At 46.3% G+C, this 57,671-nt stretch carries 56 protein-coding genes (2 of these 56 cut by a window edge); 51 read left to right on the plus strand and 5 right to left on the minus strand.

Going from position 1 to position 57,671, the window contains the following annotated elements; all coding sequences use genetic code 11:
* The 6 genes from MKZ12_RS11010 to coaD all read left to right on the plus strand — a co-directional run.
* Positions 1 to 1,891, plus strand: partial view of a glycoside hydrolase family 2 TIM barrel-domain containing protein gene (locus tag MKZ12_RS11010; protein WP_339260388.1) — the 3' portion only. 1,157 nt of this gene lie to the left of the window's left edge; 1,891 of the gene's 3,048 nt are visible here — the last part of the coding sequence; its start codon lies off the left edge, out of view; its stop codon occupies positions 1,889 to 1,891.
* Between the two features lie 165 nt (positions 1,892 to 2,056).
* Positions 2,057 to 2,362: a hypothetical protein gene (locus MKZ12_RS11015; RefSeq protein WP_339241499.1), complete on the plus strand. Its 306-nt coding sequence runs from the start codon at positions 2,057 to 2,059 to the stop codon at positions 2,360 to 2,362.
* Between the two features lie 40 nt (positions 2,363 to 2,402).
* Complete coding sequence (locus tag MKZ12_RS11020; RefSeq protein WP_339260390.1) at positions 2,403 to 2,684, plus strand: hypothetical protein; 282 nt, start codon at positions 2,403 to 2,405, stop codon at positions 2,682 to 2,684.
* A 63-nt stretch (positions 2,685 to 2,747) separates the two neighbouring features.
* The gene (locus MKZ12_RS11025) at positions 2,748 to 3,182 is read left to right on the plus strand and encodes a hypothetical protein (protein WP_339260393.1); all 435 of its coding nucleotides are present in this window, start codon (positions 2,748 to 2,750) and stop codon (positions 3,180 to 3,182) included.
* A gap of 301 nt (positions 3,183 to 3,483) precedes the next feature.
* Positions 3,484 to 4,092 (plus strand): 16S rRNA (guanine(966)-N(2))-methyltransferase RsmD, encoded by a 609-nt coding sequence (gene rsmD, locus MKZ12_RS11030; RefSeq protein WP_339260395.1) that lies wholly within the window; start codon positions 3,484 to 3,486, stop codon positions 4,090 to 4,092.
* A gap of 1 nt (position 4,093) precedes the next feature.
* Positions 4,094 to 4,600: a pantetheine-phosphate adenylyltransferase gene (gene coaD, locus MKZ12_RS11035; RefSeq protein WP_339261377.1), complete on the plus strand. Its 507-nt coding sequence runs from the start codon at positions 4,094 to 4,096 to the stop codon at positions 4,598 to 4,600.
* Here the strand turns inward: coaD and MKZ12_RS11040 are convergent.
* The gene (locus MKZ12_RS11040) at positions 4,578 to 5,915 is read right to left on the minus strand and encodes a nucleoside recognition domain-containing protein (RefSeq protein WP_339260397.1); all 1,338 of its coding nucleotides are present in this window, start codon (positions 5,913 to 5,915) and stop codon (positions 4,578 to 4,580) included. The two genes, coaD and MKZ12_RS11040, sit on opposite strands and share 23 nt — an antisense overlap.
* Before the next feature lie 313 nt (positions 5,916 to 6,228).
* On the opposite strand from MKZ12_RS11040, the gene MKZ12_RS11045 reads away from it, so the two are divergent.
* A complete protein-coding gene (locus MKZ12_RS11045) occupies positions 6,229 to 7,269 on the plus strand; it encodes a SepM family pheromone-processing serine protease (RefSeq protein WP_339260399.1) in 1,041 nt (346 codons plus the stop codon).
* A gap of 254 nt (positions 7,270 to 7,523) precedes the next feature.
* Here MKZ12_RS11045 and MKZ12_RS11050 read toward each other — a convergent pair whose 3' ends face one another.
* Both MKZ12_RS11050 and hmpA read right to left on the minus strand, forming a co-directional pair.
* Positions 7,524 to 8,756, minus strand: coding sequence for a nucleotidyltransferase (locus MKZ12_RS11050; protein ID WP_339260401.1), 1,233 nt, complete (start codon positions 8,754 to 8,756; stop codon positions 7,524 to 7,526).
* A gap of 172 nt (positions 8,757 to 8,928) precedes the next feature.
* Positions 8,929 to 10,164, minus strand: coding sequence for an NO-inducible flavohemoprotein (gene hmpA, locus MKZ12_RS11055; protein ID WP_339260403.1), 1,236 nt, complete (start codon positions 10,162 to 10,164; stop codon positions 8,929 to 8,931).
* Positions 10,165 to 10,626: 462 nt separating this feature from the next.
* On the opposite strand from hmpA, the gene MKZ12_RS11060 reads away from it, so the two are divergent.
* The 21 genes from MKZ12_RS11060 (at position 10,627) to MKZ12_RS11160 (ending at position 30,798) form a co-directional block, all read left to right on the plus strand.
* Entirely contained in the window at positions 10,627 to 11,133 is a 507-nt protein-coding gene (locus tag MKZ12_RS11060; protein WP_253433686.1) for a DUF177 domain-containing protein, read from the plus strand.
* Between the two features lie 65 nt (positions 11,134 to 11,198).
* Positions 11,199 to 11,372, plus strand: a complete 174-nt coding sequence (gene rpmF / locus MKZ12_RS11065) for a 50S ribosomal protein L32 (RefSeq protein ID WP_017689233.1) — start codon at positions 11,199 to 11,201, stop codon at positions 11,370 to 11,372.
* A 373-nt stretch (positions 11,373 to 11,745) separates the two neighbouring features.
* Complete coding sequence (fapR, locus tag MKZ12_RS11070; protein ID WP_047842457.1) at positions 11,746 to 12,294, plus strand: transcription factor FapR; 549 nt, start codon at positions 11,746 to 11,748, stop codon at positions 12,292 to 12,294.
* Entirely contained in the window at positions 12,291 to 13,286 is a 996-nt protein-coding gene (gene plsX / locus MKZ12_RS11075) for a phosphate acyltransferase PlsX (RefSeq protein WP_339241517.1), read from the plus strand. The genes fapR and plsX overlap by 4 nt, the downstream gene beginning before the upstream one ends.
* Before the next feature lie 8 nt (positions 13,287 to 13,294).
* Positions 13,295 to 14,284 carry a beta-ketoacyl-ACP synthase III gene (locus MKZ12_RS11080; RefSeq protein ID WP_339241519.1) on the plus strand — a complete coding sequence of 330 codons (990 nt, stop codon included), beginning with the start codon at positions 13,295 to 13,297 and terminating at the stop codon, positions 14,282 to 14,284.
* A gap of 24 nt (positions 14,285 to 14,308) precedes the next feature.
* On the plus strand, positions 14,309 to 15,250 hold the full coding sequence (fabD, locus tag MKZ12_RS11085) for an ACP S-malonyltransferase (protein ID WP_339241521.1): 942 nt from the start codon (positions 14,309 to 14,311) through the stop codon (positions 15,248 to 15,250).
* 210 nt (positions 15,251 to 15,460) lie between these two features.
* A complete protein-coding gene (fabG, locus tag MKZ12_RS11090; RefSeq protein ID WP_017689228.1) occupies positions 15,461 to 16,210 on the plus strand; it encodes a 3-oxoacyl-[acyl-carrier-protein] reductase in 750 nt (249 codons plus the stop codon).
* 152 nt (positions 16,211 to 16,362) lie between these two features.
* A complete protein-coding gene (acpP, locus tag MKZ12_RS11095; RefSeq protein ID WP_024630176.1) occupies positions 16,363 to 16,596 on the plus strand; it encodes an acyl carrier protein in 234 nt (77 codons plus the stop codon).
* A 176-nt stretch (positions 16,597 to 16,772) separates the two neighbouring features.
* Complete coding sequence (gene fabF / locus MKZ12_RS11100) at positions 16,773 to 18,011, plus strand: beta-ketoacyl-ACP synthase II (protein ID WP_062833763.1); 1,239 nt, start codon at positions 16,773 to 16,775, stop codon at positions 18,009 to 18,011.
* 13 nt (positions 18,012 to 18,024) lie between these two features.
* Entirely contained in the window at positions 18,025 to 18,729 is a 705-nt protein-coding gene (gene rnc, locus MKZ12_RS11105) for a ribonuclease III (protein WP_091031948.1), read from the plus strand.
* Between the two features lie 371 nt (positions 18,730 to 19,100).
* Positions 19,101 to 22,670, plus strand: coding sequence for a chromosome segregation protein SMC (smc, locus tag MKZ12_RS11110; protein WP_339260406.1), 3,570 nt, complete (start codon positions 19,101 to 19,103; stop codon positions 22,668 to 22,670).
* A 112-nt stretch (positions 22,671 to 22,782) separates the two neighbouring features.
* Positions 22,783 to 23,796: a signal recognition particle-docking protein FtsY gene (gene ftsY, locus MKZ12_RS11115; protein ID WP_339260408.1), complete on the plus strand. Its 1,014-nt coding sequence runs from the start codon at positions 22,783 to 22,785 to the stop codon at positions 23,794 to 23,796.
* Between the two features lie 144 nt (positions 23,797 to 23,940).
* A complete protein-coding gene (locus MKZ12_RS11120; RefSeq protein ID WP_253433701.1) occupies positions 23,941 to 24,588 on the plus strand; it encodes a hemolysin III family protein in 648 nt (215 codons plus the stop codon).
* Positions 24,589 to 24,850: 262 nt separating this feature from the next.
* Complete coding sequence (ylxM, locus tag MKZ12_RS11125) at positions 24,851 to 25,201, plus strand: YlxM family DNA-binding protein (protein WP_339241527.1); 351 nt, start codon at positions 24,851 to 24,853, stop codon at positions 25,199 to 25,201.
* Positions 25,202 to 25,270: 69 nt separating this feature from the next.
* On the plus strand, positions 25,271 to 26,647 hold the full coding sequence (gene ffh / locus MKZ12_RS11130) for a signal recognition particle protein (RefSeq protein WP_253433704.1): 1,377 nt from the start codon (positions 25,271 to 25,273) through the stop codon (positions 26,645 to 26,647).
* Positions 26,648 to 26,700: 53 nt separating this feature from the next.
* Positions 26,701 to 26,973, plus strand: a complete 273-nt coding sequence (gene rpsP, locus MKZ12_RS11135) for a 30S ribosomal protein S16 (protein ID WP_017689219.1) — start codon at positions 26,701 to 26,703, stop codon at positions 26,971 to 26,973.
* A 23-nt stretch (positions 26,974 to 26,996) separates the two neighbouring features.
* Positions 26,997 to 27,227, plus strand: a complete 231-nt coding sequence (locus MKZ12_RS11140) for a KH domain-containing protein (protein WP_024630185.1) — start codon at positions 26,997 to 26,999, stop codon at positions 27,225 to 27,227.
* A 330-nt stretch (positions 27,228 to 27,557) separates the two neighbouring features.
* A complete protein-coding gene (rimM, locus tag MKZ12_RS11145) occupies positions 27,558 to 28,070 on the plus strand; it encodes a ribosome maturation factor RimM (RefSeq protein ID WP_339241531.1) in 513 nt (170 codons plus the stop codon).
* A 1-nt stretch (position 28,071) separates the two neighbouring features.
* Positions 28,072 to 28,839: a tRNA (guanosine(37)-N1)-methyltransferase TrmD gene (trmD, locus tag MKZ12_RS11150; RefSeq protein ID WP_339241534.1), complete on the plus strand. Its 768-nt coding sequence runs from the start codon at positions 28,072 to 28,074 to the stop codon at positions 28,837 to 28,839.
* 188 nt (positions 28,840 to 29,027) lie between these two features.
* A complete protein-coding gene (locus MKZ12_RS11155) occupies positions 29,028 to 29,402 on the plus strand; it encodes a VOC family protein (RefSeq protein ID WP_339260409.1) in 375 nt (124 codons plus the stop codon).
* A gap of 148 nt (positions 29,403 to 29,550) precedes the next feature.
* Positions 29,551 to 30,798: a hypothetical protein gene (locus MKZ12_RS11160; RefSeq protein WP_339260411.1), complete on the plus strand. Its 1,248-nt coding sequence runs from the start codon at positions 29,551 to 29,553 to the stop codon at positions 30,796 to 30,798.
* Positions 30,799 to 30,801: 3 nt separating this feature from the next.
* On the opposite strand, the gene MKZ12_RS11165 is transcribed toward MKZ12_RS11160, so the two are convergent.
* A complete protein-coding gene (locus tag MKZ12_RS11165) occupies positions 30,802 to 31,767 on the minus strand; it encodes a polysaccharide deacetylase family protein (RefSeq protein ID WP_339260413.1) in 966 nt (321 codons plus the stop codon).
* Between the two features lie 394 nt (positions 31,768 to 32,161).
* On the opposite strand from MKZ12_RS11165, the gene rplS reads away from it, so the two are divergent.
* From rplS to MKZ12_RS11215, 10 genes are all read left to right on the plus strand, one after another.
* Positions 32,162 to 32,503, plus strand: coding sequence for a 50S ribosomal protein L19 (rplS, locus tag MKZ12_RS11170; protein ID WP_024630190.1), 342 nt, complete (start codon positions 32,162 to 32,164; stop codon positions 32,501 to 32,503).
* A gap of 358 nt (positions 32,504 to 32,861) precedes the next feature.
* Positions 32,862 to 33,482, plus strand: coding sequence for a signal peptidase I (lepB, locus tag MKZ12_RS11175; protein WP_339241544.1), 621 nt, complete (start codon positions 32,862 to 32,864; stop codon positions 33,480 to 33,482).
* Between the two features lie 30 nt (positions 33,483 to 33,512).
* A complete protein-coding gene (ylqF, locus tag MKZ12_RS11180; protein WP_339241545.1) occupies positions 33,513 to 34,376 on the plus strand; it encodes a ribosome biogenesis GTPase YlqF in 864 nt (287 codons plus the stop codon).
* A 462-nt stretch (positions 34,377 to 34,838) separates the two neighbouring features.
* Positions 34,839 to 35,540 (plus strand): ribonuclease HII, encoded by a 702-nt coding sequence (locus MKZ12_RS11185; RefSeq protein ID WP_339260415.1) that lies wholly within the window; start codon positions 34,839 to 34,841, stop codon positions 35,538 to 35,540.
* Positions 35,541 to 35,570: 30 nt separating this feature from the next.
* Positions 35,571 to 37,640 (plus strand): DNA ligase, encoded by a 2,070-nt coding sequence (locus MKZ12_RS11190; protein WP_339260417.1) that lies wholly within the window; start codon positions 35,571 to 35,573, stop codon positions 37,638 to 37,640.
* Positions 37,637 to 37,948 carry an EscU/YscU/HrcU family type III secretion system export apparatus switch protein gene (locus MKZ12_RS11195; protein ID WP_339260420.1) on the plus strand — a complete coding sequence of 104 codons (312 nt, stop codon included), beginning with the start codon at positions 37,637 to 37,639 and terminating at the stop codon, positions 37,946 to 37,948. The genes MKZ12_RS11190 and MKZ12_RS11195 overlap by 4 nt, the downstream gene beginning before the upstream one ends.
* Entirely contained in the window at positions 37,942 to 38,340 is a 399-nt protein-coding gene (locus MKZ12_RS11200; protein ID WP_339260422.1) for a YraN family protein, read from the plus strand. The genes MKZ12_RS11195 and MKZ12_RS11200 overlap by 7 nt, the downstream gene beginning before the upstream one ends.
* 320 nt (positions 38,341 to 38,660) lie before the next feature.
* Entirely contained in the window at positions 38,661 to 38,822 is a 162-nt protein-coding gene (locus MKZ12_RS11205) for a paeninodin family lasso peptide (protein WP_339241556.1), read from the plus strand.
* A gap of 56 nt (positions 38,823 to 38,878) precedes the next feature.
* The gene (locus tag MKZ12_RS11210) at positions 38,879 to 40,054 is read left to right on the plus strand and encodes a carboxypeptidase-like regulatory domain-containing protein (protein ID WP_339260424.1); all 1,176 of its coding nucleotides are present in this window, start codon (positions 38,879 to 38,881) and stop codon (positions 40,052 to 40,054) included.
* Positions 40,055 to 40,348: 294 nt separating this feature from the next.
* On the plus strand, positions 40,349 to 40,900 hold the full coding sequence (locus tag MKZ12_RS11215; RefSeq protein WP_339241560.1) for a nitroreductase: 552 nt from the start codon (positions 40,349 to 40,351) through the stop codon (positions 40,898 to 40,900).
* A 183-nt stretch (positions 40,901 to 41,083) separates the two neighbouring features.
* Here the strand turns inward: MKZ12_RS11215 and MKZ12_RS11220 are convergent, their stop codons facing one another.
* The gene (locus MKZ12_RS11220) at positions 41,084 to 42,694 is read right to left on the minus strand and encodes a YifB family Mg chelatase-like AAA ATPase (protein WP_339260426.1); all 1,611 of its coding nucleotides are present in this window, start codon (positions 42,692 to 42,694) and stop codon (positions 41,084 to 41,086) included.
* A 472-nt stretch (positions 42,695 to 43,166) separates the two neighbouring features.
* Between MKZ12_RS11220 and MKZ12_RS11225 the strand changes: the two genes are divergently transcribed.
* The 13 genes from MKZ12_RS11225 to fliG all read left to right on the plus strand — a co-directional run.
* Entirely contained in the window at positions 43,167 to 43,622 is a 456-nt protein-coding gene (locus MKZ12_RS11225; protein ID WP_339260428.1) for a MarR family transcriptional regulator, read from the plus strand.
* A 243-nt stretch (positions 43,623 to 43,865) separates the two neighbouring features.
* Entirely contained in the window at positions 43,866 to 45,026 is a 1,161-nt protein-coding gene (sucC, locus tag MKZ12_RS11230) for an ADP-forming succinate--CoA ligase subunit beta (protein ID WP_339241565.1), read from the plus strand.
* Between the two features lie 63 nt (positions 45,027 to 45,089).
* Positions 45,090 to 46,019 carry a succinate--CoA ligase subunit alpha gene (sucD, locus tag MKZ12_RS11235; protein WP_036609382.1) on the plus strand — a complete coding sequence of 310 codons (930 nt, stop codon included), beginning with the start codon at positions 45,090 to 45,092 and terminating at the stop codon, positions 46,017 to 46,019.
* A 245-nt stretch (positions 46,020 to 46,264) separates the two neighbouring features.
* On the plus strand, positions 46,265 to 47,395 hold the full coding sequence (gene dprA, locus MKZ12_RS11240; protein ID WP_339260430.1) for a DNA-processing protein DprA: 1,131 nt from the start codon (positions 46,265 to 46,267) through the stop codon (positions 47,393 to 47,395).
* Between the two features lie 116 nt (positions 47,396 to 47,511).
* A complete protein-coding gene (topA, locus tag MKZ12_RS11245) occupies positions 47,512 to 49,611 on the plus strand; it encodes a type I DNA topoisomerase (RefSeq protein ID WP_339241569.1) in 2,100 nt (699 codons plus the stop codon).
* 62 nt (positions 49,612 to 49,673) lie between these two features.
* Positions 49,674 to 51,011 carry an FADH(2)-oxidizing methylenetetrahydrofolate--tRNA-(uracil(54)-C(5))-methyltransferase TrmFO gene (gene trmFO / locus MKZ12_RS11250; RefSeq protein WP_339260433.1) on the plus strand — a complete coding sequence of 446 codons (1,338 nt, stop codon included), beginning with the start codon at positions 49,674 to 49,676 and terminating at the stop codon, positions 51,009 to 51,011.
* A gap of 26 nt (positions 51,012 to 51,037) precedes the next feature.
* Entirely contained in the window at positions 51,038 to 51,580 is a 543-nt protein-coding gene (gene hslV / locus MKZ12_RS11255) for an ATP-dependent protease subunit HslV (protein WP_076208907.1), read from the plus strand.
* Positions 51,581 to 51,696: 116 nt separating this feature from the next.
* Positions 51,697 to 53,097: an ATP-dependent protease ATPase subunit HslU gene (hslU, locus tag MKZ12_RS11260; RefSeq protein WP_339260435.1), complete on the plus strand. Its 1,401-nt coding sequence runs from the start codon at positions 51,697 to 51,699 to the stop codon at positions 53,095 to 53,097.
* 977 nt (positions 53,098 to 54,074) lie between these two features.
* Complete coding sequence (gene flgB, locus MKZ12_RS11265; RefSeq protein WP_339241571.1) at positions 54,075 to 54,482, plus strand: flagellar basal body rod protein FlgB; 408 nt, start codon at positions 54,075 to 54,077, stop codon at positions 54,480 to 54,482.
* Positions 54,483 to 54,488: 6 nt separating this feature from the next.
* Positions 54,489 to 54,938 carry a flagellar basal body rod protein FlgC gene (gene flgC, locus MKZ12_RS11270; RefSeq protein WP_253433759.1) on the plus strand — a complete coding sequence of 150 codons (450 nt, stop codon included), beginning with the start codon at positions 54,489 to 54,491 and terminating at the stop codon, positions 54,936 to 54,938.
* Between the two features lie 58 nt (positions 54,939 to 54,996).
* The gene (fliE, locus tag MKZ12_RS11275) at positions 54,997 to 55,308 is read left to right on the plus strand and encodes a flagellar hook-basal body complex protein FliE (protein WP_253433762.1); all 312 of its coding nucleotides are present in this window, start codon (positions 54,997 to 54,999) and stop codon (positions 55,306 to 55,308) included.
* A gap of 137 nt (positions 55,309 to 55,445) precedes the next feature.
* Positions 55,446 to 57,029 carry a flagellar basal-body MS-ring/collar protein FliF gene (fliF, locus tag MKZ12_RS11280; RefSeq protein WP_339241576.1) on the plus strand — a complete coding sequence of 528 codons (1,584 nt, stop codon included), beginning with the start codon at positions 55,446 to 55,448 and terminating at the stop codon, positions 57,027 to 57,029.
* 11 nt (positions 57,030 to 57,040) lie between these two features.
* Positions 57,041 to 57,671 carry the 5' portion of a flagellar motor switch protein FliG gene (gene fliG, locus MKZ12_RS11285; RefSeq protein WP_047842476.1) on the plus strand. The gene runs 386 nt beyond the window's last position, so the window shows 631 of its 1,017 coding nt (coding positions 1–631); its start codon is at positions 57,041 to 57,043; its stop codon lies off the right edge, out of view.

Genomic DNA, 57,671 nt, shown 5'->3' on the forward strand with positions numbered 1-57,671 from the left:
CCAAAGTCTGTGGTACGAGCTGTGTGATGAATATGGACTCTATGTTATTGACGAGATGAATCTGGAGACACACGGATCTTGGCAGAAGCTTGGCGCCGTTGAGCCTTCTTGGGTTATTCCAGGTGACAAACCGGAATGGCATGATATCGTTATGGATCGCGCTGTATCGATGGTGGAGCGTGACAAAAACCATCCGTCCATTCTGATCTGGTCTTGTGGTAATGAATCACACGGCGGTGAAGTCATCTACAAAGTATCCCAATACTTCAAATCAGCTGATCCAACCCGTCTGGTACATTACGAAGGTGTATTCCATGATCGCCGTTTCGATGAGACAAGTGATATGGAGAGTCGCATGTATGCCAAACCGGCGGACATTGAAGAATTCCTGAATGCGAACCCGATCAAACCTTATATCAGCTGTGAGTACATGCACGCCATGGGTAACTCTATTGGTGGCATGCACAAATATACGGAATTGGAAGACAAATACCCGATGTATCAAGGTGGATTCATCTGGGATTACATCGACCAATCCATTTATAAAAAAGATCGTTATGGCAAAGAATTCCTCGCCTATGGCGGAGATTTCGGTGATCGTCCATCAGACTATTCGTTCTGTGGCAATGGTATTGTTCATGCTGATCGTAAAGTAACTGCGAAAATGCAGGAGGTCAAATTCCTGTATCAGAACATCAAGCTGTTCCCTGATCGTGAAGGTGTCAGAATCGTTAACGGTAACCTGTTCGCAGATACATCTGCATTGGAACTCGTATACAGCCTGGAGCGTGAGGGACATGAAGTGTTGCGTGGAACATTGGAAGTGAACGTGGATGCGCAAAGCGAGACAGTAGTTAAGCTTCCGCTGGGTACAGAATCCCTGGTGGGCGGTGAGTACGCTGTGAACACTGCATTTGTGTTAAAAGAAGCTACACTGTGGGCTGACAAAGGCGAAGAAGTGGCATTTGGACAGTTTATTTTCACACAGGATCAGGTAAATGATGCAGCACAGACGGACTTCAACCTTGTAAGTGATGTACAGGTGGTTGAAGGTGACGTTAACATCGGTGTTCGTGCTGGCAAGACGCACGCGCTGTTCTCCAAACAATTCGGGACACTGGTTTCCCTGAAATTGTCTGGTCGTGAGACGATTGCTGTACCACCTGCACCGCTCTTCTGGCGTGCAATGACGGATAATGACAAAGGTATGGCCATGGGCTTCGAACTGGGTGCCTGGTATGCAGCGAGCCTGATGCCACGTTCTGTGGAGTGGAAAGCGGAACAGAAACCGGATCAATACCGGATCGAGTTCACGTACAAGCTTAACATTTCGGATGATGTACAAGTGAAAGTGGTGTATACCGTTCATGCAGATGGAAGTGTACGTGTGCATAATACGTATAAAGGTACAGCTGGATTGCCGAACCTGCCGATTCATGCATTGTCCTTCAGAACATCACCTGACTTCGAAAACGTGGAATGGCTCGCGATGGGACCCGAAGAAAACTATGCAGACCGCGCATTCGGCGCACGTCTATGCATCCATGGCAGCAAGGTAGCTGATACTGTAGCTCCATATCTGGTACCACAGGAGTCGGGCAACCGTACCGGCGTACGTTGGGCCAAACTGACAGACAACGCGGGACGTGGCTTCAAAATTCAGGCATCTGGTACACCGGTTGAACTGAATGTTTCACCATATACGGCATTTGAGCTGGAGAACGCACAACATGCGTATGAATTGCCACCTGTGCACTATACGGTCGTGACTGTTGCGGGTAAACAAATGGGTGTCGGCGGTGATGATAGCTGGGGTGCTCCGGTTCATCCGGAATACCTGATCCCTTCGGACGGCGAACTGACATTTGAATTCGTCATTCGTGCACTGTAAGCACCAGAATCGTACAGAAAAATAATGTATTAAATAAGAACAGAGGTCTTCGCTCGTCGGAGGCCTCTGTTTTGTTATGTCAATGTGCAGCTTGAGAGGCGTATGAAACCGTTCTCGTTCCGATCTCGTAATGTACAAGACAAGAAACATAAGAGGGGGTTCAAGATGAGTAGAAAAGCAAAGACAGGTATATGGGTGACGGTGTTGGTCTTTCTGGGCATCATTGTTGGATGTTTAATATGGTATTTCAATACGGCTTCGGGTGAACGTGCACTCAAAACGATGAGGTCCAACAACTCGGGCGGTCTGGAGAGAGTCGTTAAAGTGTACAGCAATAATGGTGAATTGATTCAGACCTATGATGGCAAAATCGACGTGGAAGATACGGAATATGGCAACAAAGTATTATTCGATCTCAATGGGAAACGTGTTGTGATCTACAACGCAACGATTGTTGTAGAAGAGAAGTAAGGGAAAATTAAGGTGATGACTTAGAGGTGTGGTGATTTTTATGATGGATATGTACCTGATAATTCTTGTTGCCCTATTGGGCATGATCTTGTTTTATGGTTTAATCGCTTATTTCTTAATTCGCTTCATTTCGAAAAAAGCATTCAAGCTTACGTTAACCAGATATGAAATGATGGAGATTATGACCTGGCTTGCGGTGCTGTTTCTAACCTTTATGATGATTAAGACAAGTTCCATGAATCTTCTCTTGCCGGTTGTAGTACTTATCATTCCATTGATTAATTTGCGGCGATCCAATCGGAAACAAAGAGAGATGAATTAGTATAGCTTGCTAAGTTAGCTAATGCACAAGAAGAATGAATTATGAGCGAAGGGGAGCTTAATCATGATCTTGGGCAAATCAACGGACACGTCAGGATTAACGCGAGTTGCCAATCTTGCGGATGAGTTACAGTCTGTATTTGATAAAGCAGAAAGCAAATATCAAGTCGTTGATATAGAACTCTTCTTTGTTTTCAGGTGCCTTCCTGAAGAATACGACAGAAGATCAACGGTTAGGCATGTGAAGAAGGATAATGTCATCTATTTTGATCTGGTGGTCAGCGAAGATCGTTATAAGACATTAAGTAAGAGCAAGCAACGGTATGTGTTAAGCCATGAGTTCTATGCTTTTTTGAGCGAAAAAATACAGAAGTATAAGATTGAACATCTAAACACAAATGAATTTATCGCAGATATGGGCATGTGGCTAAGGGAGATCGGATGGTTGCAGACCGAAGAGGAAGCTGAAATAAGTGAATTTGAAGAAAAGGTTAACTAACATAACAAATTAAAATAAAAACAACAAAAAGAAGCCCTCTTTCGAGAGCTTCTTTTTCATGGGAGAGGAGAAACCGGACGAAGAGCTTATGGGGAAACGTAAGTCTTCTCCGCGGTTGTCTACGACACTTGTGATGTCGATAATTATAGAATCGCCCGATTGTTTCCTTTTTATACATATGCGTCAGCAATTCGGCAACAATTTTCCAAGGGGAATGAAGACCGCGCATTTTTCAAACGGAACCCGAATGTGGTACGATAGCCTTATCAATAAACTTACATAGAGAAAAGGTGACTCGTCAGTGAGAGTGGTATCTGGGAGTGCGAAAGGCAGGCCGCTGAAGGCTGTTCCTGGCACGGGTACGCGACCGACCACCGACAAGGTGAAGGAAGCGTTATTTAGCATGGTTGGTCCTTATTTTGAGGGCGGCACAGCATTGGATCTGTTTGCAGGCAGTGGGGGTCTCGGTATTGAGGCGCTAAGCCGCGGCATGGACAAGGCTGTTTTTGTTGATTTGGAATCGAAAAGTATTGAAGTCATCCGTATGAATCTGAAGGCGACCAAGCTGGAAGACCAGGCGGCGGTATACCGTAATGACGCAGGTCGTGCATTGAAGGCACTCGCCAAGCGCGGCACAACGTTTGATCTGGTATTTCTCGACCCGCCCTATCGCATGAAGAATGGGCACGAGTTGATGCTGACCATGCACGAACTGGAACTTCTGGAACCGGAAGCAACCATCGTGCTTGAATATGAATCCAAACATGATTACCCTGAGCAATTCGGCCCGTTTGAACAAACGCGCAAGGCTTTGTATGGGGAGACGGCAGTATCCATCTATTATTATGCGCCTGAAACAGTAGAAGATGGAGAATCCATTACACCGAAAGAGGAGGCTCCTCATGACTGAAATGATACATCGACAGGAACGGATTGCCGTATATCCTGGAAGTTTTGATCCTGTAACGATGGGGCATCTGGATATTATCGCCAGAGCGTCGAAGCAATTTGATCGCGTCATTGTGGCTGTGTTGAACAATATGAGCAAAAATCCGCTGTTTACGGTGGAGGAACGCAAAGAACTAATCACGGAAGTAACCCGCCATCTACCCAATGTGGAGGTGGACAGTTTCCGTGATCTGACAGCCAATTACGTCCGGCAAAAGGAAGCTCAGGTCATCGTTCGTGGTATACGCTCGGTAACTGATTTTGAATACGAGTTGCAGTTGGCATCGACCAACAGCAAGTTGAATCCGGATGCGGAAACGATATTTATGATGACCAATCCGAAATATTCCTATTTAAGTTCCAGCATCGTCAAAGAAATCGCTCATTATCATGGAGATGTTACAGATCTTGTATCACCTGAGGTGGAAGCAGCGCTCCATCAGAAAATCAGCGAGAAAACCGGCGGTTAAACCAGAAGGTAATACCTGATAGACTAATCATGACTGCAAGAAGTAACGCAAGACCCATGCATGCAGCAGGGAAGACGCTCCAAATGGTGTTGATCGTGTATGTGTTACCTGGACTATGTATGAATAGCCAACCGAATGGTATCGAGAGGTCCTTCTCTGCATTCGTCTGTAATGTGGTCCAGACCTCTGTGCTGTAACGGCTGAATGGCATCCACAGGAACAGACTGATGAAAAAGGCGATTAATCCATGAGTCAGACGAACTCCAGCAAAGTACAGCATCGATTTGCTGCTTGGACCCGTTGTTTTCAGGACGGCAGAGACTTGCAGGTGGGAGCATAAACCACCCCATCCCAGAACGGCTGCAAGTAGAGACATGAGCAGCGCGGGTGTAAGTGAAGTCTGACTCAAATGATAGGTGCCCAGGTGAAGCTCAAAGAAGGCTGGCCACAGCGCAGCAGAGGACCCGGGAGTCAGATACAGGGAGACCAATCGGATAAACACGGCAAAACCGATCATGTATCCCCCAGTCATCATCAAGGTCTGCACAGCTTGTGATACGGTGTCACCGAGCAGTTTGCCAAATCCTCTTCCATCACGACTATGGGCTTCCCTGGCTGCAATCATCAGTTCAGACCATATACGGCGTCGTTTGTATATAGAGTGGTGGGGTGCAGATGAGCGACTTATGGAATTTGCAGGACTTGCAGGCTGAGAATCAAGAGAGCTGTTATCTGCTTGCGCAGCTGTCAAGCCAGCCCGGTTTGTTTGGTTAGCCGGTGCAGGCAGGAGACGCGTGGCAAGAATGGCAGCGATCCAGCCGCTGATCCAGTGGACTACGAGTAGAAAATATCCGGCCGCTGGCTGGTGAAGAAACGCAGCACCAACGACCAGTATGATCATCATCGGATTGGCAAAATGAGACGCCGCCGCAAGGACAACCGCCTGCTTGGCGGTAATTTGTCTATCCTGAAATAAACGGGACACCGCATCTGCTCCTGCGGGGAATCCGCCGCACATGCCAACGGCAATCGCCAGACCTGCGTTGCCCGGAAGTCTGAACCATCGTTGCATTAACGGTCCGAGCAAGGCGCCGATTGCATGGGTGAAGCCAAACGCAGTAAGCATTTGAGATAACATGAGGAATGGGAGCATGGCAGGGAAGATGATTTTCCACCATATATCCAGACCTTGAATAGAGGCGTCAAACGCTTCTTTGGGTGAGGCAACTACCGCAATGACCAACATTAAAGCGCCGGTACTTAGGATTATCGTTCGTAATGGGCCAGAATCTCTAACCTCGCTCTGTAATGTCATCGTTTCACCTCATATCAGATAACGCTGCTTCGGCATCTGAATCGTTATGGACGGCCGAATGACGCCCAAAGGGCGATTCGGCCTTGACCGGACAGGCTATTGTATACAGCGGCCTATCCGGCCTGTACCATTGTATGCACAGGGACCAGAGTGTTAGACTTGAAAAAAAATGATGAAACAAGATGAGCTGAAATCTGCATTACACAGAGCGAGTATCTACCGGAGAATGGCAGTATTCACAAGGTGGAATTACGATCGCTGATTAGTGTAAAGTTTAGCTTATATAGAGATACAAAGAACGGAGGCTCATGCGATGAATCGGATTCGGAAATCTGGCGGATTCAGAGCTTCGATCTTTGTGATCGTGGTGGCTCTGGTCGTCTATGTTGCCGTGTACATGCCAACGCCGTATATCATATATATGCCTGGCAGTGCGGATGAAGTAAAACCAATGGTAACGGTTAAAGGTGGGGACCAGGAAGAACGCGGTGTGTTCATGATGACGACCGTGTCGGCAACATATGCCAATGTGTTTTTGCTAGGAACCTCTCTGTTCAATCAAAATGCTCAAGTGGATAAAAAGGAGGACCGACTGCGCGGTAAAAGCGAAGCGGAATACTCTGCCGAACAGGTGTGGTTCATGAGTGACTCACAATCCTCTGCAATGGAGGCTGCATACGAACAGGCTGGTGTGGCTTACTCTATTGTACCTGAACATATCTTTGTATTTGGACTGTCCGAAGATCCAAAACCCGATGGAGACATTGCTCCGGGCGATATTATTCTGGGCGTGAACGGAACAGCTACGCCGGATAATACGGTGCTTTCTGCCCAGTTAAAAGATAAAAAGGTTGGAGATACCGTCGAAATGCAACTGGAACGTGGTGGAGAGACCATTAGCCGGGACGTGAAACTGATTCAGGTAAAAGACAATAAAACGGGAGAAACCCGCCCGGGACTCGGCGTAATGATTGGTGCGGTTCAGAAGGTGAAACCTGAAGATCCGGACAAACAGATTTCCTTTACAGATACTCAGGTTGGTGGTCCGTCTGCCGGCTTGATGTTTACGTTGGAGATCTATAACCAGTTAACACCTGGAGATCTGACCAAGGGGCATCGAATTGCGGGTACAGGTACCATTACCAAGGACGGTGTGGTGGGTGCCATTGGTGGTGTAGTGCACAAGATTGTAGCCGCTGACCGGAAAGAAGCGGAGATCTTCTTTGTGCCGAAGGATAACTATAAGGAAGCAGCAGCCAAGGCTGAACAGATCGGCACCAAAATGAAACTTGTGCCTGTGAGCACGGTGGATGATGCGCTGGCGTATCTGAAAACTTTATCCGTGAAATCCTAGGATTATGATCGGGCGTGAATAGATAGAGTCCAGTTGAAACGAATGGATAAAGTCCGGACGAAATCGGACTGAAGAGATCTGAGAAGGTCAACAGATTCAAAGGATTACAATGAGAGAATCCCCTTGTTGCGATGTGCCTGAGCGGCGCCCAGCAAGGGGATTTTATAGTTGTATAGTTTAGTTTTCAGTAGTCGACATGAATGATCTGTTTGATGATGGAATGAAAAGGATTAAAACTTATGGTCAAAAGCGGATTACACTCTCACAGGTGACTCATAGTAGTCACTGAACATCCTGCGTGTGTCCTTATGCTCGCAAGCTAGCCCATACGCTACCTGAGCCTGGATATCCAGTTCCAGTTGATGGTGCGTGAACGTCGAAGGTTTCAGCACAACAGGCAACGACGCAGTCTTCTTCATTTGTTTAAGCAGGCTCTGCCCTTGAGTATTGAATCCGAGGACTCGTAGATATCCGGGTCCGGCAGCCAATTGCTCTGGTGAACACTCGGCTTTGGTGTGATTCAGGAGCAGGTGGGCGAGCATACGCTGGAGTTTGGTGCGTGTGTATCGTTTGGTCTTCAGTGCATTCAGGAGTGCTTCGACTGAAGGCTCCGGTAGCTGAGCAAGTGTACGGATCAGCCGATGCTCCAAGCCTTCCGTGACTTCGGCGATGCGTTCCAGCTCGGAGGCACGACGTGTGGCCGCGAGGTGAAACAGCGGCTGTGCAAAGCGCTCCCAGTGCATGGGAGCGCGGTTTTCCTGCCATTCGCGATGCAGAATGGCAAGAGTGGCCGCCGGCACGTATGGCGCGGCGGCGCTGGGCCCGTCCGCCATCAGCAGGCGGCGGACGGCTGTGGCACTGGCGATCGCCCCCGGGCCGGGCGTCGCCTCATGATACGCGGCTCCGGTACGCGCCGCCGTAAAGGGCTGGATCGCGCTGCCGAGTCGTTGCAGCGCGATCAGGTAGTGCAGCCCAAGCGAATTGTTGGGCTGCTCCAGCAGTGCAGCGGCGTCGCGAACATCGACGCCGCCGGGCGCCAGTGCCGCCGCCGCGCCTGCGTACGCGGCGGGGTAGCTGGCGCCTTCCCGCAGGCGGCGCGCGATGTCCTCGCGCATCCCTGCGGGCTCCACAGCCAGCACGCGCGCAATGCGCTGCAGGCTGTCCAAGTCGCCGGACTCGCTGCCAAAGCAGAGCGAGTCCACAACGCCGGTGCGGTCCAGCAAGGACACCGCACCGAAGGCAAACCACTCCGCCGGCTGCACAGCATAAGCCACCGGCAGTTCAATTACCAGATCGGCGCCTGCGTGCAGCGCCATCTCGGTGCGCGCCCTTTTACCCACGATGGCGGGTTCGCCACGCTGGAGGAAAGGGCCGCTCATGACCGCAACAACGGCGTCTGCGCCGCTTAGCCGCCGAGCTTCCTGCAAATGATAGACATGCCCATTGTGCAAGGGATTATATTCAACAATGACGCCTACGGCTCTCATGATTAGACGTACTCCTTTCGATTGGATAACCGAGTATGTATAACATCCATTCCATCATAGGGGATGTCATGTATTAGATCAAATCATGCACTCATTCAGACAAGAAAAAGCACAAATCCGACATCAATGGATGTCAGACTGTGCCAATCACATCTCCACAATCTCAGAACAGTTAGACACTTTCCGGTGCGGGAGAAAGACTTGCTTTTGGCCCAAAAAATTCATAATGAATGTGGTCTGCTGGAACACCAAGCGCCTGCAGCTCCGTATACACTGAACGCATGAACGAAACGGGTCCGCACAGATAATAGGTGGCATCCAGTTCATCAATCACTTGGCGAAGCCAGACTGCATCCATATAACCTTCCTTATGAAAAAACTCATTTTCACGATCAGAAGCAGCGGGTTGAGTGTAACAATAATAGGCTTTAACGCTTTGATAACGTTCGGCCAGACTGTTCACATGATCACGGAACGCATGAGATTGACCATTCGGACTTGCATGCAAAAATGTAATTTTGCGGTTTTTGTCCAAGTTAACCAGTGTATTTAACATGCTGATCATGGGGGTTAGACCAACGCCACCGCTCAAGAGAACAATATGGCGTTTATCGTCTCTATCCAGCGTAAAGTCACCAGCAGGAGCGGATAGCTCCACCAGACTACCTTCTTCAATGTGATCGTGGAGATACGTGGATATGACTCCATCAGGACGTTCTAATCCACCCAGCTCGCGTTTAACGGAAATGCGGTAGTAGGGTTTACCCGGTATATCTGAAAGGCTATACTGACGAATCTGGGTAAATGACTGTGCCTCCGGTTTGATCTTGATGCTGATGTATTGTCCTGGTTCATAGCTGGCAATTGGTTTACCATCATCTGGGACGAGGTAAAAGGATGTGATGACTCCACTTTCCTGCACTTTCTTGGCAACCTTGAAGGTACGAAATCCTTCCCAGCCACCTGTCTGGTTCTCTGCTTCCGAATACATGTCCTGTTCGATCCCGATAAAGGCATCTGCAATGACATTGTAGGCTTCGCCCCACGCCGTAATGATCTCATCGGTAGCCGCGTCTCCAAGCACATCCTTGATCGCATGTAACAGATAGGTGCCCACAATCGCATATTGCTCGGGAACGATACCCAGACTGCGATGTTTATGGGCAACTTGCCGGACGGCAGGCAGGATGGAGGACAGATTATCGATATGCAGGGCGGCGGTGTATACCATATTGGCGAGGGCGGCTTGCTGTCGTCCCTGTTTCTGATTTGCGTGATTGAAAATATTCAGTAGTTCCGGATGAGCTGCGAACATCGTTTCGTAAAAATGGCGTGTGATCGCTTCACCGTGAACTTCAAGTACGGGTACTGTAGATTTAATGACTCTAATAGTGTGTTCACTTAACATACATTTTGCCTCCCGATATAATATGAGATTATTGAATAATAAATTGTTATGGAGCTGATTGTGCTTCGGTTTATAGCAAGTATAGGTAGGTGCCGAAAGGGTCTGTGTGACATAGATCACACTAAACGTTAACGAAATGTGACCGCGGTTTGCAAGAAACTACAACTAAAATGACGACTTGTAGTTTATCTTGAAGTGAGTCTATAATAGACCAGATGGAGTAAACGGTTCTGAGCCATCGGTTTTAAAATAGGGTGTAAAGTTAAAAGTGTTGACAAACGTCTTGAAAAATCGGTATAATGATTTTTGTTTGTTAAGTCAATTTCATAATACTTTTAACGATGAATCGTCAGAATACATACAGTCAGGATTTATTGCTTTACAAGAGCAGGCTTGACCTGTATAACTGTCGTGATACGTTTGACATGAATTATGAAATTGGTTTCGTTTGGAGTGATGGAAATGTTAATGCCATTTCGCAAAGTGGCTACCAGTGATGGCCCCCTGAAGTTTAACGAACAGTGGGATATCAAGGAACTGGTTTCTAACCGACAAGATATCACAGCCGTTACCCCCCTGACTGCGGATTTATCCGCAGAATTCAGAGAAGGTGACGTTGTGGATGTTCATGGCAAGCTGACCGTAGGAGTGGACATGTTGTGCTCCCGTTGTCTTAAGCCGATCAATGAACATTTTCATATTGATTTTCATGAGCAATTCAAGCAGGGAAAACAGCCAGAGGAATTACATGAAGACGACGATACGCTCTATGTGGATGGGGATAGCGTTGATCTGAAAGGTTATGCCGAGGAAGCTTTTCTGCTGGATCTTCCGTTTATACCGCTATGCAGCGATACATGCAAAGGGTTATGCCCCAAGTGTGGCCATGAGCTGAACGAAGGTGACTGCGGTTGTGATAACCAGGTTATCGATCCGCGGCTTGCAGGGCTCAAGGATTTTTTTAAATGAGCATGATTGAAAATCGAACGTAACAACTACCTGCAAAGGTTGATTTTGATAAGGAGGTGGGAATAATGGCAGTACCTCAACGGAGAACGTCCAAGACGCGTCGCGACAAACGTCGCACTCACTTTAAATTGGCTGTACCGGGCATGGTGAAATGTGAACAATGTGGCGAACTTAAACTTAGTCACCACGTGTGCAAAGTGTGCGGAACGTACAAAGCAAGAGAGATCATCTCTCAATAATAGTTGGACATTAAGTAGCACTTCATTTCGATGAGGTGCTACTTTTTTTCGATTAGATAGTGTAGGTAGAGGGAGTTAACAAGCATGAAATCTTTGCTCCACAGGGGTGAATTGTTTTTGTTCAGCCAGCCTTTCTTTTTGACACGGGATGAGATATACTATAGTTTAGTACCAGGTTCTAAGATTTGACGTTACATATATGATGAACCATAATCCGTTTGAGAACGACCCTGGTGACCAGGGATGCATCTATAGAAGCAACACGAAAGAATGGTTGAACTGGCCGGATGGGACGGTTCCGTAAACGATACAGCGGGGGGTGTCAGGCATCGAACGTGTACCGAAGAGACAGAGGCAACAGCAGTTAACCAAAATGATAGAAGAGAACCCGTTTGTGACGGATCAGGAACTTACGCGCCAATTGAAGGTGAGTATTCAGACGATTCGTCTTGACAGACTGGAACTTGGAATACCCGAACTTCGGGAGCGGATGAAACTGATGGCAGAGCTCTCGTATGATCAGGTGCGCTCGCTGCCCCTGCATGAGATTATCGGTGATATTGTGGATCTGCAGCTGGACAAAAGCGGGATTTCCCTGTTTGAGATTAAGGAAGAGCATGTGTTTTCCAGAACAGGGATTGCACGTGGGCACTACGTCTTTGCACAGGCCAACTCCTTGGCTGTAGCCATTATTAATGACGAGATCGCGTTGACTGCATCAGCAGACATTCGCTTTGTCCGTTCGGTTCATTTGGGAGAGAAATGTATTGCAAAGGCTTATGTGAGATCGATTCCGGGTCAAAAGGGCAAAGCCAAAGTGGAAGTATTCACTTATGTAGGTGAAGAAATGGTGTTTCAAGGCAACTTTGTAATCTACCATTCAGGTGGAGAAGACAGCGGAGAAGGAGGTCATTTGGAATGAAAATCGTCATTGATGCCATGGGAGGCGACAATGCACCTGCATCAACGGTAGAAGGTGCGATCGCCGCAGCCACGGAATGGGCGGATACACAGATCGTCCTGATCGGCGATGAAGCCAAGCTGGAGCCTCTTTTGAGTCAGTCAGGTGTGAGACCTGCCAATCTTACGGTCCGGCATGCTTCCGAAGTTATTGGTTCGGATGATGAACCCGTAAAAGCAGTACGTCGCAAGAAGGATGCCTCCATGGTGGTTGCAGGCCGTATGCTGAAAGAGGGCGAAGCGGACGCGATGATCTCGGCAGGCAATACCGGAGCGCTGATGACAGCAGGTTTGCTTGTTGTAGGTCGAATGGAAGGCATTGAACGTCCGGCGCTTGCGCCCATGATTCCAACGATTGATGATGTAGGTGTACTTGCGCTGGATCTCGGAGCGAATATGGATGCCAAACCGGAGCATCTTGCGCAATATGGCCTGATGGGCAGCTTGTATCGGCAAAAAGTACAGGGCATAGCGTCCCCACGAGTGGGTTTGCTCAATGTAGGAACAGAGCCAGGCAAGGGAAATGAGTTAACCAAACATGCATATCCTTTACTGGAACAACTCCCCATTCGTTTTGTCGGTAATGTTGAGGCGCGTGATGTGCTGACTGGTGCTTGTGATGTGCTTGTATGCGACGGTTTTGCAGGAAATATACTGCTGAAGTCGCTGGAAGGCACAGCAGGTGCCATTTTCGCCTTGCTTAAGGAGCAATTCTCATCTTCTCTTAAAAGTAAACTGGCTGCAGCTGTATTGATGCCTGAGTTGCGTGGGCTGAAACGAAAGCTGGATTATACGGAGCATGGCGGAGCGCCGCTCCTCGGTTTGAGCAGACTGGTTGTAAAAAGTCATGGATCTGCTGATGGCAATGCCATCAAAAATGCTGTGCGCCAAGCTCGGATTGCAGTGCAGAATCAGCTGGTAGAGAGCATATCTAAGGAAATTAGCGGGAAGTGAGTGACGACATGAATAATTTGCGCCCAGTAGGGGTTATTGGTACAGGGAAATATGTGCCTGAGAAAATTTTGACGAATAGCGATCTGGAGAAAATGGTCGATACCAATGACGAATGGATCGTCAGTCGTACAGGAATCAAAGAGCGTCACATTGCTGCACCCGAGCAGGCAACTTCTGATCTGGCATATGAAGCAGCTCTTAAAGCACTTGAATCTGCTGGCATGACAGGCAGTGATCTGGATCTGATTATTGTTGCAACCATTACCCCGGATTCTTCGTTCCCATCAACAGCCTGCATCTTGCAGGACAAATTGGGTGCAAAAGGTGCGGCGGCATTTGATCTGTCGGCAGCTTGTTCCGGATTTGTATATGGGTTGGCAAGTGCTACCAGCTTCATCCAAAGCGGCATGTACAACAACGCACTTGTTATTGGAGCTGACTGTTTGTCTCGTATTACGGATTATACAGACCGTAACACATGTGTCCTCTTTGGGGACGGGGCAGGCGCGGTAGTCGTTGGTGAAGTTCCAGAAGGTCGCGGATTCAAAGCATTTGATCTCGGTGCCGAAGGTGCTGGCGGTAGTCTTCTTCAGATGGAAGGCGGCGGTTCCCGTCTGCCTGCTTCCGCAGAGACCGTTGAAAATAAAAAGCATTACATCTACATGAATGGTCGTGAAGTGTTCAAGTTTGCAGTCCGTGTCATGGGTACGGCTACCATTGAGGTATTACGCAAGGCTGGTATGGAGCGTACGGATGTGGATCTGTTTGTTCCGCATCAAGCGAATATTCGGATTATCCAATCTGCGATGCAACGACTGGAACTTCCTGAAGAAAAGGTTGTAGTCAACGTGGATAAGTATGCCAATACATCGGCTGCTTCCATTCCGCTTGCTTTGGTAGAAGCCGCAGAGGAAGGTCGCATGAAAGCCGGAGATACCGTTCTGATGGTTGGATTCGGTGGCGGTTTGACATGGGGAGCATCGGTACTCGTTTGGTAAATAGACATCTGGGAGATGAATGAGATGGGTAAAATAGCATTTGTATTTCCCGGACAGGGATCACAGGCTGTAGGCATGGCTAAGGACGCGTATGAGTCCGTGCCTGCGGCAACTGAAATTTTTCGCACAGCAGATGAAACATTGGGTTTCTCGCTGAGCAACCTTGTATTTGAAGGACCAGAGACTGAGTTGAAACAGACATCAAATACACAACCGGCTCTGTTGACAGCAAGTATTGCCTTGCTTGAAGCTTTCAAAGAAAAAGGAATTCAGCCAGACTATATGGCTGGACACAGTCTGGGAGAATACAGTGCACTGGTGGCAGCGGGCGTTCTTTCGTTTGCTGACGCTGTGAGCACTGTGCGGGCGCGTGGTCAGTATATGGAACAGGCAGTACCGGGTGGACAAGGAGCGATGGCTGCTGTGCTTGGTGCGGATCGGGAAGCGCTGGGGGTGCTTTGCCGTGACGTATCTGAAACTGGTCATGCGGTTGAACTTGCCAACATGAATTGTCCGGGACAAATCGTCATCTCTGGTGTGAAGGAAGGCGTAGCTGCTGTCGCGGAACGAGTGAAAGAAGCAGGCGGTAAACGCGCCATTGCTTTGGAAGTAAGCGGACCGTTCCACTCTTCACTGATGAAGGGTGCGGCTGAGAAGCTGGAAGAGAAACTGAAAACCGTTACGTTCTCACCGGCAGCGGTTCCTGTAGTCGCTAATGTGACTGCAAGACCTGCAGAGGATGGACAGGTTCGGGATTTGTTGACAGCTCAGGTCTATTCTCCTGTATTATGGGAAGACAGTGTGACATGGCTGATTGAGCAAGGCGTGGATACGTTCATCGAGATTGGATCTGGCAGTGTATTGACCGGTTTGATTAAAAAAACAGATAAAACCGTAAAACTGTACAATGTGAACAGTCTTGAAACGCTCGAAGCAACGGCAAGTGAATTAGAAGGAGTTATATGAGTTAAACTAAACTTTTTACACGAGAACGGAGAGGACAGAAAAAAACTGAAGAAGCGGAGCGTTCGCCTTTATCACCGGATTTTCCCATTAGAAAAGGGAATCAAAAAATCTGGGGATAACAGTGATCGGAAGTTTATTCTGTCATCGGAGTGGCAAGTGTAAACATTCTTTGGTTGAACTGATATAGATTTGGGGAAAGGAGGAATGATTATGTCTAAACCATTAGAAGGTAAAAATGCACTCGTTACCGGGGCATCCCGGGGCATTGGACGCAGTATTGCACTGGCACTTGCAGAAGCTGGAGCGAACGTAGCCGTGAATTATGCGGGTAGCCAAGCGGCAGCTGAGGAAGTGGCGGAAGCGATTCGTGCCAAAGGAGTCAAGGCGATTACACTTCAAGCCAATGTGGGTCTGATGGATGAAGCTGAACAAATGGTGAAAGCTACTCTCGAAGCTTGGGGCAACGTTGATATTCTGGTGAACAATGCCGGTATTACCCGTGATAATCTGATCATGCGTATGAAAGAGGAAGAATTCGATCAGGTTATTGAAACCAATCTCAAAGGTGTGTTTAACTGCCTTAAGGCGGTTACACGTCCAATGATGAAACAACGGTCGGGAAGAATTATCAATATCTCCTCGGTTGTAGGTGTGCTCGGTAATGCTGGACAAGCGAACTATGTTGCTGCGAAGGCAGGAGTTATTGGCCTGACAAAGGCATCTGCTCGTGAACTGGCTTCACGTGGAATCACAGTCAACTGTGTTGCACCAGGTTTCATAGAGACGGATATGACAAAAGAGTTGTCCCAGGAGCTGGTGGACGGTATGCTAAGTGGTATTCCGTTGTCCCGTTTGGGTCAGCCGGATGAAATTGCCGGTGTAGTCACTTTCCTGGCTTCACAGGCTTCATCTTATATGACAGGGCAGACGCTGCATGTCGATGGTGGCATGTACATGTAATTCTTCCCGGACTTGAACAATAGTCGGGGAACAGGCGCTGGACGATCCGAAATGCCGGAAAAAGGCCGGGTTCCCCGGCCGGGAGCCGCATATGTCTTCTATGGCATTTTGCCTGCGATTCTCGTATAATACCAAAGAAGGAGGTGAACCGGATGTCCGATGTATTGGAGCGTGTAAAACGCATCGTCGTCGACCGCTTGGGCGCAGACGAAGCTGAAGTTACACTTGAAGCATCTTTCAAAGAAGATTTGGGTGCTGATTCTTTGGATGTAGTGGAATTGGTCATGGAATTGGAAGATGAATTTGATTTGGAAATCTCTGATGAAGATGCAGAAAAAATCACGACCGTAGGTGAAGTTGTAAACTACATACAATCTCATACCTAAAGTCATTTTAGTCCCGCACATGTTTTCGAACAGGCGGGACTTCTCATCATTCATTGGTTTTTCTCATTCCGCAAGCAACTCTACTCAAGCAGGCTTATCTTGGTTGAATAGATGTCTGTTTGCGGATATTCCCACAAAATACTTGCGTAATGCAGTCGATATAGAGGTGACTCGGTTTGAAACAAAGAGTAGTAATTACCGGAATGGGCGTAATGACATCGCTCGGAAAAGATTTGGAAACGTTCTGGGGCAGTTTAATGGCAGGAAAGTCCGGAATCTCTCAGATTGAGGCGTTTGATGTTAGTGAATACACGACACAGATTGCAGCTGAGATCAAGGATTTCAACCCGGAAGAATATATGGATCGCAAGGATGCTCGCAAAATGGACCGTTTTGTACAGTTCGCTGTGGCAGCCGGCTTCAAAGCCGTTGAAGACAGTGGTCTGAAAATTAACGAGAATATTGATGCAGAGCGTTTCGGTGTATCCATCGGATCAGGTATTGGTGGATTGGGTACGTGGGAGGACCAACATAATGCATTGTTGCAAAAAGGTCCAAAACGGGTAAGCCCATTCTTTATTCCCATGATGATCTCCAACATGGCTTCAGGCCAAATGTCCATCTCTCTTGGTGCCAAAGGTCCCAACATTAACGTTGTTACCGCTTGTGCAACAGGTACACACTCCATCGGAGATTCCTTCAAGTTGATTGCCAATGGTGATGCAGATGCCATGATCTGTGGTGGTGCGGAAGCAACAATCAGACCAACGGGTCTTGCAGGGTTCTGTGCTATGCGCGCAATGTCTACACGTAATGATGATCCTGCGAAATCAAGCCGTCCTTTTGATACAGAACGTGATGGTTTTGTTATGGGCGAAGGCGCTGGTGTTCTGATTCTGGAATCCCTGGAGCATGCTCAAAAACGTGGTGCACGCATCTATGGTGAAGTGATCGGTTACGGTCTGACAGGCGATGCACATCACATGACAGAACCAGATCCGGATGGAGCAGCACGTTGCATGAAGATGGCACTTCGCAATGCGGGTATTGAGCCTGAAGAAGTGGATTACATTAATGCACACGGAACCTCAACTCCTGTAGGTGACAGATCTGAAACGCTTGCGATCAAAAAGGCGTTTGGTGATCATGCGTACAAGCTCGCAGTGAGTTCCACGAAATCCATGACGGGCCACATGCTTGGCGCTGCTGGTGGTGTAGAAGCGGTTATCTGCGGATTGTCACTGACACATCAGACATTGGCACCAACGATCAACCTGGAAAATCAGGACCCGGAATGTGATCTGGATTATGTTCCAAATGTTCCACGTCAAACTAAAGTCAATATTGCCATGTCCAATTCATTTGGATTCGGCGGTCACAATGCCACCATTATTCTCAAAAAATTTGAAGCATAAGGGGCTAGTTCGTTTGAGTGAAGATCTGAAGCAGTTACAACATAAACTTCAAATCAAATTTGACAACAGGCAGCTTTTAAAACAAGCGTTTACCCATGCTTCTTATGTAAACGAACACCGGTTCAGTCAGCATCAGGACAACGAGCGTCTGGAGTTTCTGGGCGATGCCGTGCTGGAACTGACTGTATCGGAATACTTGTATCATTTGTATCCTAACCGTCCGGAAGGCGAATTAACTAAGCTGCGGGCATCCATTGTCTGTGAGCCTTCCCTCGTCAAATTTGCTGAAGCGTTGGGTTTTGGTCAGTATGTACTTCTTGGTAAAGGTGAGGAACTAACGGGAGGACGGACACGGCCGGCTCTGCTGGCGGATGTGTTTGAATCTTTCATTGGTGCATTGTATCTGGATCAGGGGCTTGCGCCTGTCCGGGCATTTCTCGACCAGCATGTCTTTCCATTAATCGTGTTGGGCAGCAAGCTGCAAATGAGTGATTACAAAACGGAACTGCAGGAACTGACTCAGCATCACAATATGGGAGCTTTGGAATACCGTATCGTTGAGGAACGGGGACCTGCCCATGAACGTGAGTTTGTCTCGGAGGTCCATATGGGTCAAGAACGGCTTGGCAGAGGTACAGGGCGTTCCAAAAAGGAAGCGGAACAACAGGCTGCATCTGCAGCACTTGATCGACTGAAGCTTCCGGAAGCCGGAGCTTAACCGATAGCGCATAGACAAACGAAGAGCAAAGAGCAGCCCGCGGGTCCGCCCCGGCGGAAGTAATCGGCCGGACTGCTTTTTGCTCTTTTTTTTGTAAAGAGGTTCAGGGGGAGTTAGCCTGATCGTTAACTAAATAAGTGAACTCTATTTTACACAAAACGAAGAGTGCAGAACCAATCTGAAGAAGCAAAGCGTGCGCATTTATCAACGGATTTTTCCCTTGGATAAGGGAATCAAGAAAATCTGGGGATAAGGGCGATCGGAGGATGGTACTGCAATCGAAGTAGTCATGTGTAATAGCAATGGTTCAATTTATTTAGGCGCTGGAATGCAATACTTGAAATTTGCAAGAGGAGGTGACGAGAAACCCTATGTTTTTAAAACGGATTGAATTGGGTGGATTCAAGTCATTCGCCGACAAAACGGAGATGGAATTCGTTCGTGGCATTACGGCTGTTGTAGGTCCGAACGGAAGTGGCAAGAGTAATATATCGGACGGAATCCGTTGGGTTCTGGGGGAACAAAGTGCCAAATCGCTGCGTGGTGGCAAGATGGAAGATATCATCTTTGCAGGTAGTGATGCACGGAAGGCTGTTAATTTTGGTGAAGTGTCGCTAACACTCGATAACGAGGATCACGCACTTGCACTGGATTTCGGTGAAGTGACGGTGACTCGTCGTGTACATCGCAGCGGAGATAGTGAATATTTTATTAATAAACAATCTTGTCGCTTGAAGGATATTACGGAGTTGTTTATGGATACCGGTATCGGTAAGGAAGCCTACTCGATCATTGGACAGGGACGAATTGAAGAGATTCTGAGTACCCGTTCAGAGGATCGCAGGGGCATCTTTGAAGAGGCATCAGGTATCGTTAAATATAAATCCCGTAAGCGGGATGCTACGCGCAAACTGGATGAGACAGAGCAGAATTTACTGCGTATTCATGATCTGGTGACCGAACTGGAGGATCAGATTGGACCCTTGAAGGAACAATCGGAGAAAGCGATCCATTATAAAGAACTTCGTTCGCAGCTCAAATCACAGGAAATTTCCATGTATGTGTACCAGATCGAACAGATTCATGCATCTTGGAGTAAGGCCAACGAAAGGCTGCAATCGCTAAAACAGGAAGAGGTTGGACTGGCGGCGATTGTCTCTACGCATGATGCCAAGCTGGAAAATGATCGGAATGCGCTGCGTATCCTGGAAACAGAGACAGAGCAACTGCAATCCGCCTTATTGCAATTCAGTGAAGCGACGGAGAAAAGTGAAGGCCTTGGAGAACTGCTCAAGGAGCGCTCGCACCATCTGCAAACAAATCAGGAGCAACTCAAAGTAACGCTTGCCGCCAGTGAAGAGAGACATCGCGAACGGGAAACCGAGCTGATTGCACTGCGTGAGAAGTTTGGCAAGCTTGAGCATGAACTGAATGATGTGAGAAATCAGTTGTCGCAGGAAGAAGCCAAACTCATCGGTGTCACAGGGGGTATTAGCCAGCAGCAAGAGGAAAGCCTCAAAGGCAACTTGCTGGAACTGATGAATCAGATGGCTCAGACACGAAATGAAATTCGTTATGTGGATCAGCAGAAAGAAACGCTGGAGCGCAGAATGAATCGCGCGGCTGAGGAATCAGGCAAGTGGGAAGAACAGAAAGAGACACTGGAAAGTCGCAAAGCGGACATTGAGAAAAAAGTTGTTCGTTTGGGCAAAGAAATCAGTGATCTACGTGGTGGTTATATTACGGAAAGTGAACGACTCCAGTCACTGCAGAAGCTGCTCGAAGAAAGTCGGGGCACGGTCCGTAAATGGGAACAAAAGCGTGAAGCTCAAGTTTCCCGCCGCGATACAATGAAAGAGATGCAGGATGATTTTGACGGATTCATGCTGGGTGTCAAGGAGGTCCTCAAGGCTTCACGTAAAGGTACGCTGAGCGGTGTTCATGGAGCTGTGGCTGAACTCGTTAAAGTTCCCGAGAAGATCGAACTTGCGGTAGAGACAGCAATGGGAGCATCCTTGCAGCATGTGGTCATGGAAAATGAATCAGTTTCCAGACAGGCGATTGCTTTCCTGAAGCAGCGCCAGTTGGGACGTGCAACGTTCCTGCCTCTCGATGTCATTCGTCCTCGTGCCATTGGAGCGGCTGAACGTTCCATGATCGAAGGTATGGAAGGTTTTGTGGGGATCGGTGCTGATCTTGTACAATTCGAATCCAAGTATGCTTCAATCATTGGCAGTCTGTTGGGTAATGTTATTATTGCCGAAACGCTGGAGGTGGCCAATAAAATTGCGGCTCGCTGCCAGTATCGTTTCCGGGTCGTGACGCTTGAAGGTGATGTGGTTAATGCGGGTGGTTCCATGACAGGTGGTAGCCAGCACAAGAAAAATGTGAGTCTGCTCAGTCGTAAACGGCAGTTGGACCAACTCGATCAGGATATTTTGGATACCGAAAATCAAATTGTGAAACTGCATCGCAGTGTGGATGATGTAAAAGTTCAACTGGAGCAGTGTCAGGACAAACTGGATGAACTTCGCCAGTCTGGTGACGATACCCGAAATGCAGAACAGCAGGCTTCGATGGAAATGAAGCAGGTAGAGCATGAGCTTCGCCACGTGCTTGAGCAGGTTGCCGTTGCCGGGCAGGAGAAGAGCGGATTCACCGAAGAGATCAAAGAGCTGGATACGGCTCGCATCGTCGCTGTGAAGAAGCTGGAGCAGCTTGAAGAAGAAGAAAAAGCGACTCATCGTGCCATTCATGCAGCCGAGTTTGCTCGGAAAGCCAATGAATCCGCGAAGGAAGAATTGCAGAGCCAACTCACCGAGTTGAAAGTACGGGAAGGCAAGCTCGATCAGGAGCGATTCTCCAATGGGGAACAATTGCGACGTCTGGAGCGGGAAGTGGAGTCGCTGGTCAAAGATCTTCGTCAGAATCGCACCTTGTTAGCTTCGATGGAAGCAGATCTCAAGAAAACACAGACCGAGAGTGTTAAGCAGATTGAAGATCTGAACCAGTACAAGCTGAAAAAAGCGGAAGCTTCCCAAGAACTGGACTTCAAACGTGCTGCCCGAAGTGAGTTGTCGAAAAAGCTTGAGCTTGCGGAGAGCGAAACGAAGGAACAGCGCACGCAGTTGAAAGCTGTGGAAGAGCAGATGCGACAGACCGAAATTTCCGTGAACCGGTTGGATGTTGAGCTGGAAAATATACTTCGAAAGCTGACGGACGAATACGAACTGGGTTATGAACTGGCCAAAGAGCGTTATCCGGTGCCGGAAGATGTAGAGCATACACAGGCAGAGGTACAGAAGCTGAAGCGCAGTATATCCGCCCTGGGTGATGTTAACCTGGGAGCGATTGAAGAGTTCCAGCGCGTCAATGAGCGATACGAGTTCCTGAGTGAACAGAAGAATGACCTGGTGGAAGCCAAAACAACGTTGTATCAGGTTATTCGGGAAATGGAAGACGAGATGGCGAAGCGATTCAAGATCACGTTCGATGCAATCCGCCGTGAGTTCGGTACCGTCTTTACCAAGCTGTTTGGCGGGGGACGAGCTGACCTTGTTCTGATGGACCCGGAGCGCTTGCTTGAAACGGGAATAGATATTGTGGCTCAGCCACCAGGCAAGAAACTGCAAAACCTGCAACTGTTATCCGGTGGGGAGCGGGCTTTGACGGCAATGGCTTTGTTATTTGCCATTCTGCACGTCAAACCTGTACCATTCTGCGTACTGGATGAAGTAGAGGCAGCGCTGGACGAAGCTAACGTGGTCCGTTTTGCCCAGTATTTGCGTGAATTCTCCGAACAGACACAGTTCATCGTTGTAACCCATCGTAAAGGTACGATGGAAGAGGCTGATGTGCTGTATGGTGTCACAATGGAAGAGGGCGGAGTATCCAAGCTCGTTTCGGTTAAACTGGAAGATGAGGAAGCGGTCATTGCCTGATCGATCCAAGGCTGTGGGACAAATGAACTCATTATCATTATTAAATATTAAAATTCATTTAGATTGAGCATTATTGCATAGCGCTAGATTATGTACACGATGGAGGGGCTTTATGAGTTTTTTTAAAAAGCTGAGAGACAGCATTGCAAACAAAACAGAGTCAGTTACCAAACAGTTCAAGGATGGATTGGAAAAGACACGTAAAGGGCTAGTGGAGAAAGTCTCGGATCTCGTGATCCGCCGCAAAAAAATCGATGAAGAGTTCTATGAAGAACTGGAAGAGATTTTGATTGGAGCAGACGTTGGCGTGAATACGGTCATGAATCTGATCGAAGACCTGCGCGCTGAGGTGAAAAAACGCAAAATTGAGGATGCGGCTGAGCTGCAGCCTGTATTGTCTGAGAAACTGACGGATCTTCTTCGTGGTGAACAGAATAACGAGCTGAAAATGAACCCGGACGGCATTACTGTCATTTTGTTTGTTGGTGTTAACGGTGTTGGTAAAACAACGACAATTGGCAAGCTGGCACATCGATTTAAACAGCAAGGTAAGAAAGTCATCATGGCCGCTGGAGATACGTTCCGTGCCGGAGCCATCGAACAGCTGGAAGTATGGGGACAACGTGCCGGTGTCGATGTGATCAAACAGCAATCCGGTTCTGACCCGGCAGCGGTTATGTATGATGCGGTGCAGGCAGCAAAACAACGGGGTGCCGATGTTCTCCTCTGTGATACAGCAGGTCGTCTGCAGAACAAATCTAACCTGATGGACGAGCTTAACAAAATCTATCGTGTCATCCAACGTGAAATTCCGGATGCTCCGCATGAAGTGCTGATGGTTTTGGATGCGACCACAGGTCAAAATGCCTTAAATCAGGCTAAACTTTTCGGTGAGAAAAGCGGCGTAACCGGCCTCGTACTAACGAAACTGGATGGAACAGCCAAAGGCGGGATCGTTGTAGCAATTCGTCAGGAGCTGGATTTGCCAGTGAAGCTTGTGGGATTGGGTGAAAAGATCGATGATCTGCAACAATTTGATTCAGAGCAGTTCGTTCATGCCTTGTTCGCCGGATTGATCCAAGAGCAACCAGCTGAAAGTGCTGAAGAAGAGGAAACGAACTCGTAGAACCATGTTAATTAAGATAAATTCATAGCGTTAAGCGTAATTGCCAGTGATAGACGTGATAAGTGTCACGTGTAATGTCACTGGCAATACGTGTATAATGGGAATAAAGCAGGCAATGCTAAAGGGCTGGAAAGGACGGTTGAAATGGCCAATACTCATACCTATTCTCGCCGTGAAGAAGTCGCCAATGCGGTGACACATGGAATCGGCGCTGCACTCAGTGTGGCTGCACTGGTGATATTGATTGTATTTTCTAGTATAAAAGGAACGGCTTGGCATGTGGTCAGTTTCACGATCTATGGGATCACCATGTTGCTGCTCTATACAAGTTCTACTCTCGTACATGCATGGAAAGATGGAAAAGTGAAAGATTTATTTGAGATTTTCGACCATTCTTCCATTTATTTGTTTATTGCGGGATCATACACTCCGCTGTTGTTTATTGCTGTTCGCGGTACACTTGGATGGACCCTGTTCGGCATAATCTGGGGAATCGCATTATTCGGCGTGATCTTTAAGGCGTTTTTCACGAAAAGGTTTCTGTTCATGTCCACGATTTTCTATGTTGCGATGGGCTGGCTCATCGTAATTGCCTGGCAACCGCTGATGGCTGCCATACCTACAGGCGGAATTGTGTTGCTGGTTGCTGGAGGCCTGATGTATACACTGGGTACACTCTTTTATGTGTGGCGTGGATTCCCTTACCATCATGCGATATGGCATCTCTTTGTACTGGCAGGCAGCATTCTTCATTTCTTTATGGTACTGTTGTACCTGACACCACTTCGCTAGAACGCCATAAACGGATGCATCTCCACGGACTGAGACGCGTTCGTTTTTCTTTTACATAGAGGTGATCTCGTACAAGTAAAAATAGTATGTGCTTGTTGTGAAATAAGGTATATATCACCTGTCAAACATCGAAATAACATATCATCAAAGCTGTTTTTATTGTGACAAGTATTTTTGCTTGACAACCTGATTTGTTTTAGGTATTATTAGGAACGTTGCAAGAGTGTAAAGTGTTTTTCCTTGACGAAGGGAGTGCCCCGATGTGAGTCAAGAAAACCGGCTTGAGAAGACAAACCGGATTAACTTGCTGTTTGCTTTTTATGAATTGTTACTTACCGAGAAACAGCAGACTTTTCTAAAGTATTACTTTCATGACGATTTTTCACTTGGTGAAATTGCAGCCGAGTTTGAGATCAGCCGCCAGGCGGTATACGAGCATATCAAGCGTGCCGAACAAGTGCTGGAGAATTACGAAAGCAAGCTGGGCTTGTTGGAAAAGCATGAACGGCGTAATCGCAATCTTGAAGATTTGCAAAATGCATTGGAACGCGCAGGCGTCTCCATTGATGACAACAAACAAATACACGATATCGTTGCTCAGCTCAGCGAATGAGAAGATTATAACGGCTCAGTGGAACGTATCGGTCTTAAAAACAGTAATAAAGCTTAAGGAGGTGGGATCATGGCATTTGAAGGATTAACGACCCGATTACAGAATGTGTTCAGCAAGCTGCGCGGCAAAGGCAAGGTGTCTGATGAAGATGTAGCCGAGGCTATGCGCGAGGTACGTCTGGCATTGCTCGAAGCGGATGTAAACTTCAAAGTGGTCAAGGAATTCATCGCCAAGGTGAAAGAGAAGGCTGTTGGCAAAGAAGTGATGGAGAGCTTCACGCCAGGAATGGTCATCATCGACATCGTTAACAAGGAACTGACGGATTTGATGGGTGGAAGCCAGGCCAAACTGGCTAAAGCGAACAAACCGCCTACGGTGCTGATGATGGTTGGTTTGCAGGGTGCTGGTAAAACAACCACCTCGGGTAAACTGGCTAAAATGCTGCAAAAGCAAAACAGCAGACCATTGCTTGTTGCAGGAGATATTTATCGTCCGGCAGCGATCAAACAGTTGCAAGTACTTGGCGAGCAGATCAAAGCGCCGGTATTCACACTGGGTGATCAGACAAGCCCTGTGGAGATCGCACGTCAAGGTCTTCAACATGCCAAAGATAACGGTAATGACTATGTTATTATCGATACAGCTGGACGTCTGCATGTTGATGAAGAGCTGATGGAAGAACTTCGCCAGATTCACAGCGTAGTGAATCCGGATGAAGTACTGCTTGTGGTGGACAGCATGACAGGTCAGGATGCGGTTAACGTAGCAGAACACTTTAACCAGCAGCTTAATCTGACCGGGGTTGTCCTGACGAAGCTGGATGGCGATACTCGTGGTGGTGCTGCACTTTCTGTCAAAGCCGTTACGGGGTGCCCAATCAAGTTTGCTTCCCTTGGAGAGAAACTTGACGCTTTGGAGCCGTTCCACCCGGAACGTATGGCTTCGCGGATTCTCGGTATGGGAGATATGTTATCTCTGATAGAGAAAGCACAATTAAATATTGATACCGATAAAGCCAAGGAAATGGAACGGAAGATGCGTAATGCAGAATTCACGTTTGAAGATTTCCTGGAGCAGATGGATCAAGTGAAAAAGCTGGGACCAATCGATCAGATCATGGATATGATTCCCGGCATGGGCAAGATGAAACAAGCCAAGGACCTGAAGGTTGATGATAAACAGATGGGCCGGATCGAAGCGATCGTATACTCAATGACTACCGAAGAGAAACGCAACCCGGACTTGATCAACCATAGCCGTCGGAAGCGTATTGCTACCGGAAGCGGAACATCTCTGGCTGAAGTAAATCGTCTGATCAAGCAGTTTGATGAGATGCGCCGCATGATGAAACAGTTCTCGGATATGATGGGACCTAAAGGCGGTAAAAATAAAGCGATGAAGCAGCTTAAAGGTATGGGCAAAGGAATGAAGTTTCCTTTCCGTTGATTTAAGCGAAGCTGGATCATATACAGATTTCATTGAAGGAGGTGAATTTTCAAATGGCAGTTCGTATTCGTCTGAAACGTATGGGTGCTCACAAAGCTCCTTTCTACCGCGTAGTGGTATCGGATTCCCGTTCCCCACGTGACGGTCGTTTTATCGAGGAGATCGGTTACTACAACCCGGTTGAACAACCGGCTGTTGTTAAGATCGATGAAGATAAAGCATTGGCATGGCTTCAAAACGGTGCACAAGCATCTGACACTGTCCGCAACTTGCTTAGCAAAGCGGGCGTGATGAAGAAGTTCCACGAGTCTAAATTATCTAAATAAAGTGCTGATTCGGAGGGTCATCTATGGAAGAATTAGTAAGCATAATTGCTAAGGCTTTAGTCGATCATCCGGAAGATGTGGCGGTTCGGACGGTTGAGAAAGACCGGCTTGTCGTTTATGAGTTAACCGTTCATCCTGACGATGTCGGGAAGGTAATTGGTAAACAGGGACGAATCGCAAAATCACTTCGTACGGTCGTCACATCAGCAGCAGTTAAGATGGATAAACGGGTTACCGTTGATATCATATCTTAAAGATATACGAAAGGGGGTTAGGATGCATGTCCTAGCCCCTTTTCGTGCATGCTGAAACTTAAATAATATGATTGAAGTAGTTCGTCAAGTATGATTATTTGCGGAAGTAGTGAAGGGGACGGAATCGATTCTGAAGAAGCGTCAGCGCTCGCCTTAAAGCTTTCTGAAAGAAAGCTACATCGGAAGCATACGCTATCACTGGATTTTAACATTTAAAAATAATTAAAAAAATCAGGGGATAACAGCGATCCGAGGAACGATCCGTCACCGGAACGGTCGCAGGAAGATCATCAAATATGAGTACCATATGAATGGATTGTAGGAGGAAATATGGCAGAGTTTATGAATGTAGGTAAAATCGTTAATACACATGGAATTCGCGGTGAGGTGAAAATCATGCCTTTAACCGATTTCCCGGAAGTACGTTTCGCGAAAAATGCGGAGTTGTTTTTCTTTACACCAGATAACCATCCAGTGATGGTTAATGTGGAATCTGCACGCTTGCATAAAAATATGTATATTCTTCGTCTGAAAGAATATGGCAATATTAATGAAGTAGAGAAGTTTAAAGGCGGTATGGCCAAAGTATTAAAAGAGAACCTGGCTGAGTTGGAGGAGGGCGAATATTACTTCCATCAAATCGTTGGCTGTTCTGTCATCACCGAAGAGGGTGAAACGCTCGGAACCATCTCTGAAATCCTGACTCCTGGTGCGAATGATGTATGGGTTGTCAAAACGCCGGCTGGTAAAGAAGTGCTGATTCCTGTTATTGATGATGTCGTGCTTGATGTGGACATCGAACAGAAGCAAGTGAAGATTCACCTGATGGAAGGGTTGCTGTAACATGAAAGTGGATGTATTAACGCTATTCCCTGAGATGTTTGACGGTGTGTTCGGTGCAAGCATTCTGGGCAAAGCTCAAACGAAGGGACTGGTATCCCTCGGTGCAACCAACTTCCGTAATTATGCGACCAATAAACACAATACAGTAGATGATGCTCCTTATGGCGGGGGTGGGGGTATGGTGCTAAAACCAGATCCCATCTTTGCTGCTGTGGAAGATGTTCTGGAGCAACGCGGAGAAGCTGCGGCAACGATGAAACCTCCACGTATCATTCTAATGTGTCCGCAAGGTGAGACGTTTACACAAAAAAAAGCAGAAGAACTTGTTCAGGAAGATCATCTGATTTTTATATGCGGACACTATGAAGGTTACGATGAGCGAATTCGCGAATTTCTCGTGACGGATGAACTATCCATTGGGGATTACGTACTCACGGGTGGGGAGCTACCTGCCATGGTTGCGATTGACAGCATCGTACGTCTGATCCCAGGTGTGCTTGGAAATGAGACAAGCGCCGTAACGGATTCATTCAGTACTGGACTCCTGGAATATCCGCACTACACACGTCCACCCGAGTTCAGGGGCATGAAAGTACCGGATATGCTATTGTCTGGGCATCATCTGAATATTGAGGCGTGGCGCAGGGAACAGTCGTTGCTTCGTACATTAGAGCGCAGACCGGAAATGTTGGAAACGGCTGATTTGACGGACAAAGAGCGAATTTGGTTGAAAAAGATACGCTCAAACCGTAAAAATAATACAGAGTAAATAGACGTATCATAATCTATATGCACATTAATATAATTTTCGCCATTCCAAAAGGTCGACCTTGATACCAAAGGTTGGCTTTTTTTGTATATAGAAAAGAAGCTGGATTTTGATTGGTTTATTCTATAAAATGGAAGTACAATTATTGAAACTAGGTTTCATTAAGTGAAACTAAAGGTGGTGTATGAATGACGTATAGAATTATTGGTCTAGATCATATTCAGCTCGCAGCACCGGAAGGTTGTGAATCGGAAGCACGTCATTTTTTCAATGAAGTATTGGGATGGACAGAGATTCCTAAACCTGAAATTCTAAGAAAACGGGGTGGTGTATGGTTCGAGTGTGGCAGACATCAAGTACATGTTGGAATACAAAAAGATTTCGTTCCAGCAACAAAGGCTCATCCAGCATTTCAAGTACAGCATTTGGATCAGCTGCGTAATCATTTGATTGATAATCATATTTATATTGTCGATGACGAAGCAAGGGAAGAGGAGGGGATAAGGCGTTTTTATATCAATGACCCTTTTGGCAATCGTCTTGAGTTCTTGGAATGGATTTAAATCATTCGTTAAAAAATCGTTCATGTTGACATGTACAGTTTTGCAACTTTGAACTTTTTTGCATAAGCACTAGACAGGGTTGTAAAAGAAAGGAATTTTCTATATGGTGAACTCAGTTGGAACTGAATCACAACTGAGGAGGAAGGTTATGAATCATCAACCCTATGAAATTGCCAAAATAGATATTAGCCAAGCCGGAGAACGCTGCAAAATGCTCTTGGGAGATCTGAATGGAGATGGCAGACTCGAGATGTTGTTGGTACAGGCAGATGGGGACATAGATGATCGATATGTTCCGCATCAGGTATGCTGTTTGACTGCATTTGATCTGGAAGGGACTTTAATATGGCAGGTAGGAACTGCTGATCCCCATGCAGGTGGGCCGGGCTCAGACTACCCTGCACAGATCGCAGATTGGGATGGTGATGGGCATAATGAAGTACTATGTGTTATGAATAAACAATTTCTCGTGTTAGATGGCCGGACAGGAGAGATCAAAGAAACACGTGATCTGCCAGGTGATGAAGCGCATGACTGCATTATTCTTGCCAACCTGACTGGTAACCAATCCAAAATGGACATTATACTGAAAGACCGCTATAAGACGTTATGGGCACTTGACCATGATTTTAATTTGTTATGGAAGCATGAGGGGAATCCGGGACATTTTCCGTGGGTGTTTGATATTGATGGAGATGGAAAGGATGAAGTGATGGCCGGATATGACATGCTGGACCATGATGGGACGGTATTATGGTCTTGTGAGAACTTGGATGATCATGCCGACTGTATATGGTTTGGAGACGTTGATGGTGATGGGGAAGTCGAGGTAGTTATCGGTGGCAGTGTCACGGTTATGATGGACCGTTATGGCAATGAGAAATGGCGTTATGAAGATTCGATTGAATCACAGCATATTGCGCTGGGCCATTTTATTGCTGAAATGGAAGGTTTACAGATTGCAGGTCTGGACCGGATCGTCCGGGGCGATGAGCGTGGTAAGGATGGAATGTTCATGCTGAACAATGATGGGCAAGAAATATGGAAAGAAAATCGCACAACTCGTGGCTGGTTAACTATTATAGAGCCTGTAAGTAACTGGGATGAGGGTGGACTCGATTATATTTTGGCTTATCGTCGAGGTGGTGATGTCTTGCCTTCTTTGGTCGATGGAAACATGAAAACGGTTACCAAATTTCCGAAAGAGGGATATGCGGTACATGCAGATCTGGTTCAGAGTGGACTGGAACAGATCATCATCTATGACGCACAAGAAGCGTTGGTTTACGCCAGCTCTCCGATGACATTATCACTAACCGATGCCAAAAGAGCCAAACCACAGCTCAAAAGGCTGTATAGCTCGACTCTGTATCCGGGCGGTGAAGTTAAACTCTAGGTTTTATCGGTCATTCTCCGATGGGGGTAATTCATTCTGCGGACTGGATTCGGGTTGAAGCAAGGTTGCCAAATCAGTACCTGTCGTGACCGTCAAGCGAGGTAGCTTCATGAGATCATCTCCTGGATGCACAAATCCAGACTTTACAGTAAAGGCCATGCGATATCCGTGTTGCTGTAACTTGTAAATCATCTGTGTACTGGTATACCCAAAAGGATAGGCCAGATAAGGTGTATCTATTCCGGTTTGCTTCATTTGCTGAATATCATCATCCAGAAGACTGGTGTCTAGACCGACAGGTACACTGTTTCCACAGCGCATAAATCCCTTGTGATGCAGGTTATAGGTATGGCTGTTAAATTCAAATACGTCAGTTGCCGCCTGCATTTCTGGCTTGGAGATGAAACTGTCAATTGCGGGAGCAGATTCTGAAGGCTGATCTTGAATTTTACTACCAATGACAAACAGTGAGGCATGAAAATTATATTTTTGAAGCACAGGGTAAGCTAACGTATAATTGTTCTGATATCCATCATCAAAGGTAATTACAATGGACTTCTTTGGCAGGGAGAGCTTCCCGTTTACATACTGTTCAAGCTGATCCAATGTAATCGTGTGGTAGCCTTCGTCGTGCAGGTATTTCATGTTTTGCTTGAAATCTTCCAGACTAATGATGGATTTGTTATCTATCTGGTGATCGTTCAGTTCGGGCTCTATGTAATGATACATGAGTACAGGAACTTCTGTAGCCGTACCTGTTTCTATCTTGAAGGTGGAACGATCCAGTGCATTTTGACGGGTGTAGTCAGTGTGTGACAGCTGGAACGCTTTGCGTTTAACGATGTCCCAGGAGGTACAGGCTTTGTGTGACATGGCATTTGTAGGATGGGTTACGGCATAGGCATACAGTGTAATGGAGCATATGAGCATGGCTAGTACAGAAAGCGTGATCTTTTTCCAATATTTCATGAGTCTGTGGGTTCTCCTTTTAAAGTGATCAATAAGTTATATCATAGACGATATTTCAATAGGGGAAGTTACAGTATTTTTTCCTATATCAGGTTGACTTGCAGATGAGAGCGTGGAGAAAGAGGAGACGGCATATCTGAACCCCTAGCTAGTTGTAAAAATTAAAATAGTTCAACGTTCTGCTGTCCATGAATATGCTTTAGGGGAATGAAAGGGAGTTCCAGTGTTGCTGATGGCTCCATAGACATTTTGTTTAATTTCTCTTGTGTTTTGATATGCTGCGTGATACAATAAGTCTGTTATGTGGAATACGGCGGTCCTCTATGGATAATGAAGGAGACAAGGTGATCTCTGGAAGAAGTATGAACGCCTGTACGGAAGGAGGGAGTCATAGATGAATATCGTTCAAGCGATTACACAAGAACAACTTCGTAAGGATATTCCGAGTTTTCGTCCTGGTGACACTTTGAAAGTGCACGTTAAGGTAATCGAGGGAACTCGTGAGCGTATCCAATTGTTCGAAGGTGTTGTGATTAAACGCCGTGGTGGTGGAATCAGTGAGACTTTTACAGTTCGTAAAATTTCTTACGGTGTAGGTGTGGAAAGAGCTTTCCCGCTTCATTCCCCAAAAATCGATAGAATCGAAGTGGCTCGCCGTGGTAAAGTGCGTCGTGCGAAGCTTTATTATCTTCGTGAACTACGCGGTAAAGCAGCGAGAATTAAAGAAATTCGTTAATATAACGGATACCGGGAAGGGCTTGGAGACAAGCCCTTTTCGTTTTTGTCCGGGAAAAGTTGAACCGGAGGTACACTTCCGAGTAAAATGGTATGGCAACACATGCGTGGGATAGTCCGGGAGGCTTGTAAAATCAGTTATCGAAGTGCGTGTTCGAAAAGACCGGTTTTCAGTACCGATTTTTTGAACAACCTCTGAAGACATTTGAATTGTGGATAAAATGTATTGTAATGCTTGGTGTAAGATTACATAACTGATGTGAATGTTTTGTATCCATCCCTAGAGTTATTGGAACGATACAAAATGCTGGATGTGTGTACTGCTATAATCATGTACTGTGAAGAGAGGAAGATCTTGAATGGAACAAGAAGTTCAACAGGACCAGGGCAATCCTGCCGAAGAGAAAAACAGTCGATCCAAAAAAGCCAAAAATGAAATTGTTGAATGGCTCAAAGCCATTGTTATTGCATTAGTTCTCGTCATTCTGATTCGGTGGTTGCTCTTCAAACCGTTTGTTGTGGATGGACCGTCCATGCAGCCGAACTTCGAAACGGGCGAACGTGTAATCGTCAACGAAATCTTATATGATATCCGAGAACCGAAGCGCGGTGAAGTTATCGTCTTCCACGTACCTTCCGAAGGTAGGGATTTCATCAAACGTGTTATTGCTGTTGAAGGTGATACGGTTGAGGTTCAGGACGATACGGTGATGGTTAACGGCAAAAAGGTTGATGAAACCTATATTCAAGGTGCCATTGATGCAGCTGAAGCCAATGGTGGAACATATAACGTGAAGGATTTCCCGAATGAGCAGTTCCCTGATGGCAAAGTGCCTGCAGGTCATGTGTTTGTCATGGGAGACAACCGTCCAAATAGTACAGACAGCCGTATGATCGGTTACGTTTCGTTAGAAGATATTATTGGTCGTGCAGATGTTATTTTCTGGCCGATCGGGCAGATTAAGTGGATTAACCACTGAAATTGAAGTAAACAATGAGGTGAAGACAAGTTGACGATACAATGGTTTCCAGGTCATATGACTCGAGCCAGACGCCAGATTCAGGATAAGTTAAAGCTCATCGACGTGGTCATCGAACTATTGGATGCCCGTCTGCCTGTCTCCAGCCGTAATCCGATGATTGACGAAATATTGCTGGATAAACCCCGGATGATTTTGTTAAACAAAGCGGATTTGGCAGATGCCAAAGTGACGCAAGAGTGGATTGAATATTTCAAAAAAGAAGGAATTACCGCCTTTCCCGTGGATGCCTCAACAGGCACCAATGTAAAAGACATTCCGGTACAGGCGAAGCTTCTTCTGAAAGAAAAAATTGATCGTCAACTGGCCAAAGGAATTAACCCTCGTGCGGTTCGCGGATTGATTGTGGGTATTCCAAATGTGGGGAAATCAACATTGATTAACCGACTGGCTGGACGGAGTATTGCGTTGACAGGAGATCGTCCTGGTGTGACGAAGGGGCAACAGTGGATTAAGGTAGGCAAAGAAATGGAGTTATTGGATACTCCGGGTATTCTTTGGCCCAAGTTCGAAGATCAGAATGTAGGTTATCGTCTTGCCGTAACGGGTGCTATCAAAGAGGAAATTCTGAATGCAGAGGATATCGCCTTTTTTGGAATCAGTTACCTGATGCGTTATTACTGGGACGCTCTGGAAGAGAGATACGGACTTCAGGAGTTCTCCAAGGATGCAGATGATTCAGACAGTGTTATTGCGATTATGGAACAAGTCGGCCGTATACGTGGTTGTGTTGTAAGCGGTGGACGTATTGACTTGGAAAAGGCATCGCGAGCATTTCTGCGTGAATTGCGAGCGGGTAAAATGGGACGGTTCTCTATGGAAGCCCCTTATTAAAAATAGGGACTCTACACGATGAAGAACATTATCTTGATCTGTTCATTTCATATATCCAAGTGCCGAAAGAAGCGGCCGTGACCGGATTACCGGGAACGGTCTTTTTTTTGTGTATAAAACTCGAAATTGGAGCTGGACTTACGTCCAAAACGATAAAAATGGAAGAGGATTGAAGAAAAGTGCGCTTTCTGGAATTGACTGACCCATATATCAGGTGCATCTAAATCGTGCTATGATGAATGGTGGTGCAATTTAGATTAGACGAGGTCTGATATATTCAATTTAAACCATCAAATACCGATAAATGAAGACATCACTATCTTTATTATTGTAAACCTCAAGGAAAAGTTTTGCTGAGATGACAGGTTGTACAGAACAAAGACAAAGGATCTACGTCTATATTATAAAAAAGTTGTAAGTGATACGCATGCTGAAGAAGCGTGGGTAGAGGAGATGAGTATTATGGTTGAAAAGAATGAAGAGATCGGTTTCAATTTACTGGATCCCCCGATTGGAACAAAGAAGAAAAAAGAAGCCAGTGAACCGCGGGATCTGTTGCTCTACGAACGAGAGTATTGGGACAGTGGATTTGAACGGATTGCTGGTATTGATGAGGTAGGTCGGGGATGTTTGTTTGGGGATGTTGTCGCAGCGGCGGTTATTTTACCCAAGGACCTCATTTTGGAAGGTGTGAATGACTCCAAGAAATTGACGGAGAAAAAACGTGATGCACTATATGACGTTATTATGGAAAAGGCACTGGCGGTAGGTATCGGGTACGCGGATGCAGAGACGATTGATCGGCTAAACATCAAGCAGGCTGCGAGACTTGCGATGAAACGGGCTGTTGAAGCGTTGGGAGAAACGCCTGATTATATGCTGGTGGATGCCGAGAAGGTGGATGTGAATGTGCCTCAACTGTCCATTATTAAAGGGGATGCCAATAGTCAATCGATTGCAGCGGCATCTATCATTGCCAAGGTAACGCGAGATCGACTCTGTAAGGAAGAATGGGATACGTTATATCCGGAATATGGTCTGTCGATACATAAAGGATATGCAACAAAAGTTCATCGGGAGCAAATTATGGCTTTGGGGGCAACCCCGATGCATCGCCGCAGTTTTCTGGGCAATCTGCTTGGTGAGCAGCAATCGTTGTTTTAATACAGGCTTGAAGGAAGGAGGGGGAGAGATTTGAATATCGGTTCCGTGATCAAGGGATTATTGGGAGACAGCAAGCCAGGGAATGCCAAGCCGCTTGAATTAAAGGAAGGTCAGGTAGTTCGTGGCTCCGTGGTAAGTGTATCCGATGATGGAGGGGATGCGGTTCTACAGATTCAAGGTGTGCAGGTGCGCGCCAAATTGGAGACTCCACTCCGTCCGGGTGAGACCACATTGCTCCAAGTACAGCCTCCAGGTGAAAACGGCATTACGGTCATGAAGCCAATGTCGGGTACACTTGCTGAGCTGCCACAAGCTTCGTTGAACAACCTGCTACAGGATGTAGGGCTACCGGATACAAAAGGGAACCGGGAACTGTTGCTTGCCATGCAGCGTAGCGGTTTGCCGCTCACGAAGGATAATGTGGCTATGGTTCAGAATATGATGAATGCCAAACCCGCACAGGTCCCTGTGGAAGAATGGGTGCAGGCGACGGGAATTGCTTTTCAGCGTGGTCTTCCGGTTACGGCCGAAACGGTAAAAGGATTACACCAGACGGTGTTTGGTCCCCCCCTTCACCAGTTATTAAGCGGGTTGGCTGATCAGTTGGAAACGATGCTGACTCAAGCTACAGGTAAACCGGTACTGACTGGGGAACAATCTGCTACGCTGAAGCCAGCAGCCATGGCTGGTGCACCTGTATTGCCGAATGCAGCGCAGTTGGAAGAAGGGTTGGCTTCATCAGGCAATGGTCGTCAGGTAACAGGGACTGGAACTGGAGCACCTGTTCTGTCGACGCAGCAAGGTCAAGTGGCGTTGGCAGGAGCTACATCCATGACGGATGGTGGGGCAGAGGATGCAGGGGCTGCTGTGAAAGGAAACATACAGATGGCTGGAGGCACAGGAAGTGCTGAAGCTGCGGCGAAGCCAGTTGCCAACAACGTTGAATTGGCTGGCAAAGGTGGTACGAGTATTCCGTCGGGAACCGGAATACCTGGAGAGAGCCCGCGTGGGACTGACGCGGGTGAAATGGGTGGTAGCCGCCCGGGTACACCAGGGGCGGCAGCTGAATCTATGGCTGGCCGTGCAAGTGCAGGCCAGTCTGAAGCAAGCGCGGCCGGCCGGACTGATGGCCGCGCTGAAACGCCTGCTGCTGCGGGGACGCCGTCCGCAGCAGCAGGCCAGGCGGCGCCAGCAGCGCCTACGGCAGCGCAGCTGGCGCCCAAGCTGCTGGCGCTGCTGGACGCCTTGCGCAGCGCGTCCACTGCCGCACCGGCACAGCCTGGTGCGGCAGCACAGGCCGCCCCTGCATCGCAGGGCGGCCAGGCGGCTGCGGCTGCCGGAGGCGTGCCGCAGCCAACGCCAGCCGGCGCTGATGCGCCGCCGGCTGGCGTTAGTGCCGCAGCACCTGCGGGAGCTGCGGCAGTGCACGCGCCTGTCACCCACGAGGGGGACCCGTGGGTGGGGCGCGTGCTGAAGCTGCTCGGTGCGGAGCACGAGCAGCAGGCCGTTCACGGCGCGGCAGCGCAGCCGCGCGTGGGGGAAGCGGCGAGTCCGGCTAATGCGGACACGCTGAAGGGTTTGCTGCTGCAGCTTGCCAGCAGCGAAGGTGCACCGGCGGCGCTTAAGGATGCCGCCGGACAGGCCGTGCAATATCTGACAGGTCAGCAGTTATTGCTGACGACAGATCGCAGTGCTACATTTGCACAGATGCACTGGTTTATTCCGATCACTGGACCGGACGGGGAAGAAACGGCATCTGTTCAGATTCAATCACGTCGTGGACCACGTGGAGAGCTGGATGCGTCCAACTGCCGTCTATGGTTCGATCTGGACATGAAAAGTCTTGGGCCAACGCTGGTAGATGTGCATGTGGTTAACAACATTGTCAGTCTACGTGTATTAAATGATCGCGAAGGAATGGGACCGCTTCTGGAGAGCGGACGAGAGGTAATCCATCAGGCGTTGGATAAGCTGGGTTATCAACTGCTGACTTTCAAGTCAGAACCGTGGCCTGTGGGCCAGGAACCGGGTGCGGAACGAAAAATGAAGGCCTCGGACTATAGTCCTGAACGATACAAAGGGGTGGACTTGAAAGTATGAAAGACGAGTCGTCACAACCGGACCTGCTCTCCAAAAAGGCGGTTGCCCTAAAATATGTCCCTGGAGAGAGCGAAGCGCCTGTTGTTGTGGCCAAGGGGCGCGGCAAAGTGGCAGAAGCCATATTAAATAAAGCCAGAGAAAACGGCGTCGCTGTTCAGGAGGATGCAGCACTTGTGGAGGTGCTCTCCAAGTTGGATCTGGATGAACAGATTCCAGCTGAACTGTATCAACTGGTCGCGGAAGTACTAACGTATGTCTACCGTGCAGATCGAATAGCCTCAGGACGTGAGGAAAATGAGTCATGGTAGAACGTAAATTGGGACAGGGGCTGAGTCTGAAGCTCACACGACAGCAAAAGGGCCGATTAGGTGAAGAGGCCGCCCGTCAATGGTTGCGAGAGAATGATTATCGGATCATTAGACAGAACTGGCGTTGCCGTAGCGGTGAGATTGACATCATTGCTTCTTACGAGGGACTGATTGTTTTTGTAGAAGTAAGGAGCAGAAGTGGAGCCGCTCAATATGGTACACCTCAGGAATCGGTTGATATGCGTAAAATGCAGCAGGTGCGCTCAACTGCATCCGTTTATTTGCAAATGACGGGAGAGACGGAACATCAGATCCGTTTCGATGTAATTGCCGTAATGCTTGATCAAGCAGGAGAGACGATCTCTGTGAATCATATTGTTAATGCATTTTAAGCATGTCACGTAAAATCATTGTTGTATTTCAAGATACAAAATGTATCATATTGATATGGAAGTTCGTTTATTTCAAACTCCAAGTTTAATTATGTCTTATTTTTGCATTCCTTGAAGTCTTGAAATTAGTTATTATACTTAAGCCGCAGTTCCTCATCATGCAGGAACTGTGGCTTTTTTTAATTTTACGATGAAATGATAAAACAGAGGAGACAAACACTGATAATAAAATCATTGTATTTCCTAAAAATATAGATACAAAATGTATCATCTGTTATAAACTAAAAAAGTTGAAATTTAAAGAGAGGTTGGTGGGATGTATGAAAGAGCTTCAGAATACGTCGAACAACACAGGAAAACGAGTATGGGAGTGTCCTCGGATGGAAGTGCTGGATATCAGCGAGACCATGAACGGTGGGCAAGGCATTTGGCAATATGTTTGGGACGGGGAGTTCTGGAAGCTTGAGCTTTTAGAAAGTTAAAAGAGGTTAGAGGGAAACGTTAGATTCATAAATATATCGTGAGGTGTAGTGAGAAGATGAAGACAAGTATCAAATGGATAATTCGACTAAGTACACTATCTTTATGTTTCATTATGTTTGGAATCATGTATTCTGGCGTTTCTTATGCAGCTGATCCGTCTACACAGGCAAAGGTATCAGGTAAAGTTACGGATCCCGAAGGATTTCCTATCCAGGATGCAACAATTAAGTATTCTCTTAGATACCAAGGGGAAAAGACTGAAAAAAGCGTGAAGACAGATGCCACTGGAAGTTATTCCATCCTGGAATCTGTTCAGGATTATACGGAAATCAGTTTTATAATTGAAGCAGAAGGATATGTGACAGACAGGCATCGTAATACCTACTATTTGTCAGAAGGGGAACAGATTTTGGTTAATTTTGAGCTTTACGAACCTTCTACGATTGTAGGATCTGTAACCGATCAAACAGGCAAGCCGATTCCGGATGCCCTGATCAAAGTAACAGGGGCGTCGGATCGCTCGGTTAAAACGAATGAGCAAGGCCGGTATGCCGTTACTGGGCTTGATTTCGACTATAATCCGAACATTGCAATCTGGGTAGATTCTGCGGATTATATGCTTTATGAACAGGATCGTTTGAATGTTCAAGCTGGAAAAACCTTAATCGTAGATGTTGTTTTGACAGAAGCAGCACACGTCCGCGGAAAAGTAGTAGATGAGGAGGGCAACCCAGTCACTGGAGCTAAAGTGAATGCTGGAGTCTCGGCAACAACGGATGCTCAAGGCAACTATTTTATAAAACGCGTGCCAACAGGCGCCAGAACAATAACGGGGGAAGCATCAGGATACTTAAAAACTAGCCTTAACGTTACCCTTGTACAAGGGGATCATAATACGTTTAATATCGTACTGAAGAAAGATGCAGATGTTACTCCCCCAGTAACCAAGTACAGATTAGTTCCAATCACAGACACCGTAAATGGGAAGACATACATCAAAGGATTTACGTTTAGACTCCAGGCTACCGACGAAGTCAAAGGATCAGGTGTAAAAACAACGCAATATCGAATCAATGGAGGAGCGTGGAAGAACTATGAAGGGCCTGTCCAATTTTTTGCTCCCGAGGTCAAGGTGGTAGAGTATTACAGTACTGATGTTGCTGGTAACCAGGAGAAGTACAACAAAATGGATTTTGTTAAAGGTACTTTTGAAGGAGCAGGTCCATACTGATTCGAGCGTTGACGTGATCGTAATTTCCTGACGGTGCAAATTGGCTGGTTCAAAATAGACGGCTCTGACTTGATGATCGCCATTAGTGGATCAGGATTCGGAGTCGTCTTTTTCATTCTTGCGCCTGTAGTCATAGTTTTCGGAGCCATCCCTTTGAATCTCCTGAACATAAGGGTGTATAATCAAGGATGTAATCTGGAGTTATAATCTTTTGATTAGTCATAAACGAGTTATACAAGACCGTAAGTCTTTGTTACGGTTACAAGTGATATTATAATCAGGGAGGTACGGCCGATGAGTAAAGTTACAAAAACAAGTAATGTAGTCAGAGAAGCGATTCAAAATCGTCGCACGGTGAAAAAATTTAAAAAAGAAGCTGTTCCTACACAGCAAATTATAGAATTGCTGGACACTGCAGTCTGGGCCCCTAACCATAAACTGCGTGAACCTTGGAGGTTCCTGTTATTTACCGGGAATGGGCGGAAGAAACTGGCTGAGGCCATTGACGCAGAAATGGGAGAAGACAATAAATTTTCAGCGAATATTATGCAAGTTCCATCCGTTATGCTTGTTGTTCTGGAGGAAGATCCAAGACAGAATATCTGGGACGAAGACTTCGCTGCGGTAAGTGCATTGGTTCAGAACTTTATGCTTGCAGCCTGGAGTGAAGATATTGGTACATTCTGGGTGACCAAGCCATTCCTTTACGCTCCCAAATTCCGCAAACCTCTTGGCATAGAGGCGGGTGAGAAGATTATAGGCATGGTTTACATGGGATACCCCGATGTTATTCCTTCTGCCAAAGAACGTACACCTGCGAAGGACAAACTGACTCTTTTTGAGTGATGAAAAATTGACGTACAAGTACCTCTCCTCAAAAGAGAGCCACTTGTACGTTTTTTTGTTGTGATGACATATCCCTATATTAAAAATTCAATGATATATTCGTCTTGACCATGCTATTCAGCCTACAGGTTGATGATATCGGGTTATGATTTTTGGTGAACTTGTTCTTCCTTCGTATACTTCTCAAAATAAATTAAGATCCAATTGACGATACTGTATGGCTTCAGCCACATGAGCTGTCACAATTTCACCATCATGGTCCAGGTCGGCAATGGTCTGTGCCATCTTGATAATCCGATCATGTGCACGCATGCTCAGGTTCAAGGTTTGCAGTGTTTGCTCTAACAGTTGCTCTGCCTCATGGGGGAGATGGATCGTTCGTCGCAAAAGTGTGCCCGAAAGCTGGCTATTCCAGCGAACCAAACTTTGGGCATAACGGGTCGCCTGAATGTGATGAGCATGGATGACTTTTGACTGCATTTCTTCAGAGGAAGGGGAAGCAGCAGACTTGCGCCACTCGCCTGGTGGAGGAACCTCAACCTGAAGATCAATACGGTCCAGCAATGGCCCTGAAATTTTGGCCCGATACGCCGCAACACGAGCGGGACTGCATATACAGCGCTGCTCCTCCGAATGAGCGGACAAATATCCGCAGGGGCAGGGATTCATGGAACATGCGAGCATGAACTGGGCTGGGAAGGTGAATGCCGCCCGCGCCCGGCTAATCGTCACTGTGCGATCCTCTAACGGCTGCCTTAATACCTCCAGCACTTGACGCTGGAACTCAGGTAATTCATCCAGAAAAAGTATGCCCCGGTGGGCAAGGCTAACTTCACCCGGTTTTGGTATACCACCGCCTCCAATCAGACCAGAGGTGGATATCGTGTGGTGAGGGGAGCGAAAAGGTCTGTCTGCAATCAGGCCTTGAGGCGCTTCTTTTAACTTGCCTGCGGCACTTAATACTTTGGTTACTTCTAACGCTTCATCTTCTGACAGTGGTGGAAGGATGGTAGGCAAACGTTTGATTAACATCGTTTTGCCCGTGCCTGGTGGTCCAACGAGCAGTATATTATGCATGCCGGCTGCAGCAATCATAAGCGCGCGTTTGACATGATGCTGTCCCAGAACATCACTATAGTCATCTGCAAATGATGGTATTTGACTCGCATTTCCATCCGCCTTCTTGTAAGTTTTATCTGTTATAGGAGCAACGAGGTGAGCATAGTTTTTCAACACAATGGGTCCTGAATTTGAATGATGTGGTGTTCCCACTGAACTAGTTGATTGATCTGGGTTTACCGGAGCTATATCCTGCAAATGCCGAATGCCATACACCTGGATACCTCGAATCAGTGACGCTTCCTCCACGTTATCATAAGGGAGGAGCATGGACGTAAAGCCTTGTCTTTTGGCCAGATCCACCATGGATAAAATGCCGGGTACGGATCTGATCGAACCGTCCAATGCCAGTTCGCCAACCACGAGTGTCCGTTCCTGGGGAGGAAGTACAAGCTGGCCGCTTGTCATAAGTAAACCAATAGCAATGGCTAGATCAAAGGAAGATCCTTCCTTGCGCAGATCGGCAGGGGCCAGATTGATTGTGATCCGCTGTAAAGGATACTGATATCCGCAGTTTTTAATCGCTGCACGAACACGTTCAACAGCCTCACGAATGGCTGAATCCGGTAAGCCGATGATGGAGGTCTGTGGCAGACCATTGGATAAATCGGTTTCCACCTCAATCAGAACGCCATCGATTCCGTACAAACACGCACTGTGTAATTTTCCGTACATGACAAAGAAACACCTCACTCGATTCTTGACTCCGCATAACACGGGCCAGTCTACGAATTAAGGTGCTTCCTCAGCTTCTATTAAGCATTTTATATAAAAGGAATCATGGAGTCAACCTGTCATTATCATAGCTGTAAACATCATTCCTGATCCCTGAATTTTATTTTTGGAAGGAAATCATTCAATAGCTTTGGCGAAAATGGCCTACGTATAAAATGTCATTAATGGTTATCAAATTGAGCCGGAGAAAGCGTGGATTTATTCCATGGACTTATCTTTTATTTTTATTGAATCATGATGATGTATATTTATTTCTATTTCTATTTTACACAATCTAATTTAACATAATTAAATTGAATAGTAAAATCATTTGTGCTCAATTATTCTGTTTTTTTTCTAATTTGTGATAAGATAGATTTATAGTTCCTTTCTATAAGGAATAGAATGCACAATAGGCAGGTGAGAAAGACATATGCAGACTGACAGTTTGAAGCTGGATAACCAATTATGCTTTGCCATATATGCTTGTTCACGTGAGATTACGAAGATGTACCAACCTTATTTGGAGGTACTTGGCGTAACATACTCCCAGTATCTGGTCTTGATGGTATTGTGGGAACGTGAAGAATGTACGGTTAAGGAGATCGGGGAGGCGCTCTATCTCGATTCGGGAACATTGACACCACTTCTCAAACGGTTGCAGTCAGCAGGACTTATTAATCGCGAACGCTCGGCTCAGGATGAACGAAAAGTATTAATTACACTAACAGACTCCGGCCGTGAGTTGCGGAACAAGGCATTGTCCATACCTGCAGCCATTCAGGGAGACGCGTGTTTGAACAGTACAGAGTTTGAAGCTTTATTGGGTCAGTTCAAAGGGTTGCTGGAAAAAGTTCACGAAACCAACACGAACGCAGCCAAAAAATAAAATGTAGTTTTACATCAAGGAAACCTTAGCTTATAGCTGAGGTTTTTTCCATATATACCCAAGCATTCACAATATGGGATCATACTCATATCAAAATACTGTCTATTAACCATTAATTTTTTAAGGAAAGCGTTTTAAAAACGTGTTACAATGAATTGGGTTTAAGTGAAAATAGTCAACATTTGTCTTTTGTTAGTCTACCAACCCGCCTTGTTGCAGTCATGTTGATAGGAGGATTCGAGAATGAATATCCATGAATATCAAGGAAAAGAAGTACTGAAACAGTATGGAGTTACCGTTCCAAACGGAAAGGTTGCTTATACAGTCGATGAAGCGGTTGCGGCCGCAGAGGCACTGGGCAGTCCGGTGACTGTTGTTAAAGCGCAAATTCACGCAGGTGGCCGGGGTAAAGCCGGCGGCGTAAAAGTGGCGAAGAGTACGGATGAAGTTCGTGCCTATGCTTCCGAAATTCTGGGTAAAGTATTGGTAACACACCAAACTGGACCAGAAGGCAAAGAAGTGAAACGTCTTCTGATTGAAGAAGGATGCGATATCCGCAAAGAGTATTATGTGGGTGTTGTTGTGGACCGTGCCACAGGCCGTGTAGTTATGATGGCTTCCGAAGAAGGCGGTACTGAGATTGAAGAAGTAGCTGAAGCTACACCTGAGAAAATTTTCAAAGAAATTATTGACCCTGCCATTGGATTGCAAGTGTTCCAGGCGCGTAAACTGGCTTACAGCATTAAGATTCCGAATGAATTGGTGAACAAAGCCGTTAAGTTCATGCTCGCGCTGTACACTGCATTTGTCGAAAAAGATTGCTCTATTGCTGAGATCAATCCTCTCGTTGTTACCGGAGATGGAAACGTTATCGCTCTAGATGCGAAATTAAACTTTGACTCCAACGCCTTGTTCCGTCACAAAGACATTATGGAACTGCGTGATCTGGATGAAGAGGATGAAAAAGAAATCGAAGCTTCCAAATACGACCTCAGCTACATAGCACTTGATGGCAACATCGGCTGTATGGTCAATGGTGCGGGACTTGCGATGGCAACGATGGACATTATCAAATACTACGGTGGAGACCCGGCCAACTTCCTTGACGTTGGGGGCGGTGCTACAACGGAGAAGGTGACAGAAGCATTCAAAATCATCTTGTCCGATGCCAAAGTAGCGGGGATCTTTGTTAACATTTTCGGTGGTATCATGCGCTGTGATGTTATCGCCAATGGTGTTGTTGAAGCCGCGAAGCAGCTTGGCCTGACCAAACCGCTGGTTGTTCGTCTTGAAGGAACTAACGTGGAGCTTGGCAAACGTATTTTGGGTGAATCTGGCCTGAATATCGTTCCTGCTGATTCCATGGCCGATGGTGCACAGAAAATTGTTGCCCTCGTAAAATAAGTTCATTCCTTAGTACCGGAGCTGTCCGGGAATTGAAAAATAACCGTAAGGATGTGAAGCAACGTGAGTATTTTGATCGATAAAAATACAAAAGTCATTACGCAAGGCATTACGGGTTCAACGGGAATGTTCCACACGAAGGGCGCATTGGACTACGGAACCCAGATGGTAGGCGGAGTTACACCGGGTAAAGGCGGAACTAATGTGGATATCACGCTGGAAGACGGTACAGTAGCCAGTCTGCCGGTGTTCAACACTGTGCAGGAAGCGAAGGAAGCTACAGGCGCAACAGCGAGCGTCATTTACGTTCCTCCTGCATTTGCAGCAGATTCTATTATGGAAGCTGTTGACGCAGAGCTGGACCTCGTAATCTGTATTACAGAAGGTATTCCGGTTCTTGACATGATTAAGGTTGACCGCTTCATGGAAGGTAAAAATACCGTCCTGATCGGACCGAACTGTCCAGGTGTCATTACACCAGGCGAATGTAAAATCGGTATCATGCCTGGTTATATCCATATGGCAGGGCACGTGGGCGTTGTTTCCCGTAGTGGAACACTTACCTATGAAGCCGTTCATCAACTGACGACGCGTGGCATTGGACAATCTTCTGCTGTAGGAATCGGGGGAGACCCTGTAAAAGGCTCCGAGTTCATTGATATCCTCAAACGGTTCAATGAAGATCCACAGACTCATGCGGTCATCATGATTGGTGAGATTGGTGGTACAGCTGAAGAAGATGCTGCTGATTGGGTTCGCGAAAACATGACCAAACCGGTTGTGGGCTTTATTGGTGGCGTAACAGCGCCTCCAGGCAAACGTATGGGCCATGCTGGCGCTATTATCTCTGGTGGTAAAGGTACAGCCAAAGAGAAGATTGCCAAGCTGGAATCTTGCGGTATCAAAGTAGCCCCAACACCTGCTGAGATGGGCTCGACTTTGGTGAGTGTACTTGAAGAGCGTGGTATTTTGAATTTGTGCACGACACATTAATTCCTTTTCGTTATAATAGAAGAAACGGCTCAGAAATGATGTATTTTTGGTAAGCCGACTATTATGGATACGGAAAAGGTAAGCAACCTTTTGTCCTTAAACAGGGCGAAGGGTTGCTTTTTTGCGTTTTTTTACGAGAAAAAGAAAGTGAAGTTACTTCTTATCTACGTAAACGCTTGCAATCCGTGACCACATCACACACAATATGAGGGAAGATTCTCTTCCCGCTCTGGGAGGTTTATGGTATGAAAGAACGATGGATCTTGTTTGGTTTGCATGAGATGGAAGGGATAGGCAAGAAAACAATCTCGAAACTAGTTCAGGGACAACATGAATTGTCCGATCTCTTGAATTATGAAGAAGGGGATTGGGCTACGGCTGGCTTGCGTAAAGATCAGGCTGCCCGTTTGGCTAGTCAATTTAACCAGAACTGGATTGAGTGTAGAAGAGAACACGTTTACAATCAGGGAATAGAGGTTATTACTTATCTGGATCAGAATTATCCCATATTAATGAAGGAAACCGTTCAGCCTCCTTGGGTAATGTATGGTCGAGGAGATGTTAGTTTGTTACATACCCCTTCGATGGCAATGGTGGGAACTCGTATGCCGACCGTGTATGGGCGCAAAGTTGGTGAGAAGCTGGCAGAACAATTATGCAATGCAGGACTGACGATCGTAAGCGGACTTGCCCGTGGTATTGATAGTGCATGTCATGATGCAGTATTACGTGCTAAGGGCAAAACGATTGCAGTATTCGGAACAGGGATTGATAATATATACCCGCCTGAAAATACAAGCCTTGCCGAGCGAATTGCGGAGACGGGTCTGCTTTTGTCAGAATATCCACCAGGTACGAGAGCACGTCAGGGACTATTTCCGGAACGGAATCGCATCATAGCCGGACTGACTTTGGGAACATTGGTTGTTGAGGCTGACATTCGCAGTGGTTCACTTATCACAGCAGATGCTGCGCTTGAAGCAGGAAGGGATGTATTTGCAGTGCCTGGACCCATCACCTCACCGAAGAGTAGGGGAGCACATAATCTAATCCGTCAAGGGGCCAAATTGGTTACTTGTGCAGCAGATATATTGGAAGAGTATCGTTTGGGCTTGCCAAATGCAGATCAACTTCCTTACAATAGAGGACGTTCGACTGAAACAACGGAGCCTTCCAGGCAGGGGATATTCACTGAGGTTAAGGTCTCTCCCGATGAACAACGTGTGATTTATCTGTTGGAACAGGAGAAGCAATCCCTTGATCAATTGGTTGAACAGCTAGGTTGGGATTTTGGACATTTGCATTCAGTTCTGTTATCTTTAATCATAAAAAAGCAGATTAGCCAATTACCAGGCACTAAATATGCGAGGGTATGATGATGCTGCAATCTAAGCAGCGTGTGGAAATATATAATTAGCTGAAGTTATTACCTATGCATAAGCATACAGAAACAGTTACATGACAGTTTCATGACTGAGAGGAGGATGAACCTATGGCGGATGCACTCGTAATCGTGGAGTCGCCCTCAAAGGCGAAGACGATAGGCAAATATTTAGGCAGCAAGTTCATCGTGAAAGCTTCGATGGGACATGTTCGCGATTTGCCAAAGAGTCAGATCGGCGTTGAGGTGGAGAATGATTTTAATCCGAAATATATTACGATCCGCGGCAAAGGTTCAATTTTGAAAGAACTGAAGGATGCACGAAAGAAAGTGAAAAAAGTGTATCTCGCAGCTGACCCGGATCGCGAAGGTGAAGCTATTGCATGGCACTTGGCCCATGCTCTCGAATTGGACGATACGGCAGATTGCCGTGTAGTATTTAATGAAATTACTAAACAGGCTGTCAAGGATGCGTTCAAAACGCCGCGGAAAATCAATATGGATTTGGTGAACGCGCAGCAGGCAAGACGTATTCTGGATCGGCTTGTTGGATATAAAATTAGTCCATTGTTATGGAAAAAAGTTAAAAAAGGCTTATCTGCAGGCCGGGTTCAGTCCGTAGCTGTCAAAATCATTTTAGATCGTGAAAATGAAATTGATGATTTTGAACCGGAAGAATACTGGAGCATTACCGCTAAACTGACAGCAGACGGCAATCCGTTTGAAGCTAAGTTTCATAAACTGAACGGGGCCAAAACAGAACTGGGTAGTGAAGCGGAAGTGCAAGCGATCTTGAAACAGATCGAAGGTGCAGACTTTACGATCAAGGAAGTGAAAGAGAAAGAACGCAGTCGTAACCCTTCCGCTCCGTTTACAACGAGTTCTTTGCAACAGGAAGCAGCTCGTAAATTGAATTTCAGAGCTTCCAAGACGATGTCGGTCGCCCAACAACTATATGAAGGTGTAGACCTTGGAAAAGAAGGCACAGTAGGTCTCATCACGTATATGCGTACGGACTCCACACGAATTGCGGCATCTGCACAAGAAGAAGCCAAAGAATATATCGTTGGGAAGTACGGGGAGTCATTTGCGCCTGAGACACCACGGAATTATTCCAAAAAAGCTACTAATGCTCAAGATGCGCATGAAGCAATACGTCCAACTTCAATTTTGCGTGATCCCGATTCAATCAAGTCATTCATGAGTCGCGATCAGTTCCGTCTGTATAAACTAGTTTGGGAACGTTTTGTGGCGAGCCAGATGTCTTCAGCCATTTTGGATACACTTTCTGTAGATATTGCTGCGGGAGACACGATTTTCCGTGCAGCAGGTTCGAAGGTGCGGTTCCAGGGCTTCATGAAGGTATATGTTGAAGGGAACGATGATGGTACAACTGATGAAGATCGTCTGCTGCCTCCGCTGAAAAGTGGAGATGTGCTGGAGAAGCAGGAAATTGAGCCAAAACAGCATTTTACACAACCGCCACCCCGATATACGGAGGCAAGGTTGGTTAAAACGCTTGAGGAATTGGGTATAGGGCGTCCGAGTACATATGCGCCAACACTGGAGACCATTCAGAAGCGCGGATATGTTGCGATAGAGGAAAAGAAATTCATGCCGACCGAGCTGGGTGAACTGGTCATTGAGCAGATGGAAGAGTTCTTCCCGGAAATTCTGAATGTTGAATTTACCGCAAACATGGAAGGTGACCTTGACCATGTGGAAGAAGGTTCGGAGGATTGGGTTAAAGTACTCGCAGAATTCTACGAATCTTTTGAGAAACGGCTTGAGTTTGCGGAAGAAGAAATGAAAGAAATCGAGATTGAAGATGAAGTATCGGATGAGATCTGTGAGAAGTGCGGCAAACCGCTCGTTTACAAGCTTGGACGATTTGGCAAGTTTCTCGCGTGCTCTGGCTTCCCTGATTGTCGGAATACCAAACCGATTATTAAGGACATCGGTGTAACTTGTCCGAAATGTAAGGAAGGTCATGTTGTTGAGCGTCGTAGTAAAAAGGGACGTATTTTCTACGGATGTGACAAGTATCCTGAATGTGATTTTGTCTCATGGGACAGACCTTCAGCCAAACCATGTCCAAGTTGTGGATCGTTAATGATTGAAAAGCGGAACAAAAAGGGAGCACGATTGCAGTGTACTTCATGTGATCATCAGGAGCCGGTGGATGAACCGGATGACGAATCAGCGGATTAACATATATGTGAATCAAATCAATTATAGTGAAATATGAAATTGCTTTATGGGGGTAAATGATTTTGACGAATGAACAACAAGTAACCGTTATTGGTGCCGGGCTGGCAGGAACAGAAGCGGCCTGGCAGATTGCAAGTCGCGGCGTACGCGTAAAATTATACGAGATGAGACCTGTTGTGAAAACGCCAGCTCATCATACGGATAAATTTGCAGAACTGGTATGCAGCAATTCGCTGCGTGCGAATGGATTGACCAATGCAGTGGGTGTGTTAAAAGAAGAAATGAGAATGCTCAATTCTCTTGTATTGTCAGCAGCAGACAAACATGCGGTTCCCGCAGGTGGAGCACTTGCTGTGGACCGGGATGGATTTTCAGGCGAGATTACATCCAAGTTGCATCAGCATCCGCTCATCGAAGTGGTGAATGAGGAACTAACATCTCTGCCGGAAGATGGCATCGTTGTTGTTGCAACAGGGCCGCTGACTTCACCTGCATTGTCTGAGCAAATTAAGGCACTAATGGGGGAAGAGTATTTCTACTTCTATGACGCAGCTGCACCGATTATCGAAAAAGATTCAATTGATATGAACAAGGTGTATCTGGCTTCCCGTTATGATAAGGGTGAAGCGGCATATCTGAACTGTCCGATGACAGAAGAAGAGTTTGATGTCTTCTATGAAGCTCTCATCACTGCTGAAGTCGCTCAATTAAAAGAGTTTGAGAAAGAAATCTACTTTGAAGGCTGTATGCCAATCGAAGTGATGATGAAACGCGGAAAACAGACGGCTCTGTTTGGTCCTATGAAACCGGTAGGTCTGGTTAACCCGCATACAGGAGAGTTACCACATGCGGTTGTTCAGCTTAGACAGGACAACGCAGCTGGAACCCTGTATAATCTGGTGGGCTTCCAGACGCATCTGAAATGGGGAGAACAAAAACGTGTCTTCTCGCTTATTCCGGGACTTGAAAATGCAGAGTTTGTCCGTTATGGTGTAATGCACCGTAATACATTTATTAATTCTCCTAAACTTCTTCTTCCGACATACCAGTTTAAAGAGCGTCCAAACCTGTTCTTTGCAGGTCAGATGACCGGTGTAGAAGGATATGTGGAATCTGCTGCATCAGGGCTTATTGCCGGTATGAACGCAGCCAAAGCAGCGCTTGGGCAGGAACTGGTGGTACTGCCGGTAGAAACAACACTTGGCAGTATGGCTCAGTATATTACAACTGCTGACTTCAAGCACTTCCAACCCATGAATGCAAACTTTGGTTTATTGCCGAAGCTTGAAACGAAAATCCGTAACAAAAAGGAAAAAAATGAAGCTCTTGCACAGCGTGCACTGGATGGTATCACTAGTTTTGCTGCGGCAGAAGGTCTAACTGTTCCGGAACGCGTATAAATTATTCGTGGGAGGAGGCTGATATCATGGATATGTCATTTCATGCTACAACGATCTGTGCTGTTCGTCATAATGGTAAGGCAGCAATCGCCGGAGATGGTCAGGTGACCATGGGCCAAAGTGTTGTGATGAAAAATACAGCCAAGAAGGTAAGACGTTTATACCGCGGACAGGTTGTTGCTGGCTTTGCTGGTTCTGTGGCGGATGCGATCACCTTGTTTGAGAAATTCGAAGGTAAGCTGGAGGAGCATCATGGTAACTTGCAGCGTGCTGCTGTGGAGCTTGCCAAGGATTGGCGTCAGGATCGGATCTTGCGTAAGCTTGAGGCATTGTTGATTGTAATGGACAAATCAGGTATGTTGCTCATTTCAGGCGGTGGAGAGATTATTGAACCTGATGATGACGTTATTGCGATCGGATCAGGTGGGAATTTTGCTTTATCTGCTGCACGAGCGTTGAAACGTCACGCTGTGAACCTGGAAGCAAAAGACATTGCGCGTGAATCGCTTCAGATTGCCTCGGAGCTATGTGTATATACTAACAGTAATATTATTGTAGAAGAGTTATAAGCCAAAGAAATCTCCCGTAGTGGAGCATGATTACATAATCTGCTCCAGGACGTCTAGGGGATTCTTTGTCCTTGTTAGGTAAAATTAATTCAACATACTGGTAGGAGGGAAGCAATATGAATACTCAAGCGCTAACACCGAGACAGATTGTTGCAGAGCTTGACAAGTATATTGTAGGTCAAAAGAAAGCTAAAAAATCGGTAGCTGTAGCCCTTCGTAATCGTTATCGGCGGAGCCTTTTGCCTGAGCATACTCAGGACGATATTGTACCTAAAAATATCCTGATGATTGGACCTACCGGTGTGGGTAAAACGGAAATCGCCCGTCGCCTTGCTAAACTGGTAGGTGCACCATTTGTGAAAGTGGAAGCTACCAAGTTCACGGAAGTAGGTTATGTTGGTCGTGACGTTGAGTCCATGGTGCGTGATCTAATTGAGACATCCCTGCGCATGGTGAAACTGGAGCGGACTGAAAAAGTGAAGGACAAAGCTGAAGAAGCTGCAAATGAACGAATTGTACATATTTTGGCTCCTTCACAGTCCAAGTCCAAGAATCAGCGCAATCCTTTTGAGATGATCTTTGGTAATAATGGGAACAACGCTCAGGAACAGGATGATCCAGCACCCGATACTGGGATTGCGGAGCGTCGGCGTAAGATCAAGTTTGATCTGTTATCTGGCAAGTTGGAGGATGACATCATTGAAATTGATGTCGAAGACACTGCACCTAACATGATGGACATGTTTGCTGGTCAAGGTAATGATCAGATGGGCATGAACATGCAGGAAATGTTTGGTAGTTTGTTACCTCGTCGTACAAAAAAACGTAAACTCGCTATTAAAGAAGCACGCAAAGTGTTGACTCAGGAAGAAGCAGGAAAATTGATTGACATGGACGATGTTACCCAGGAATCCATTCGCCGGGCCGAGCAGACAGGCATCATATTCATTGATGAAATTGACAAGGTTGCCAGTCAAGGACGCGGTAGCGGACCTGATGTATCCCGGGAGGGGGTTCAACGGGACATTCTGCCTATTGTGGAAGGTTCTACAGTGATGACGAAATATGGCCCTGTTAAAACGGACTATATTCTGTTTATGGCAGCTGGCGCATTCCATGTGGCCAAACCCTCTGATCTGATTCCCGAGCTTCAGGGACGCTTCCCGATTCGTGTAGAATTGAGCAGTCTTACATTGGAGGAGTTTGTATCCATTCTGACTGAGCCTCAAAATGCACTGACCAAGCAGTATGTTGATCTGCTGCGCACCGAAAATATTGAGATTGAATTCTCGGATGAAGCGATTCGCGAGATTGCCAAATTGGCTGAATCCGTGAATCAAAATACAGAAAATATAGGTGCTCGTCGATTGCATACGATTCTTGAAAAGCTTTTGGAGGATCTGTCCTTTGAGGCACCCGAGCTTACACTGGAACGTATGGTGATCACTCCAGAGTATGTCCGGGAGAAATTGAATGATATTGCGCTTGATCGTGATTTAAGTCAGTATATCCTGTGACAAGGGTTTAACAATGAAATGTTAAAATGATGCTATATATGAACGGTATGCACGAGAGTAGAGTACATTTGCGAGATCGACAAAGGGTAGCAATCCTTTTACGAATCACAAGAGTCTCTTACTGTATGCATATCGTTTATTTTTATTTCCATCTAAAGGATTTGAGTGTTACAACCGATAAAAGAGGTGGGGTTGTTAACGGATCGACAAAACCTAGGACTTGTGCCGCATGTATACGGCATTAAAACCTATCGGAGTGGTCGTTATTCGTCGTATCTGTATCCAATGATTACCATTAAAAGAATTCTACTTATTCCAAGTCTGGTTATCGGTTTAGTCGATAGATTGGTAAATGTTGCGTAAATGCGCAAAATGATGAATTATAGAAAACTGTGAAGTTACAATTTATTTTCTTGAGATTAAAATATATAGACTCTGCTTAATTGTTAAGAAAGTGTTGTGTGGGAAAGTCGAGTTTTCTTAATTGTTGAAACATAACTTGTCAATTGATTAAGATACAGCTTTATATGCATACCTATGATAATGCACGTAAACCCTTAGTATAACGGCAAAAAATTCTAACATTAACAACGATGAAATATTCGGAAATATACATAATAACGAGCGCTATACGCTCTTGTAGGGACTTGAAAGTATTTTTTTATTTTAAGAATGTTTAAGGACAATAAGGAAGAGTATTAACAGACTTTTGTTTTGGGACTGAACATTTACGAAAAAATTCATAATTTGCAGAAAATACACAAAAAGCCCTGTCTTTCAGAAAAGATAGGGCTTTTTTCTTATTGTAATAAATCCCAAACTCGAAGAAACTTATGTTATACGACAACATCAGAGTTAATTCTACTTAAGTCCTAGAAAACCGTGTAAAGACGAATGTTTTTGTCGAAAAAACATAAGAATTTTCAAGGGGAAATATTCAATGTTTTTCCATAACTTCTAAAGAGAGGAGGGGGATTGTGAATCTTTTAAATGATATCAGCTTTAAAAGATTGCAGGGTGCACTCGATGCGTCCAATATCAGACAACGAACGATTGCTGACAACATCGCGAATGCCGATACCCCGTATTTCAAGCGCTCAGACGTTTCTTTTGAAGAAATGTTGCAAGGGCAAATGAATGGAGATATGCCTGTTCTTAAAGGTAAAGTCACTGATGCAAGGCATTTTGTCATAGGTCCTTCCTCTTCCGTACCAACGCCAGTAGTTAATATGGACCAGTCAACATCCATGAATAACAACCAGAATAATGTCGATATCGACAGAGAAATGAGTCTTCTGGCGGAGAATCAGTTGCGTTATAACGCTTATATTCAGCAAGTGAGCGAACAAATTAAAATGATGCGTGTTGGCGTGGAAGGGAGATAACCTAAATTGAACATTAGTAATAGCTTTAGTATTAGCAGCTCAGCATTGACGGCCCAACGGTTGCGAATGGACGTTATATCTTCTAACATTGCCAACGCAGAGACGACGCGCGCGAGCGTATCCAATGGTGAAGCGGTTCCTTACAAACGCAAAATGGTCGTACTTGAGCCGAATAAAACGTCATTCGGTACGATGCTGCAAAATCAGATGAGAGGTAGCGGCTCAGGAGATGGTGTTAGAGTAACCGAGATTCGTGAGGATCAGTCACCATTGAAGCCTGTGTATGACCCTACTCATCCAGATGCCAACGCTGAAGGATATGTATTTATGCCTAATGTGGATATTGCAAAAGAAATGGTCGACATGATCTCTGCTTCGCGTTCCTATGAAGCAAACGTGACAGCACTGAACTCAACCAAAGCGATGATCTCCAAAGCTTTGGAGATTGGAAGATAATTTACTTCGAAATAAAAATAAGAAAGATACAAACCAGGGATGAAGGGGAGGGACATTAATGATTCAGAACAACATGTTTAGCACACAAGGTATACAACCGCTACAGATGAAGAATGCAACCGAAAGTAAGCCTTCTACACCAGCCGAAACCATTCAGAGCTTCGGTACATACTTACAGAATGCATTAGGGTCCGTCGCCGCACAAGAGACTCAATCGCATGAAATGTCGAATCAATTTTTGGTCGGCAAAGCGAATGTGGATCAGGTGATGATTGCTTCAGAGCAGGCCTTGTTAAGTCTACAACTCACAACTCAAGTCCGAAACAAAGTGGTCGAAGCATACCAGGAAGTTATGCGAACGCAATTATAAGATAACCTACTTGCGCTTCGATAATAGCGCTGATCATTACAACAAAGCAGCTGCGATGCTGCTCCTGATCCTCAACCTGTGGAACGGCTAAGGTTGAGTAAGGACAGACTAAGCAAAGTTTCGGATGGGGTGACAGAGTGAATGAGAGAATTGCCCAGTACAGGGATAAGGCATCCCAGTATTGGAATAGTTTTAGCAAAAAGCAAAAAGTATTATTTATATCCACCTTCCTGTTTCTGATTTTGGCTGCAGTTGTACTCACGATGCAATTGTCCAAGACCGAATATGAAGTTGCTTTTACAGACTTGAATGCAAGTGATTCAGCGGGCGTTATCAGTTATCTCGATTCATCCAGCATTCCATACAAATTAAGTTCAGATGGCAAGACCATATCCGTACCAAGTACAAGTGTTGCAATTGCAAAGGTGAATGTCGGATCTCAAGGGATTATTCAGAATGGTTCATTGGGGTATAAGTCATTCGAGGAGTCATCATCCCCCATTGGGATGACGGATAAAGAGTTTGATGTAAAATACAACAACGCTATAAACGGAGAAGTTGAACAGTTACTTCAGCGGATGCAAGGCATACAGGATGCTAAAGTACTGGTGAATATGCCGAAAGATAACATTTTTGCCGGTTTAGAAGAACAGGACAAAGCATCAGCATCGGTAGCTCTCCAATTTAAACCGGGGTATCACCCAAATCAGGCAGCAGTAGATGGCTACTTTAACTTGGTTAAGACTGCAATTCCTAATCTGCCTATTGAGAACATCACCATTACAAACACAGATGAAGCGGAATTGATTCCAACTGCCCGTGGTGGCAGTGGCGGGTTGTCTTCCGAAGTTCAAGAAAACATGGCTTTACAGAAAAAGTTTGAAAACGATGTCCGCAATAACGTAAAGCAATTTCTTTCCCAGATTGTAGGCGAAGACAAAGTTAATGTGTTGGTAGCCTCCAAGCTTAATTTTGATAAAGAAACACGCAAAGAAAATCTGGTCACACCTGTTGATGTAGAGAATATGAAAGGCATCGAGATCAGTGTGCAGGAGATTCAAAAGAGCTATACCGGGGCAAGCAACCCAACAGGTGGTGTTGCTGGTACAGGACAAGAGGAAGTTCCTGGTTATCCATCATCTGATGCAACAGGTAACTCCACCTCAGAAGAATCATCAAGTACTATTAACTACGATGTTAATCGAATCGCCAAGGATATTATTTCCAGTCCATATACTGTAAAAGATTTAACCATTAACGTTGCAGTTGAACCACCGGATGGAGAAACAGAATTACAGGGACCTGTTCAAGACGCGATTGAGAACATTCTGGTTAACATTGTGCGAGCTTCATTGGCAGACTCAGGCACTGTAATAAGTGACGCTGATCTGACAAAGAAAGTTTCAGTCATGTCACAAGGGTTCCAGGCTGCATCAACAGCAAATACAGGCTTCCAGTTGTCCCCAGCCATGATGTGGGGCGGAGGTGCACTCATAGCGGCATTGATCGCAGCGGTTGTTATTTTGTTAGTACGCCGTCGCCGCAAACAAAACGAAGTCGAAGAAGAAGAGATTCCTCTTCCAATAGCAACAGAGTTCCCGTCCATTACGCTGGACAGTGTAACGAACGAAAGTCAGGTGCGCAAACAATTGGAGAGTTTGGCCAAGAAAAAGCCAGACGAATTCGTCAATCTGCTGCGTACATGGCTGGCTGACGAATAGAGGTGAACGCATTGGCGAAGGCAAGCAGTCAAGGTTTGACTGGAAGACAAAAAGCAGCAATTTTGTTGATTACATTAGGTCCGGAAGTATCGGCTCAGATTTTCAAACATCTGCGTGACGAGGAGATTGAGCAATTAACGTTGGAGATTGCCAACGTTCGCAAGGTTGATTCTTCCGAAAAGGACATGATTATGGCCGAGTTTCACCAGATCTGTCTGGCGCAGGAATATATCTCTCAGGGCGGTATCAACTATGCGAGAGAAATCTTGGAGAAAGCTCTGGGTTCATCAAAAGCACTTGAAGTCATTAACCGTTTGACAGCTACACTGCAAGTCAGACCGTTTGACTTTGCACGCAAAGCGGATCCGAATCAAATTTTGAACTTTATTCAGAATGAAAGTCCGCAAACGATCGCGCTGGTTCTCTCTTATCTTCAGTTCGAACAGGCTGCAGCGATTCTATCATCTTTGCCACAAGAGAAGCAGGCAGATGTTGCTCGCCGAGTGGCGGTTATGGATAGTACTTCGCCAGAAGTCATCTCTCAAGTGGAGCGAGTCCTGGAACAGAAGTTATCTTCTACCGTAACGCAGGATTACACCAATGCGGGTGGTATTGAATCGATTGTACAGATTCTGAACGGAG

Origin of the sequence: Paenibacillus sp. FSL R5-0713 (assembly GCF_037973325.1) — a bacterium.
Classification (GTDB): Bacteria; Bacillota; Bacilli; order Paenibacillales; family Paenibacillaceae; genus Paenibacillus.

Bases quoted from the DNA above. Each gene is read 5' to 3' on its own strand.
- MKZ12_RS11015 (WP_339241499.1), top strand. From the start codon at position 2,057: ATGAGTAGAAAAGCAAAGACAGGTATATGGGTGACGGTGTTGGTCTTT.
- rpsP (WP_017689219.1), top strand. From the start codon at position 26,701: ATGGCAGTTCGTATTCGTCTGAAACGTATGGGTGCTCACAAAGCTCCT.
- MKZ12_RS11080 (WP_339241519.1), top strand. From the start codon at position 13,295: ATGAATAATTTGCGCCCAGTAGGGGTTATTGGTACAGGGAAATATGTG.
- topA (WP_339241569.1), top strand. From the start codon at position 47,512: ATGGCGGATGCACTCGTAATCGTGGAGTCGCCCTCAAAGGCGAAGACG.
- MKZ12_RS11185 (WP_339260415.1), top strand. From the start codon at position 34,839: ATGGTTGAAAAGAATGAAGAGATCGGTTTCAATTTACTGGATCCCCCG.
- MKZ12_RS11210 (WP_339260424.1), top strand. From the start codon at position 38,879: ATGAAGACAAGTATCAAATGGATAATTCGACTAAGTACACTATCTTTA.
- MKZ12_RS11165 (WP_339260413.1), bottom strand. From the start codon at position 31,767: ATGAAATATTGGAAAAAGATCACGCTTTCTGTACTAGCCATGCTCATA.
- plsX (WP_339241517.1), top strand. From the start codon at position 12,291: ATGAAAATCGTCATTGATGCCATGGGAGGCGACAATGCACCTGCATCA.
- coaD (WP_339261377.1), top strand. From the start codon at position 4,094: ATGATACATCGACAGGAACGGATTGCCGTATATCCTGGAAGTTTTGAT.
- fabD (WP_339241521.1), top strand. From the start codon at position 14,309: ATGGGTAAAATAGCATTTGTATTTCCCGGACAGGGATCACAGGCTGTA.
- MKZ12_RS11215 (WP_339241560.1), top strand. From the start codon at position 40,349: ATGAGTAAAGTTACAAAAACAAGTAATGTAGTCAGAGAAGCGATTCAA.
- fabG (WP_017689228.1), top strand. From the start codon at position 15,461: ATGTCTAAACCATTAGAAGGTAAAAATGCACTCGTTACCGGGGCATCC.
- MKZ12_RS11160 (WP_339260411.1), top strand. From the start codon at position 29,551: ATGAATCATCAACCCTATGAAATTGCCAAAATAGATATTAGCCAAGCC.
- rimM (WP_339241531.1), top strand. From the start codon at position 27,558: ATGGCAGAGTTTATGAATGTAGGTAAAATCGTTAATACACATGGAATT.
- MKZ12_RS11200 (WP_339260422.1), top strand. From the start codon at position 37,942: ATGGTAGAACGTAAATTGGGACAGGGGCTGAGTCTGAAGCTCACACGA.
- MKZ12_RS11195 (WP_339260420.1), top strand. From the start codon at position 37,637: ATGAAAGACGAGTCGTCACAACCGGACCTGCTCTCCAAAAAGGCGGTT.
- ftsY (WP_339260408.1), top strand. From the start codon at position 22,783: ATGAGTTTTTTTAAAAAGCTGAGAGACAGCATTGCAAACAAAACAGAG.
- lepB (WP_339241544.1), top strand. From the start codon at position 32,862: ATGGAACAAGAAGTTCAACAGGACCAGGGCAATCCTGCCGAAGAGAAA.
- fliE (WP_253433762.1), top strand. From the start codon at position 54,997: ATGATTCAGAACAACATGTTTAGCACACAAGGTATACAACCGCTACAG.
- MKZ12_RS11060 (WP_253433686.1), top strand. From the start codon at position 10,627: ATGTTAATGCCATTTCGCAAAGTGGCTACCAGTGATGGCCCCCTGAAG.
- trmD (WP_339241534.1), top strand. From the start codon at position 28,072: ATGAAAGTGGATGTATTAACGCTATTCCCTGAGATGTTTGACGGTGTG.
- MKZ12_RS11025 (WP_339260393.1), top strand. From the start codon at position 2,748: ATGATCTTGGGCAAATCAACGGACACGTCAGGATTAACGCGAGTTGCC.
- MKZ12_RS11220 (WP_339260426.1), bottom strand. From the start codon at position 42,694: ATGTACGGAAAATTACACAGTGCGTGTTTGTACGGAATCGATGGCGTT.
- rpmF (WP_017689233.1), top strand. From the start codon at position 11,199: ATGGCAGTACCTCAACGGAGAACGTCCAAGACGCGTCGCGACAAACGT.
- MKZ12_RS11140 (WP_024630185.1), top strand. From the start codon at position 26,997: ATGGAAGAATTAGTAAGCATAATTGCTAAGGCTTTAGTCGATCATCCG.
- acpP (WP_024630176.1), top strand. From the start codon at position 16,363: ATGTCCGATGTATTGGAGCGTGTAAAACGCATCGTCGTCGACCGCTTG.
- hslU (WP_339260435.1), top strand. From the start codon at position 51,697: ATGAATACTCAAGCGCTAACACCGAGACAGATTGTTGCAGAGCTTGAC.
- dprA (WP_339260430.1), top strand. From the start codon at position 46,265: ATGAAAGAACGATGGATCTTGTTTGGTTTGCATGAGATGGAAGGGATA.
- rplS (WP_024630190.1), top strand. From the start codon at position 32,162: ATGAATATCGTTCAAGCGATTACACAAGAACAACTTCGTAAGGATATT.
- smc (WP_339260406.1), top strand. From the start codon at position 19,101: ATGTTTTTAAAACGGATTGAATTGGGTGGATTCAAGTCATTCGCCGAC.
- MKZ12_RS11045 (WP_339260399.1), top strand. From the start codon at position 6,229: ATGAATCGGATTCGGAAATCTGGCGGATTCAGAGCTTCGATCTTTGTG.
- MKZ12_RS11205 (WP_339241556.1), top strand. From the start codon at position 38,661: ATGAAAGAGCTTCAGAATACGTCGAACAACACAGGAAAACGAGTATGG.
- MKZ12_RS11155 (WP_339260409.1), top strand. From the start codon at position 29,028: ATGACGTATAGAATTATTGGTCTAGATCATATTCAGCTCGCAGCACCG.
- ffh (WP_253433704.1), top strand. From the start codon at position 25,271: ATGGCATTTGAAGGATTAACGACCCGATTACAGAATGTGTTCAGCAAG.
- fapR (WP_047842457.1), top strand. From the start codon at position 11,746: ATGATAGAAGAGAACCCGTTTGTGACGGATCAGGAACTTACGCGCCAA.
- sucC (WP_339241565.1), top strand. From the start codon at position 43,866: ATGAATATCCATGAATATCAAGGAAAAGAAGTACTGAAACAGTATGGA.
- MKZ12_RS11120 (WP_253433701.1), top strand. From the start codon at position 23,941: ATGGCCAATACTCATACCTATTCTCGCCGTGAAGAAGTCGCCAATGCG.
- MKZ12_RS11040 (WP_339260397.1), bottom strand. From the start codon at position 5,915: ATGACATTACAGAGCGAGGTTAGAGATTCTGGCCCATTACGAACGATA.
- hslV (WP_076208907.1), top strand. From the start codon at position 51,038: ATGGATATGTCATTTCATGCTACAACGATCTGTGCTGTTCGTCATAAT.
- MKZ12_RS11050 (WP_339260401.1), bottom strand. From the start codon at position 8,756: ATGAGAGCCGTAGGCGTCATTGTTGAATATAATCCCTTGCACAATGGG.
- MKZ12_RS11020 (WP_339260390.1), top strand. From the start codon at position 2,403: ATGATGGATATGTACCTGATAATTCTTGTTGCCCTATTGGGCATGATC.
- MKZ12_RS11225 (WP_339260428.1), top strand. From the start codon at position 43,167: ATGCAGACTGACAGTTTGAAGCTGGATAACCAATTATGCTTTGCCATA.
- hmpA (WP_339260403.1), bottom strand. From the start codon at position 10,164: ATGTTAAGTGAACACACTATTAGAGTCATTAAATCTACAGTACCCGTA.